Source organism: Xanthomonas sp. CFBP 8443, from assembly GCF_025666195.1.
In the GTDB taxonomy this organism is placed as follows: domain Bacteria; phylum Pseudomonadota; class Gammaproteobacteria; order Xanthomonadales; family Xanthomonadaceae; genus Xanthomonas_A.
This window is the reverse complement of record NZ_CP102592.1, coordinates 170,187-227,857: the sequence shown is the minus strand read 5'-3', so window position 1 is coordinate 227,857 and position 57,671 is coordinate 170,187. Positions and strand designations below refer to the sequence as shown.

General features: G+C 67.0%; 30 protein-coding genes and 2 pseudogenes (2 of these 32 cut by a window edge). 7 read left to right on the top strand and 25 right to left on the bottom strand.

The features are described from left to right. The 4 genes from NUG20_RS00895 to NUG20_RS00880 form a co-directional block, all read right to left on the bottom strand. Positions 1-451, bottom strand: the start of a protein-coding gene (locus NUG20_RS00895; RefSeq protein ID WP_263396608.1) for a TonB-dependent receptor. Its footprint begins 2,258 nt before the window's first position; only the first 451 of its 2,709 coding nucleotides appear in the window; the start codon lies at positions 449-451; its stop codon lies off the left edge, out of view. A gap of 321 nt (positions 452-772) precedes the next feature. Further along, on the bottom strand, positions 773-2,623 hold the full coding sequence (locus NUG20_RS00890) for a tetratricopeptide repeat-containing sulfotransferase family protein (protein WP_263396607.1): 1,851 nt from the start codon (positions 2,621-2,623) through the stop codon (positions 773-775). 261 nt (positions 2,624-2,884) lie between these two features. Further along, on the bottom strand, positions 2,885-6,325 hold the full coding sequence (locus NUG20_RS00885) for a hybrid sensor histidine kinase/response regulator (RefSeq protein ID WP_263396606.1): 3,441 nt from the start codon (positions 6,323-6,325) through the stop codon (positions 2,885-2,887). Positions 6,326-6,379: 54 nt separating this feature from the next. Further along, positions 6,380-7,786 carry a sensor histidine kinase gene (locus NUG20_RS00880; RefSeq protein WP_263396605.1) on the bottom strand — a complete coding sequence of 469 codons (1,407 nt, stop codon included), beginning with the start codon at positions 7,784-7,786 and terminating at the stop codon, positions 6,380-6,382. A 166-nt stretch (positions 7,787-7,952) separates the two neighbouring features. Here NUG20_RS00880 and NUG20_RS00875 point away from each other — a divergent pair, with 166 nt between their 5' ends. Further along, complete coding sequence (locus NUG20_RS00875; RefSeq protein ID WP_263396604.1) at positions 7,953-9,854, top strand: GGDEF domain-containing protein; 1,902 nt, start codon at positions 7,953-7,955, stop codon at positions 9,852-9,854. Positions 9,855-10,012: 158 nt separating this feature from the next. Further along, positions 10,013-12,439 (top strand): AAA family ATPase, encoded by a 2,427-nt coding sequence (locus tag NUG20_RS00870; RefSeq protein WP_263396603.1) that lies wholly within the window; start codon positions 10,013-10,015, stop codon positions 12,437-12,439. A 123-nt stretch (positions 12,440-12,562) separates the two neighbouring features. Here NUG20_RS00870 and NUG20_RS00865 read toward each other — a convergent pair whose 3' ends face one another. Beyond that, a complete protein-coding gene (locus NUG20_RS00865) occupies positions 12,563-14,962 on the bottom strand; it encodes a GH36-type glycosyl hydrolase domain-containing protein (protein WP_263396602.1) in 2,400 nt (799 codons plus the stop codon). Further along, positions 14,959-16,338, bottom strand: coding sequence for an MFS transporter (locus NUG20_RS00860; protein ID WP_263396601.1), 1,380 nt, complete (start codon positions 16,336-16,338; stop codon positions 14,959-14,961). The genes NUG20_RS00865 and NUG20_RS00860 overlap by 4 nt, the downstream gene beginning before the upstream one ends. Positions 16,339-16,489: 151 nt before the next feature. Here NUG20_RS00860 and NUG20_RS00855 point away from each other — a divergent pair, with 151 nt between their 5' ends. Then, a complete protein-coding gene (locus NUG20_RS00855; RefSeq protein ID WP_263396600.1) occupies positions 16,490-17,053 on the top strand; it encodes a gluconokinase in 564 nt (187 codons plus the stop codon). Positions 17,054-17,342: 289 nt separating this feature from the next. Here the strand turns inward: NUG20_RS00855 and NUG20_RS00850 are convergent, their stop codons facing one another. The 11 genes from NUG20_RS00850 to NUG20_RS00800 form a co-directional block, all read right to left on the bottom strand. Further along, a complete protein-coding gene (locus NUG20_RS00850; RefSeq protein WP_263396599.1) occupies positions 17,343-17,576 on the bottom strand; it encodes a DUF378 domain-containing protein in 234 nt (77 codons plus the stop codon). A gap of 541 nt (positions 17,577-18,117) precedes the next feature. Beyond that, positions 18,118-18,744: a DNA-3-methyladenine glycosylase gene (locus tag NUG20_RS00845; RefSeq protein WP_263398584.1), complete on the bottom strand. Its 627-nt coding sequence runs from the start codon at positions 18,742-18,744 to the stop codon at positions 18,118-18,120. A gap of 127 nt (positions 18,745-18,871) precedes the next feature. Then, entirely contained in the window at positions 18,872-20,983 is a 2,112-nt protein-coding gene (locus NUG20_RS00840) for a S46 family peptidase (protein ID WP_263396598.1), read from the bottom strand. A gap of 188 nt (positions 20,984-21,171) precedes the next feature. Beyond that, a complete protein-coding gene (locus tag NUG20_RS00835) occupies positions 21,172-21,660 on the bottom strand; it encodes a hypothetical protein (RefSeq protein ID WP_263396597.1) in 489 nt (162 codons plus the stop codon). Between the two features lie 151 nt (positions 21,661-21,811). Next, complete coding sequence (locus tag NUG20_RS00830) at positions 21,812-22,216, bottom strand: hypothetical protein (RefSeq protein ID WP_263396596.1); 405 nt, start codon at positions 22,214-22,216, stop codon at positions 21,812-21,814. Beyond that, positions 22,207-23,205 carry an RHS repeat domain-containing protein gene (locus tag NUG20_RS00825; RefSeq protein WP_263396595.1) on the bottom strand — a complete coding sequence of 333 codons (999 nt, stop codon included), beginning with the start codon at positions 23,203-23,205 and terminating at the stop codon, positions 22,207-22,209. The genes NUG20_RS00830 and NUG20_RS00825 overlap by 10 nt, the downstream gene beginning before the upstream one ends. A 148-nt stretch (positions 23,206-23,353) precedes the next feature. Then, positions 23,354-23,665: a hypothetical protein gene (locus NUG20_RS00820; RefSeq protein ID WP_263396594.1), complete on the bottom strand. Its 312-nt coding sequence runs from the start codon at positions 23,663-23,665 to the stop codon at positions 23,354-23,356. Between the two features lie 67 nt (positions 23,666-23,732). Continuing rightward, the gene (locus NUG20_RS00815; RefSeq protein WP_263396593.1) at positions 23,733-24,062 is read right to left on the bottom strand and encodes a hypothetical protein; all 330 of its coding nucleotides are present in this window, start codon (positions 24,060-24,062) and stop codon (positions 23,733-23,735) included. Positions 24,063-24,098: 36 nt separating this feature from the next. After that, positions 24,099-28,307 (bottom strand): RHS repeat domain-containing protein, encoded by a 4,209-nt coding sequence (locus tag NUG20_RS00810; protein ID WP_263396592.1) that lies wholly within the window; start codon positions 28,305-28,307, stop codon positions 24,099-24,101. Between the two features lie 107 nt (positions 28,308-28,414). Then, positions 28,415-32,254: a translocation/assembly module TamB domain-containing protein gene (locus tag NUG20_RS00805; RefSeq protein WP_263396591.1), complete on the bottom strand. Its 3,840-nt coding sequence runs from the start codon at positions 32,252-32,254 to the stop codon at positions 28,415-28,417. Next, positions 32,251-34,032: an autotransporter assembly complex protein TamA gene (locus NUG20_RS00800; RefSeq protein WP_263396590.1), complete on the bottom strand. Its 1,782-nt coding sequence runs from the start codon at positions 34,030-34,032 to the stop codon at positions 32,251-32,253. The genes NUG20_RS00805 and NUG20_RS00800 overlap by 4 nt, the downstream gene beginning before the upstream one ends. Before the next feature lie 428 nt (positions 34,033-34,460). Between NUG20_RS00800 and NUG20_RS00795 the strand changes: the two genes are divergently transcribed. Further along, positions 34,461-35,003 (top strand): GNAT family N-acetyltransferase, encoded by a 543-nt coding sequence (locus tag NUG20_RS00795; RefSeq protein ID WP_263396589.1) that lies wholly within the window; start codon positions 34,461-34,463, stop codon positions 35,001-35,003. Positions 35,004-35,006: 3 nt separating this feature from the next. Then, positions 35,007-35,159: pseudogene (locus tag NUG20_RS00790) on the top strand (DinB family protein); the annotation flags it as partial. A 5-nt stretch (positions 35,160-35,164) separates the two neighbouring features. Here NUG20_RS00790 and NUG20_RS00785 read toward each other — a convergent pair. The 8 genes and pseudogenes from NUG20_RS00785 to NUG20_RS00750 form a co-directional block, all read right to left on the bottom strand. Then, positions 35,165-35,815, bottom strand: coding sequence for a YceH family protein (locus NUG20_RS00785; RefSeq protein ID WP_263398583.1), 651 nt, complete (start codon positions 35,813-35,815; stop codon positions 35,165-35,167). Positions 35,816-35,963: 148 nt separating this feature from the next. Beyond that, the gene (locus NUG20_RS00780; RefSeq protein WP_263396588.1) at positions 35,964-36,662 is read right to left on the bottom strand and encodes a hypothetical protein; all 699 of its coding nucleotides are present in this window, start codon (positions 36,660-36,662) and stop codon (positions 35,964-35,966) included. A 9-nt stretch (positions 36,663-36,671) separates the two neighbouring features. Continuing rightward, positions 36,672-37,274, bottom strand: coding sequence for a hypothetical protein (locus NUG20_RS00775; protein ID WP_263396587.1), 603 nt, complete (start codon positions 37,272-37,274; stop codon positions 36,672-36,674). A 642-nt stretch (positions 37,275-37,916) separates the two neighbouring features. Continuing rightward, positions 37,917-38,504: a hypothetical protein gene (locus NUG20_RS00770; protein ID WP_263396586.1), complete on the bottom strand. Its 588-nt coding sequence runs from the start codon at positions 38,502-38,504 to the stop codon at positions 37,917-37,919. Between the two features lie 153 nt (positions 38,505-38,657). Further along, positions 38,658-38,875: pseudogene (locus NUG20_RS00765) on the bottom strand (hypothetical protein); the annotation flags it as partial. Positions 38,876-39,103: 228 nt separating this feature from the next. Further along, positions 39,104-39,616 carry a hypothetical protein gene (locus NUG20_RS00760; RefSeq protein WP_263396585.1) on the bottom strand — a complete coding sequence of 171 codons (513 nt, stop codon included), beginning with the start codon at positions 39,614-39,616 and terminating at the stop codon, positions 39,104-39,106. A 10-nt stretch (positions 39,617-39,626) separates the two neighbouring features. Continuing rightward, positions 39,627-54,191: a hemagglutinin repeat-containing protein gene (locus NUG20_RS00755; RefSeq protein ID WP_263396584.1), complete on the bottom strand. Its 14,565-nt coding sequence runs from the start codon at positions 54,189-54,191 to the stop codon at positions 39,627-39,629. Between the two features lie 70 nt (positions 54,192-54,261). After that, a complete protein-coding gene (locus NUG20_RS00750) occupies positions 54,262-55,965 on the bottom strand; it encodes a ShlB/FhaC/HecB family hemolysin secretion/activation protein (RefSeq protein ID WP_263398582.1) in 1,704 nt (567 codons plus the stop codon). 265 nt (positions 55,966-56,230) lie between these two features. On the opposite strand from NUG20_RS00750, the gene NUG20_RS00745 reads away from it, so the two are divergent. Both NUG20_RS00745 and pyrF read left to right on the top strand, forming a co-directional pair. Continuing rightward, complete coding sequence (locus NUG20_RS00745; RefSeq protein ID WP_263396583.1) at positions 56,231-57,136, top strand: 5'-nucleotidase, lipoprotein e(P4) family; 906 nt, start codon at positions 56,231-56,233, stop codon at positions 57,134-57,136. Next, positions 57,133-57,671, top strand: partial view of an orotidine-5'-phosphate decarboxylase gene (gene pyrF / locus NUG20_RS00740; protein ID WP_263396582.1) — the 5' portion only. Its footprint extends 196 nt past the window's final position; only the first 539 of its 735 coding nucleotides appear in the window; it begins with the start codon at positions 57,133-57,135; its stop codon lies off the right edge, out of view. Before NUG20_RS00745 ends, pyrF begins: the two co-directional genes overlap by 4 nt.

Here is a 57,671-nt window from a genome sequence, read left to right as displayed (position 1 = left end):
AGTTGACCACGCCGCCGATGGCGTCGGAGCCGTATAGCGCCGACGCACCGACCTTCAGCACTTCGACATGATCGATCATGCTGGTCGGGATCGAATTGATGTCGTTGTTGAGGATGCGGTGGCCGTCGATCAGGATCAGCGTGCGCTGGTCGCCGAGGCCGCGCAGCGACACCGTCGAGGCGCCGTCGCCGCCGCCGTTGTTGACCTGCGGATTGGTCGCGTCGCCGGCGATGCCGGGCAGCGACTGCATCAGGTCGCCGAGGGTCTGCTTGCCGCTCTGCTGGATCTGCTGGCGATCGACCACGGTGACCGGGCTGGCGGTCTCCACGTCCACGCGGCGCACCAGCGAGCCGGTCACGGTGACCCGGTCCAGGTCCACCGCGCCATCGGCCGCTGCCGGCGCAGCGGTATCGGCGCCTTGCGCGTAGAGCGTGGCGGGAAGCGTGGCCATTCCCAGGCAGATGGCCTGGGCGAGTCTGTTCTTCGGTACGGACATTGGGGAAAACCTCATGTGATGGGCAACAGCACGCCAGCGGTGCACGCGGACGCGAACCGATTTCCGATCGCGCAGGGCGCGATGTCTTTTTGTTGGATACCTCGGGCAGACGTCGTCGGGACCGTCAAGCACTTGTTAGTTTTTTATAAGAAAAGTGTTGTTTCGCTGTGCCGGATTGCGCCAGCGCTTGGCACAATCGCTACATCGTCCGAAGACATGCGCACGCGCACCGGCGACGGACCACGGCAGCCGCCGCAGGCAACGCATGTACGCCCATCAGTCGACGCGATAGTCCCAGCGCTGCAGATAGGGCTGCAGCAGCGGCAGCACCGGTTCGAAGAAACCGCGATACGGACGCCAGCGGTCCAGGCCCTTGCGGTTGATGCCCTCGACCACCTGCGCATAGCTGGGCGTGCTGATGAAGCCCTTGGCGCGTGCGTGGCGCTGGAAATCCAGCAGCCGCGCCGGCTGGTCGAGGTGCAGAAAGCCGCCCAGCCGCGCGACCTGCGCCTGCGGATCGGCGACCAGGTCTTCGTAGCGGATTTCCAGCGCGTGCGGCTGCAGCAGCTCGGCGTGGTAGAGCCAGCACGCCATCGCATCGGCATAACCCTGCGCCAGGCGCTGCGCGCTGGAACACAGCACGGCGAAGGCCGGCGACCGGAACGCCTGCATGTAGCAGCTCAACAGCACGTCGCAGGGGTGGCGCAGCGCCAGGATCACCTGCGCCTCGGGAAACAGCCGCCGGATCAGCGGCAGGCGCAGCAGGTTCAGCGGATTCTTGTCGACCAGGCGTTGCCCGGGCCGCAGGTCCACCACGCCGCGCACCGCTTGCCAGTAGTCGGCGCGCAACGCGGCGCAGTCGGTGTCGTCCAGTTCGCCCAGGCCGCCGGGCCAGGCCAGGCCGCGGCGTTCGCCGCGCTCGGCCAGCGCTTGCAGGAACGGCCGCTCGTCCATCGCGCACAACTGCGGATGCGCATCGAGCATCTGTTCCAGCAGGGTGGTGCCGGAACGCGGGAAACCGACCACGAAGATCGGCGACGCCTCGCGCACCGGGCCGGCCACCGGTCGCGCCGCGGCGTAGCGCGCCGGATCCCAGCGGCGCCGCGCGGCGGGCAGCGGCGGCGCGTCCGCCGCGAGCAGCTCGGGCACCAGCGAGGCGATGCCGTCGACCTGCCCGGCATGGCCCTGCGCGCATGCCGCCAGCGCCTCGTCGTGGCGCCCCAGGCGGTCGCAGACGCGGGCCATCGCGAAGAACAGGTTGCTCTGCTTGCGCGTGTCGGTGGCCGCGCCGAGCAAGCCGGTCAGCAGTCGGTACGCGGCGTCCCAGCGTCCGTCGCGCATCGCCAGTACCGCCAGCGCATTGAGCGCATCGTGGCGCGCGTCCATGTCCTCGATCCGTTCCGGCGCCGGCAGTTGCGCCGCCGCCTGGCGCGCTTCATCGAGGCGGTTGGCGCGTTCCAGCACCAGCACCAGGCGCGACCAGGCGCGCTCGGGCTGCGGCATCGCGCCGGCCGCGCACGTGCGCAGCATCTGGCATGCGCTGTCGGTATCGCCGGCCTGCGACAGCAGCCACGCCAGCTCCAGCATGATCTGCGCGTCCTGCGCGGGCCATTGCCGCCAGTCCGCGATCAGCGCCGCCACGCGTTGGACGTCGCCGCATTCGTGGCAGGCCATCGCGGCGTGCACGCGCAAGGGCGGCGACTGCGGCGCCAGCGCGTGCGCATCCAGCAGATGCCCGCGCGCCGCGCCGTAGTCGCCCTGGTCCATCGCCAGCAGGCCGAGGTTGTGGTGCAGCATCGGATCCTCCGGCGCCAGCGCGCGCGCCTGCGCATACGCCTGCCGTGCCTCGGCGAAACGCCGCGCCTCGCGCAAGGCCGTGCCCAGGTTGTTCCAGTGCGCCACGTCCTGCGGCTGGCGCTCGGCCAGCGCGCGATACAGCGCGGCCGCCTGCGCCGGCTGGCCCTGCATCTGCAAGCTCATCGCCAGCAGGCTGCTGGCCAGGGCGTCGTCGGGCGCATGTTGCAGGTAGCGGCGCGCGCCTTGCTCTAATTGCAGCGGCTGCCCGGCCTCCAGTGCCGCCAGCAATGCGGGAACCGACGGGATCGCGGCGTCTTGCGGTGAAGTCATGCGGGGGCGACGGCAGCAGGCGGAACGGGCCTGCCACGATAGCCGTGCAGGATCGCGTCGCAACGCGTGTCGTGCCGAGCGGCGACACACCGCGCACACAGTGCGGCTACGCAGCGCCGCTGCACCGCCTGCCAACGCGATCGGCAGGCCAAAGCCGGACGCGATTGCACGGACGCAATGCCGCGCAGCGCCGCCGCGGCAGGGACGATTGGTCCAGCCGCGTACGGCTGGCGCTGCACGCGGCAATCGCGCGGCGCCGGCCTAGTCGCTCTTGATCGGATCGTGGTACGCGGTCAGGAAGGCGCGCAGCGAGGCCGGCTTGACCGGCTTGGTCAGCACCCGGTAGCCGCGCTCGCGCGCCTGCAGCTTCAGTTCGTCGCGGCCGTCGGCGGTGAGCAGGGCGCCGGCGACCGGGCCGACCATCGCCTCGCGCAGCGCGTCCAGCGTGTCCAGCCCGTCCAGGCGGTCGTGCAGGTGGTAGTCGACCAGCATCACGTTGGGCGCGCGCGGCGCCAGCGCCAGCGCTTCGTCCACGGTGCTGGCGCAGATCACCTCCACCTGCCAGCGCCCGAGCAGCGCGCGCATGCCGTCGAGGATCTCCTGGTCGTTGTCCACGCACAGCACGCGCAGCCCGGCCAGCGAATCGGCCGCGGCGGCGGCGCGCTGCTGGCGTTGCTGCTTCTGCGGCACCGGCGCCACCCGCGGCAGGGTGATCGAGAACATGCTGCCGTGGCCGACCGCGCTGCGCGCATCCAGGTCGTGGCCGAGCAGGCGCGAGATGCGCTGGCAGATCGACAGGCCCAGGCCCAGGCCCTGCTCGCCCCAGTCGAACGGCTGCTGGTAGCGCTGGAATTCCTCGAAGATCTGCTGCATGTGGTGCTTGGGAATGCCCGGACCGGTATCCCACACCTGCAGTTCCAGTTCCTCGCCGCGCCCGCGCATGCCCAGCACGATGCGGCCCTGGCGGGTGTAGCGCAGCGCGTTGGCGAGGAAGTTCTGCAGCACGCGGCGCAGCAGGCGACGGTCGCTGCGCACCCAGATCGGCCGCGCGAACACGTGCATGCGCAGGCCGCGGCCGGCGGCGACCGGGATGTACTGTGCGGCCAGTTCGCGCAGCAGCACGCTGGCGTCGAAGTCCTCGATGGTCGGGCGCAGGCCGCCGGCGTCCAGCCGCGACACGTCGAGCAGCCCGTCGAGCAGTTCCTCGGCCGCGCGCAGCGAGGCGTCCACGCGCTCGGCCAGGTGGCGCTGTTCCTCGTTCTGGTGCGCTTCGCGCAGCGCCGAAGCGAACAGCCGCGCCGCGTTGAGCGGTTGCAGCACGTCGTGGCTGATCGCGGCCAGGAAGCGGGTCTTGGACTGCTGCGCCAGCTCGGCTTCGCGCGAACGCGCGGCCACGCGCTGCTCCAGCGTCTCGTTGGCTTCCAGCAGCGCCTGCTCGGCGCGCTTGTAGTCGGTGATGTCGTTGTAGCTGGTCACGTAGCCGCCACCGGGCAGCGGCTGGCCGCGCATCTCGATCACCTTGCCGTCGCTGCGGGTGCGCTCGAACACGTGCGAGGTGCCGGCGCGCAGGTGCGCGATGCGGCGGCTGATCTGCTCCTCGATCCGGCCCTCGCCCAGTTCGCCGCGCTCGGCGTTGTAGCGGATCAGGTCGGCGACCGGGCGGCCGACGTAGAGCATGCCGTCGGGATAGCCGAACATCTGTTGGTAGCGCCGGTTCCACGCGGTCAGGCGCATCGCCGGATCGACCACGCTGACCCCGGCGCTGATGTTCTCCAGCGTGGTCGACAGGATCTCGCGGTTGAAGCGCAGTTCCTGCCCGGCCTCGTCGAGCACCGCCACCACCTCGCCCAGGTCCATGCCCGAACCGCGCAGCAGGCTGGTCAGCACCAGCCGCGCCGAGGCCGCGCCGATCGAGGCGGCGAGCAGGCGTTCGGTGAACTGCACCCAGACGCGGTCGGCCACCGCATTGGGCTGCGGCTCGCGGCCGAGCAGCTGCGCCTGTTCGGCGAAGGCGCGGCGCGCATGGCGCTCGCCGACCATGCGCTCGGCCAGGGCCTGCAGGTCGACCAGGTGCACCAGCCCGAGCCAGTCGCCGGCCACCGCCGGCCGCTGCGAATACGGCTCCAGGAACGGCGCCGCGCGCAGCCGCTCGTCCAGCCCGGGCCGCCAGCGCGCCGATACCAGCATCATCGTGCCGACGTTGAGCAGCAGCGACCAGAACGTGCCGTGCGCCAACGGGTCCCAACCGCTCATGCCGAACAGCTGCTGCGGGCGCAGCCAGGAGATGCCGAACGGCCCGTCGTGCAGCCACTGCGGCGCCAGCCAGCCGGCCTGGGTCAGCGCCGGCAGCAGCAAGGTGTAGATCCACACGACGAAGCCCAGCACCATGCCGGTCTCCACGCCCTTGCGGCTGGCCCCGCGCCAGTACAGCCCGCCGATCACCCCCGGCGCGAACTGCGCCACCGCGGCGAAGGCCATCAGCCCGTACGAGGCCAGGGTGCTGTCGTTGCTGCTGCTGCGGTAGTAGCCGTAGGCGATCAGCGCCAGCAGCAGGATCGCCAGACGCCGGATCCACAGCACCCGCGAGGCGACGTCGGAACCGCCAGCGGCTTGGTGCCCGCGGCGGCGCAGCAGCACCGGCATCACCAGGTCGTTGCTGATCATCGTCGCCAGCGCGATGCTGGAGACGATGACCATGCCGGTGGCGGCGGAGAAGCCACCGACGTAGGCGACCAGCGCCAGCGCGGTGCGGCCCTGGGCCAGCGGCAGCGCCAGCACGATGCTGTCGTCGGCCACGTCGCCGCCGCCGAACAGGGCGACGCCGGCCGCGGCGATCGGCACCACCATCGCCGAGATGATCACCAGGTACAGCCCGAACAGCCAGCGCGCCTTGCGGATGTCGCCGATGTCGCTGCATTCCACCACCGCCACGTGGAACTGCCGCGGCAGGCACACGATGGCCAGGAAGCTGAGCAGGGTCTGCGAGATGAAGCCGACCGGCGGGGTGTTCTGGAACAGCGTGCGCGCCGACTGCAGCACCTGGCCCTCGCGGCCGCTGAGCCACACGTAGGCGAACACGCCGACCGCGACCATCGCCAGCAGCTTGACCACCGATTCCAGCGCGATCGCCAGCATCATGCCGTGGTGGTGTTCGGTGGCATCCACCTGGCGGGTGCCGAACAGCGTGGCGAACAGCGCCATCAGCAACGCCACGTACAGCGCCGGATCGGCATAGAACGGCGCCCCGGCGCTGGACTGGCCGCTGAGCACCTGCAGGCTCATCGCCACCGCCTTGTACTGCAGCGCCAGGTACGGCACCACGCCGATCAGCGCGATCACCGCCACCAGCGCCGCCAGTCGCCGCGAGCGGCCGTAGCGCGAGGAGATGAAGTCGGCGATGGAGACGGTGTTCTCGCTGCGCGCGATCAGCGCCAGTCGCTCGATGATGCGCCAGCCGAACAGCAGCAGCAGCAGCGGGCCGAGATAGATGGGCAGATAACCGGCGCCGTTGCGCACCGCGCTGCCGACCGCGCCGTAGAACGTCCACGACGAGCAGTACACCGCCAGCGCCAGGCTGTAGACCGCCGGGCGCAGCCAGGGCCGCTCCGGGTACAACGGGCGCCGGTCGCCCCACCACGCCACCGCGAACAGCAGCGCCGCGTAGCCGACCGACACCAGCAGCAGGATCCAGCTAGAGACCAAGGGCGAGGCCTCCGCGGCGATCGCTGCAGTCTAGGGCGTGCCCGCCGCTGCCGTTCACGTGGCCGCCGCGGCGCCTGCGTGCAGCGGCAGCCGCAGGCGGAACACGCTGCCCCGCCCGGGCGCGCTCTCGACCAGCAGCGCGCCGCCGGCGGCGGCGATCAGGTTGGCGCTGACCGCCAGCCCCAGCCCGGTGCCCTGGCCGCTGGGCTTGGTGGTGAAGAACGGCTCCAGGCAGCGCGTGCGCACGTCCTCGCTCATGCCGTGGCCGTTGTCGCGGGCGACGATCTCCAGCATCGCGCCGGGCTGCGGCGCCAGCGCCAGTTCGAACTGCCCGCCCTCGGGCATCGCCTGCTGCGCGTTGGCGGCGAGATTGAGCACGATCAGTTCCAGCTGCGCGCGGTCGAAGCGCACCGGGCATGGTGCTTCGTGCAGCTGCAGGCGCACCTGCACGTCCGGGCCGAACAGCTGGTCGAGCATCGGGCGCATCCCGGCGATGGTCTCGGCCGGTTCGAACACTTCCAGTCGGGTGGCTTCCTGGCGGCTGAAATCCAGCAGCTTGCGGGTCACCGCGGCCGCGCGCCGCGCCGCCGCGTCGGCGCCCTGCAAGGCGGCCTTGAGCTGCTCCGGATCGTCGCTGCGCCGCCCGCGCGCGGCATAGCCCATGATCAGGCTCAGCAGGTGATTGAAATCGTGCGCCACGCCGCTGGCCAGGCGGCCGACGCTCTCCATCTTCTGCGCGTGCACCAGCTGATCGCGCGAGCGCTCCTTTTCCTGCATCTCCAGCTGCAGCCGGTCGCGCGAGCGGGCCAACTCGTTGCCGCGCTTGCGCGCCAGCGCCAGGCTCTCGCGCAGGGCCGCCACCGACTGGTCCAGCACCAGGGCGACGATCACGAAGCCGACCAGGCTGCCGAGGGCGACTTCCAGTATTCGCGGCCACATCGCCGGCAGGAAGAACAGGCGCGCCGCATCGCGCCACGCGCCCAGCGCGACCACCAGCGCCAGCCACGCCACTGCGCCCCACAGCGCGCGCCGGCTCAGCAGCAGCCCGCCGACCAGCACCGGCAGCAGCTGCCCGAGCTGGCTGCGCAGCTGTGCCTCCAGCCCCCAGCGCGCATAGCCCACGGTCAACAGCGCCATGCTCACCACCACGAACAACCGCGCCGCCCACAGGAACGCGCCACGCCGCAGCAACGCGAAGCACACTCCCATCGCCAACGCGTTGAGCCCCGCCAACCACACCGCGACCGGATCGATGGCCGTGCCGGCCCGCCACCATGCCACCGGCATCGCCGCCAGCTGATACAGGCCCACGAACACCAGAACCAATTGCAGCAACGCCGCATTGCGCCGATCGACGCGATCGGCCAGCGGGATCGCGCGCCACCAGCGCCGCAAGCACGCCAGCGGCCCCGCGGCGTCGGGCCGATCGCTGGAGCGCTGGGGGGTGGGCAGGTCGGGCATGCGCGGGGCCTGTGGAAGGAGTGCGCCGCCGACAGGCGGGCGCGGACTGCGGCTATATTAGCCACCTCCGTCTTCCCGCTGGATGCGACACGGCACCGGACCTGCAGGTTGCCGCGCATGCTGCACGGGCCGATGCCACCGCTCGACGCGCCTGGATTGCAAAACGATGACGCTTCACTTCCTCACCGGCCCAGGCCGGGCCGTGTTCGTGGTCGCAGGCCTGCTGGCGGGCCAGGCACTGGCGCAGACCGTTCCCGGCAACGATCCGTACGAGCCACTGCTGCGCCGCTGCCACGCCAGCATCTCGCAGCAGCCCAGCGCCTCGCTGGACATCGCCAGGGACCTGCTGGCCAAGCCTGGCCTGCCGGTGCCGACCCAGGTGCGGGCGACCGCGTGCCTGGCCACCGCCCAGCAGGTGCTGGGCAACAGCACGCAGGCGGCGGCGACGACCGAACGCCTGCTCGCATTGCTGCAGACGCCGGGACTGCCGCCGATCGTCCATGCAGGCGGCCGCCTGCAGGCGGCGGCGCTGCTGCAGCAGAACGGCCAGCTGACGCGTGCGATGGAGCTGCTGGAGCAGATCCAGGCCGATGCGCAGCGCACCGGCGACACCAACGCGCAGATCGGCGCGCTGGCCGGAATCGCGCTGATGCGCGGCGACGCACTGGACGATTCGGAAGGCGCGCTGCGCTACTTCCGCCAGGCCATCGTCCTGACCGAACAGGTGCAACGGCCGCCGACGCCGGGCGACATGATGCTGTACTACAACTACGGCTACGCGCTGCTGATGCTCAAGCGCTATGACGAGGCCGATGCCGCCTTCGATCGTGCCACCGGGGTGGCGGCCAAGTTGGGCAACCAGGACGTGTTCCTGTATCGCATCGCCAGCCATCGCGGCGAGATCCAGCGCGCCGGCGGGCATACCGAGCGCGCCGAGCCGATCCTGCAGAAGACATTTCAGTGGCAGCAGACGAACGGCGACCCGCAAGGCGCCACCGTCACGCTGCAACGCCTGGCGCGGCTGCGCCTGGACCAGGGCCGGGCCGCGGACGCGCTGGCCTATGCGGAGCAGGCGCAAGCGCTGTCCGAGCGCAGCCGCTTCACGGCGGAGATCCGCAACGGGCTGGACCTGATCAGCGAGATCCACGCCGCACTGGGCCATGCCGACGCCGCGGCGCACTACGCGCAACAGGCGCGCGCGATGGATCGCGACAAGGCCCGCGCCGAAACCCTCGCCTCGCTGGCCAAGCTGCAGGCCGACGCGGCGCGCACGCTGCCGCCGGCCGCCGCGGCGGGCAAGGCGCGCGCCGACAGCGCCGGCCGCATCGCGATCGGCCTGGCGCTGGTGCTGCTGCTCGGCGCCACGCTGGTGATCGTGTACCGCCGCCGCCAGCGCCGGGCCGCCGACCGGAGCCTGCTCGATCCGCTGACCGGGCTGCTGAACCGGCCGGAAGCCGAACGCAGGATGCAGGCGCTGTTCGCCACGCCGACGCACGACAAGCGCGACGACAGCCGCTGCGCGCTGCTGCTGGTCGACGTGGACGGCTTCAAGGCCTTGAACGCGCGCTACGGCCATGCCGCCGGCGACCGCGCGCTGCTGGCGCTGGCCGACTGCCTGCGCGCGAGCTGCGACGCTGGCGACCTGATCGCACGCTGGGGCAGCGAGGAGTTCCTGGTGGTGCGCGCGGACACCTCCGCGGCCGCCGCGTTCGCGCTGGCCGCGCACCTGCGCGGAGCGGTCGAACGCCTGCGCGTGGAGGCCGGCCAGGGCGAACTGCTGCCGTTGACGGTGTCGGTCGGCGCCGCGCCGTTCCCGCTGTTCCGCCGGCCCGATGCGCGCCTGCAGGACACCGTAGCACTGGCCGAATGCGCGGTGCAGGCGGCCGGGCACGCCGGCGGCAACGCCTGGGCCGGACTGTGGGGCACGCCGGGCGACGTGGCGGTCACGCCGCAGCAGGTGCTGGAGGATCCGTTGCAGGCGCGCGCGCAGGGCTGGGTGCTGCTCGATGGCAGCGATCCGCTGCTGTGGACGCGCGCGTTCGCCGCACCGGCCTCGCGGCGCGCGTGAGCGCGTCCGGACGTGGTGCGGCGCCGTGGATCGCGGGCGCCGTCCCCTCACCCCAACCCCTCTCCCGATGGGAGAGGGGCTATGCGCCGGGTGCCGGCAGTGCCGCGCGTGCGGCAGGCTAAGATCCGTGCCGTGAACGCCCACGCCCGCCCACGCTGATGTCGTCCGTCCCGATCGCGTCGCGGGCGAGCTATCTGCAGCAGCAACGGCTGCGGCTGCAGACCCAGCTGGATCAGGCGCAGGTGCGCCAGGCCGCGGCCGAGACCGAGGTGGAGCGGCACCTGCCGGCGGTGGAACAGGCCGTGGCCGCGATCCGCCGCGACTTCGTCGCGCAAGCGGCGCAGGCGGCGACCGCGGTGCTGCGCCGTGCGCGCCGCCGCGCGTGGTGGCCGGCGCTGCTGCTGCGCCCGCTGCTGCCGGACTGGCGCTGGCGGCTGGCGCTGCTGGTGTTCCTGCTGCTGGCGCTGCCGTGGATGAGCGCGCACTGGTTCGGCGACGCGCACGGCTACCTGGACTGGTGGCGCCTGCTCGGCGTGCAACACGGCACCCTGCACTTGGTGCAGCGCGCGCTGCCGTCGCTGCTGCTGTATGCGCTGCTGGTGATCGGCGGCGCGCACCTGCTGGCCCGGCACGTCAGCCACGACGAACGCGCGCTGCTGGCCGGTTTCGCGCGGCGGCCGCTGGCACTGGTGCAGTTCGCCGACGACGACCGCCACGACCCGGCCCATCCGTACCGCGTCACCCGCGCGCCCTGGCCGCTACGCGAACTGCAGGGCCGCTTGCGGATCGCCGCGGCGCACGGCGACCTGTCCGGCGCGCGCATGCTGGCGCTGCACGACGGCGCCGAACCGGAGCCGCGCGTGCAGGCGCTGCTGGTGCTGCCCGACGACGCCCATGACGCCGCGCTGATCCCGATCGCCGCCGAGTTCGAGGCAAGCGAACAGGCGCAACTACGCGAGCTGGCGCTGGCGGTGGCGGCCAACGCGGCGGCCGAGGCGCAGCCGATCGCCGAACTGCACCGCCACGTGGAGGCCTGGATGGAGGCGCGCAGCCAACAGCGCGTGTTGCAGCAGCGGCTGCAGAGCATGGATGCCATCCACCGCCACTGGGCCGACGTGGCCCTGCCCGACAGCACCCTGGACCAGATCCTGAAGCTGGTGGACCTGTTCGTGTCCGGGCGCACGCCGGCACCGAAGGGCATGCTGCTGCACGGGCCGCCGGGCACCGGCAAGACCCTGATCGCGCGCAAGCTGGCGCGCCATGCCGGCTGCCATTTCGAGGCGCTGGGCGTGGCCGACCTGAAGGCCGCGCACGTCGGCCACACCGGGCCCAAGGTGCAGGCGATCTGGCAGCGCTGCCGTGCCAAGGCGCCGGCGATCCTGTTCATCGACGAATGCGAGAGCGTGTTCGCGCGCCGTGGCGGCGTGGACAGCGACAGCTTCGGCGCCGAACTGGTACAGACCTTCCTGGCCGAATGGGACGGTTTCCACGAAGCGCGCGGCCAGGTGCTGGTGATCGGCGCCACCAATCGGCCCGACCTGCTCGACGACGCGGTGATGTCGCGCTTCACCGCCAGCATCGGCATCGGCCTGCCCGACGCGGCGGCGCGCGCGCGCATCCTCGGCGGCGAACTGGAGCGCGCCGGCTTCGCGCTGGCGCTGGACCCGCGCGTGGTCGCCGACAGCAGCGGCCTGTCCGGGCGCGACCTGCACACCTTGGTGGCGCGGGTGGCGGCCGAGTGCCTGGACGGCGAACTCGACAGCGACGCGCTGCTGGCGCAACTGCGCCTGCTGCGCGGCAAGGGCTCGACCCGCGTGGCGCCGCTGGACTGGAACGACATCGTGCTGCCGGCGCCGGTGATCGAGGAATTCGTCGGCCTGGGCAAGGAACTGCGCAACGCCGAGACGCTGGCCACGCTGGGCGTGCCGGTGCCGCGCGGGATCCTGATGTACGGCCCGCCCGGCACCGGCAAGACCCAGCTCGCGCGGATCCTGGCCAGCCAGTCGGGCCTGGCGTTCATCGCGCTGACCGGCGCCGACCTCAAGGCCGCCTACCTGGGCCAGTCGGGCCAGCGCGTGCAGGCCGCGTTCGAACGCGCCCGCGCGCAGGCGCCGTGCATCGTGTTCGTCGACGAGATCGACATCGTCGCCCCGGCGCGCGGCGCCGATGGCGACGACGCGCTGACCCGCGAGATCGTCGGCCAACTGCTGCAGGAGCTGGACGGCGTGGCCAGCCAGGCCGGGCAGGTGTTCCTGCTGGCCGCCAGCAACCATGCCGCCGCGATCGACCCGGCCTTGCTGTCGCGGCTGGACCGGCAGATCGAGATCGGCCTGCCCGACCGCGCCGCGCGCTGCGCGATCGTCGCGCGCCTGCTGCATGGCAAGCCGCTGGCGTTCGACGCCGCAGAGGCCGCCGACTGGCTGGCCGAACGCAGCGCAGGCCGTTCCGGTCGCGACCTGCAGACCTGGATCAGCCGCGCCCTGCGCCGCGCCGCGCGCCGCGCCCTGCTGGAAAGCGACGACGCGGCGAACACCAGGCTGCAATGGGACGACCTGATCGAAACCGCGGATGCGGTGCGCGCGTAGCAGGGACTACTCTCGCGGCTGAAGCCGCTCCTACAGTGCACCCGGCCGGCCGCATGCGCGCTCCTGTAGGAGCGGCTTCAGCCGCGACAGACACCATCCGCAGCCCGATCGCTCGAGCCGCCCTCACCCCTCCGGCAACACCACCTCGACCCGATAGCGGCGCCCCGGCTCGATGCCCTCGATCCGCGGCAGCTCCAACGCCTGCCCATCGACGCTGACCCGCTGCGCAACGCATCCGGCAACCCGCTGCATGCGCACCTCGAACGACGCGCCGCGGAAACGGCGCTGCACGGTGGCCTGCGTCCAGTGCGACGGCAATTGCGGCCGCACGCCCAGCGCCTCGCCTTCGCCCTTCAGCCCGAACAATCCTTCGATCAGACAGCGGTACAACCACGCTGCGGTGCCGGTATTGAACAGCTGACTAGAACGGCCGGCGGTGCGCGGCAGTTCGCGCCAGGCGCCGCGGTAGTAGTTGGGCACGAACACCGGCAGCTGGCCGCGCTGCAGGTAGTCGGCCAGGTCCGGCCCGGGGATCATCGCGCGCAGCACGCGCCAGGCGCGATCCGCATCGCCGATCGCGTACAGCGCATGCAGGTAGAACGCCGCGGCGTGGTTGTAGACCGAACCGTTCTCCGCCGAACCGGGATGCTTCTGGGTCAGCCGGCCCACGTCCTCGCGCATCGCGGTGTAGGGCGGCGCCAGCATCGTCGGCCCGTAGGGCGTGTCCAGTTGCGCATCGACCGCCTGCAGCAGGCGCGCGCGCCGGTCAGCGTCGGCGGTGCCGGCGAGCAGCGCCCAGCTCTGCGGATTGAGGTAGATGCGGCCCTCCGCGTCGTCCTTGATGCCGAAGCGCACGCCGTCGTCGGTGATGCCGCGCGCGTACCAGTCGCCGTCCCACAGCTCGCGGTTGACCGCGGCGTTGACCGCGTCCGCGCCGGCGCGGCACGCGGCCGCCTGCGCCGCGCGACCATGCCGGTCGCAGATGTCCGCCCACAACTGCAGCGCGTAGGCGGTAGCCACCGACAGCCAGCCGGACACGCCACGGCCGCGGTAGCCGACCATGTTCATCGGGTCGCACCAGTCGCCTTGCGCGATGTAGCTCAGCCCGCGCGCATCGCGCGCCCCGAGCAGCCAGCGCATCGCCGCGTCCAGCCGCTCGGCGACGCTGATGCTGCGTCCGTCGGCACCGGTCACGGCCTCCTCCAGCAGCGCCGCATCGCCGGTCTCGTCCAGGTAGGCCGACAGGAACACCGGCAGCCACACGCAATGGTCGGTGTGCGGCACCTGGTTGATGTACTTCAGTTCCGCGCCTTCGATCAGCAGGATGCCGTCCGGCATCGCGCCGCTGGCTTCCTGCTGCGACAGCGCATGCAGCAACGCCGCGCGCGCGGTCCGCGGGCGCAGGAAACTCATGCCCATGTGGTCCTGCAGGAAATTTCGGGTCTGCGGATCGGTGGTCAGGCGGTTGACGTCGCCGTGGTAGAACACCTGCCGCGGCAGCCAGTGGTTGACCAGGTTGTCCAGGCACGGATCGGGCGTGGCGATGTGCAGGCAGCCGGCGGCTTCATCCAGATAGGCGCTGTACGCGTCCGCGGCAGCGGCGAAACCGGCGGCGGACAGATAGCGCTGGCGCAACGCGCCGATCTCCGCATCGTCGCGTGCCGGGCCGAACAGGAAGCGCAGCGTGCGTTCCTGCTGCGGCTCCAGCGTCAGGCAGTACTGCAAGGCCGCGGTCGGCATCTCGTAGCGCGCATCGGTTCCGCCAAGCCGCGGCTGCAGCACCGCCGTCGGCGCATGCAGGCCGCCCTCGCCTTCGAACGCCGATTGCCGCGCGTCCCAGGCATCGGGCGGCTGCTCGTGGAGCAGGAACGTGCAGTCCTTGAAGTCCCTATTGCGGAAATAGTCCTCGACCTTCTGGTACGGGGTGACGCTGCGGCAGACGATGCCGCCCAGGTCGGCGCGGTACTCGCCGCTCTGGTGCATCCACGACATGTAGCCGACCGGGAAATACGCATACAGCGCGATCCGGCGCGCGCGCCCGTCCAGGTTGCGTACCTGGCACTGCCACAGCTCGACGGTGTCGTCGACCGGTACCTGCAGGCGCAGCTCCACCTCGATGTCGGCGTAGCGCGCGCACCAGACGATGTCGCGCTTGCCGACCGAGAAGCGGAACGCCTGTGGCGGCGCCCGCACCGGCTCGTACGGCACCGAGTACACCGCGCCGCTGTCTTCGTCCTTGAGGTAGAAGAAACGGCCGGGATGGTGCGCGTAGTACGGCTGCTCCGGCTGCATGAAGGTCCGCGCCTCCAGGTTCGGCGCATGCGCGTACTTGGCCGGCTCCGGCTGCATGAACTGCGCGGTGGCGTAGCCGCGGCAGGTGGCCTGGATCATCATCCGCCGGTTCCACAGGAAGCCGCCGGCATTGGGCAGTGCGATCGGGCTGTACAGCGTGTAGCGCTCGCCGTCGGCGCTGGGCGCCAGCAGGTCGGTCGCCTCGCCGGATACGTCGTTGCCGGTACTCATGCATTCGCCTCTTCTGCGGCGCGCTTGCGCGCGGCCAGTTCCTGCTGGATGCGCAACAGCTTGGCATCGTCGAGCGGATAGAAATGCATCGTCCACGCCGCCAACAGCGCGACCGCGCCGGGAATGACGGTCAGCAGCAGCACGATGCCCAGCTGCGAAGCGCCGCTCTGCGCCTGGTTGGCCACGTAGCCCATCGCCGCGAGCATCCACGCGATACAGGCCGAGGCCAGCGCGCCGCCGAGCTTCTGCGAGAACGTCGCCGCCGAGAACGTCATCGCCGTGGCGCGGCGTCCGGTCTTCCATTCGGTGTAGTCGGCGGTGTCGGCGTACATCGAGAACGCCAGCGGCGATTTCGGGCCCAACGCCAGGCCGATCAGCAGATTGATGCCGAACAAGGCCCAGATCGCATCGCGCGGGATGAAGAACATCGCGCAGCTGAGCACGCCCACCAGCACCATCAATCCCATCATCAGCCGGCGCTTGTCGCACAGCCGGGTCAACAGCGGCGTGGCCGCCGCGCCCACCGCCAGCGCCACCGAATAGCTGCCCAGGAACCACCCGGTCAGCTCCGGGCGTCCGATGTAGTACTTGAAGTAGTACACGCCGGCGCCGGCGCGCATGACGATGGTGATCATGATCACCAGCGCCAGCACGAACAGCACCCGCCACGGCGGATTGCGCAACAGGTCGGCGATGTCCTGCAGCACCGGCGTGCGCGGCTGCGGCAACGGCTGCACGCGCTCGCGCGTGGTCGCGAACACGATCGCGAACAGCGCCGCCGCGGCGATGCCGTAGACCAGCATCGTGCGCTGCCAGCCCTGCGCGTCGTCGCCGTTGCCGAACCAGCGCACCATGTCCAGCGTGGCGTAGTTGACCAGCGTGGTGCCGGCGAAGGCGGCGATGAAACGGAAGCTGATCAGCGTGGTGCGCTGCTGGCTGTCGGCGGTGATCACCCCCGACAGCGCCGAATACGGAATGCTGATCACCGTGTACATCAGCATCATCAGCCCGAAGGTGACGTAGGCCCAGACCAGCCGCCCGCCCTGGCCCAGATCCGGCGTGGTATAGGCCAGCACGCCGCTGGCGGCCATCGGCAGCGCCGCGAACAACAGGTACGGCCGGAACTTGCCCCAGCGCGAGCGCGTGCGGTCGGCGATCGCGCCCATCAGCGGATCGGTGACCGCGTCGACCACCTTGGTCAGCAGGATCATCGTGCCCACCGCGGCCGCCGGCAGACCCATGGTGTCGGTATAGAAGATCAGCAGGAACGCGGAAATGTTGGCCCAGTAGAAATTGAAACCCATGTCGCCGACGCCGTAACCGACCTTCTCGGTCCAGCGCAGCGGTGCATCGGCGCGTTGCGGCGGTGTCGGCATCGGCGGTCCTGTACGGGTGGGCATGCGATGATGGAAGGGCGCAAGGCACGTTGCGCCGATCGTGGCGTGCCGACGCTACACCACGCTGCGCGCGCCGCCAACGCCGGCGCACGCATCATGCCAAACCCCCAGCAAGGTATAACCGCTCGTGATGGACGCGACATCCCAGAATTTCTTGCCGCAGCGCAGCGAAGCCATCGTGGTGATGGGCATTTCCGGCAGCGGCAAGACCAGCGTCGCACAGGCGCTGGCCGCGCACTACGGCCATGCGTTCCTGGACGCGGACGATGTCCACAGCGTCGAGGCCAAGGCGCAGATGGCCCGCGGCGTCCCGCTCACCGACGCGCAGCGCGTGCCCTGGGTGGCGGCGCTGGCACTACGCCTGCGCCAGTCGATCGACGCCGGCCGCAGCGTGGTGCTGGCCTTTTCCGGGCTGCGCCGCGCGCATCGGCAGCAGCTGCGCGACAGCGGCGTACCAATGCGGTTCGTGTTCCTGCACGCCGCCGCGCACGTGATCGCCGCGCGCCTGGCGCTGCGCAGCGGCCACTTCATGCCGCCCGGCCTGCTGCAGAGCCAGATCGACACGCTGGAGCTGCCGCTGGAGGAGCCGGACGTGATCTCGGTAGATGTCGACGCACCGTTCGACGCGGTGGTGGCGGATGCGATCGCGCAGCTGGATGCGGCACCCAACGCCGCGTTTGGAAGGGCGCGCTGACGAAGGCGCGCCGGCGAAGCCGGGAGATTCCGTCACGCACCACGATGTCTGCGTAATGGTTCTAGCGTCCATGGCGACAATCCATGGACGCACGCTCCTTCTGAAGGCCCGCCGCCAGAGAGCCCGTTGTGATCCTGCTTTCCAGCCTCGCGCTTCTCAGCGCTTGCCGCCAACGGCACGATGATGGCGCAGGATCGGCCGGAGCAGGCGCTGCCAGCAACTGGAAGCGTTGCGTGGTCTCTGCCCTGCGGCGCCGGCGCGAGCGTCGGCACCGGCGCCGCGCCGCTCGTCAGTGGTGGTGGGCGTGCTGGCCATGACGGACCGGGGTGTGCTGATTGGTGAACAGCGGCACCAGTTGCCACAGCGCCGAGATGCCGACCAGGGTGTACACGATCCGCGACAGCGTTGCGTTCTGTCCGCCGAACAGCGCGGCGACCAGGTCGAACTGGAACAGGCCGACCAGGCCCCAGTTCAGGCCGCCGACGATCAGCAGCACGAGGGTGAGGACATTGAGCACTTTCATGGTGGCATCTCGCGACGTGGGAGGAGCCTGCATCCTCCGTTGCGCCGCATTGCGCCCACGCGAATGCGATGTATGCGGCGCCTGAAATAGGTGCTCATTCCCTGTGCACCTTGCTGACTATGCGCGCTTGGCGTGGCTGCGTCAGCCGGGTCCGCTTGGCATGATGAAGTGGCGGTCAATGTCTTCCCGGGTGACCAGACGCGGTCATGGTGTCGCCAATCCTGTCGAGCGTGCATCGGTCTTCCATGCGATTTTTCCGATTGCGGTGACTCCGCCGCGCCGTTTGTCGCGGCTGAAGCCGCTCCTACAAGCGCCTTGCAGCCGACCTCGCCGGGTGCGCTGTGGGAGGGACTTCAGCCCCGACGCCTTCCGGTTACGGCAACCTCGTCGCTTCGCTCGTCGCGCTGAAGCCGCTCCTACCAGAGGGCTCGCAGCCGACTCGTCGGGTGCACTGTGGGAGGGACTTCAGTCCCGACGCCTTGATCCCAGCCATTCCGCCGTAGCGCGCCTTGCATGCATCGACGCGCCGGCTATCAACCTGTCAGCTCACGCGAGCACCCTTGCGTTTCGTACCCGGCGACGCAGGCCCCGACACGTTAGGATCGCCCGGCACATACCAGCGCCACATCGCCTCCGTGGCCTTAGTGATGCCGATGCGCGGCGTGGCCACCGGGTCGGCCGGCGGCGGTGTGCCGTCCTCGCCCAGCCACAGGCGCGAACTGGTCCGGGTCAGGTCCAACCCGTTGTCCGCACCCGAGGCACCGAGCGCCTTGGCCAGCCGGCCGGGGCCGCGGGTGAGATCGGCGAGGCGCGCCGCGCCGCGCGCCAGCTGCATCGCCTCGATCCCCGCGACCGGCGCCAGCGCACGGATCAGCACCGCGTGCCCGGGTGCGCCGCCGCACACCGCATTGAGCGCCCAGTGCATGCCGTAGATGAAATAGACATACAGATGGCCGGGCGGACCGAACATCACCTGCGTGCGCGGAGTCATGCCGCGGAACGAATGCGCCGCCGGATCCTCGGCACCGCAGTAGGCTTCCACCTCGACGATACGTCCGCAACGACCATCGGCGGCGACCAGCAGCTTGTTCAGCAGCTCCGGCGCGACCAGGCGAGAGTCGCGCGCGTAGAACGCGCGAGGCAACGGCGTCGGAGATATCGGCAGCATCGTCACAGCCTAGGATCGCCTGCGCGAAGGCAGCGTCGCCTCGCGCAGGCCGCAGCACGCGCGCATCCGCCACGCGACCGATCGGGCAGCAGATGCAGCACGCCGGCGCCCGCGAGTGGGACGCAGCTCACTCCGGCGGCAAGTGCAGTTCCTGCAGCAGCTGCGGCGCCGGATACACCTTGGCCAGCAGCCAGCGCAGGTAGCGCATGTCCACGTGGATCGCCCGCTTGTAGCGCGGGTCGTACCACCAGCTGGCGCTGACCGCCTCCCAATTGCTGTCGAAGTTCAATCCGATCAGCTCGCCGCGCGCATTGAGCACCGGCGAGCCGGAATTGCCGCCGGTCGTGTCCAGGTTGGTCAGGAAGTTCACCGGCTGGGTCTTCAGCTGCGCATCGGCGGTACTGCCGAAATCGCCCTTGGCGATCGCGGCGAGCAACGGCTTGGGCGCATCGAACGGCACCTGCCCGGTGTTCTTCTCGACGATGCCGGCCACCGTGGTCACCGGTGCGAAACTCACCGCATCGCGCGGCGCCAGCGGCTCGACCCGGCCATAGCTGATGCGCAGGGTGCTGTTGGCATCCGGATACACCGCCCGCCCCTGCTGCTTGCGCCAGGCGAACAGCGCGCGCATGTAGGCCGGACGCAGGCGCAACTGCTCGCCATCGCGGGCCTTGCGCTCGTCCTCCAGGCGCTTTTGCGCCGGCACCAGCGCCGCGGCCAGGGTCATCAGCGGATCGGCCGCCACCGGCTTGCCTTCGCGCGCGGCGGCGAAGCGCGACAAACGCTCGGCCTCCGCGCCCAGCTTTGTACCGGCGTACGCGGCGTCCAGCGCCCGCTGCAGCTGCGCCGGCGTGCGCCCGAACACCGCATCGAATTCAGGCACGCGCTGCGCATCGGGCAACTGCTGGTAGCGGCCCAGCAACGCGCTCAGCAAGGCTTTCTCCACCGCCGGCGAATAGCGCCGCTGCACCTGTTTCAGCTTGCCCTCGATCAACCCGTGGTCGCGCTGCTGGTAACCGCTCTCGCGCTGCGCATCGGGCGCGGTCGACTCCAGCCGCAACCGCTCCAGCGTCAGCGCCGAAGACAACAACTGGGTTTGCGTGCCCAGCAGGGACAGCAGCAGATCGCGCTCGCGCAGTGCCGATGCCTGGCCCAGCAGCGACTGCAAGGCCGCGATGTCGCGCGCGTCTTCGCCATGCGTGGCGGCGAGCATGCCGCGCTCGTCCTCGCCGCGCAGCCGCACCGCATCGCTGCGCTGCATGCCTTCCAGCTCGCCGGCCGCGCGCTTGCGATTGTTCTTCAGCGACTGCAGCTGCGACGCATAGCGCGTGCGCGCCTCGGTGTCGGCCTTGCCCGCCGCCTCGATGACCGCGATCATCTGGTCGAACACTGCCACCCGCTGCGGCAGCGCCGCGTTCACCTGCTCGTCGAACTCCGCCGCCGTGCGATGCCGGTAGGTGATGCCCGGATAGCCGGCCAGCATCGCGTAGTCCCCGGCCTTCGGCCCCTGCGTGGCGATCTGCAGATGCGCCGGCGGCTGGTACGGCACGTTGTCGGCACTGTAGTCGGCCGGCTTGCCATCCTTGCCGACGTAGGCGCGCAGCAGGGTGAAGTCGCCGGTGTGGCGCGGCCACATGAAGTTGTCGATCTCGTCGCCGTAGTTGCCGATCGCCCGCGGCGGCGCATACACCAGGCGCACATCGCGCAGCTCCAGCTGCCGGATCCGGTAGAAATCGGTTCCGTAGTACATGTTGGCGACGCTGCAGCGCACCCCGCCCTCGCGCTCGCAATCGGCCACGATGCGCTTGCTCGCCGCATCCACCGCATCGAAATACGCACGCCCGGTCTTGCCCTTGGCCGGCCCCAGCACGGCGTCGGTGACCTTGTCGAAGCCCACCGTCACCAGCACCCGGAAATCCGGATTGGCCGCACGCTCGTCGCCGCGCTCCTTGGCGATGAACCCGTTGTCGATCAAGTTCTCCTTGGCCGACGTGTTGTACTGGATCACCCCGTAGGCGACGTGGTGATTGGTGAGCAACAGCCCGTCGCCGGACACGAACGCGCCGGTGCCGCCCCCGACCTTCACCACCGCGCTCAACGGCGGCTGGGTCACCGCCGCCAGGTCGCGTGGATCGCCGCGGAATCCGGCCTCGCGCAGCGGCTTGGTCAGCTCCGGCAACTGCGACGGCATCCACATGCCTTCGTCGGCTTGGGCGGTGGCGGTGAGGGCGAGGCTCATGGCGAGCGAGGCGGCGAGAGTGCTGGGTGCGGGCATGCGGTCGATTCGCTACAGGTCGGATCGGAACCTTAGCCGGCCACTGCGCATGTCGCAATCTGCAAGACCTGGGCAGCGAATCGTGCCGCACCAGCACCGGACCTGGAGCAGAGCTGGTCCAGCACTGTAGCCCGCCCACGTACCACGTCAGCTCACCAACTCGGGTACCTGCCCGGCCGATTCCGCGGTGGCGCGGGCCTTGGCCCATGCCGCCTCGGCTGCGACAAGGGTGTCGAAATGCTTGAACGACATATCGCCGTTGTAGCTTCGGGGACCCTTGCGGATCGCCAGGACGGCAGCATCGCGGCCAGACGCGGGGTGGTCAGGTTGCGTGCGTTGCCGAGCTGCAGGCGCTCGATCCGCGCATCGCCACGTTGTCCATGCCAGAGCAGATCGGCATCGGCGATGTCGCGCGTGAGAGTATCCAGCAGGGTATCCACCAGCGCTTGACGCAGCGCCGCGTCGGCCAAAGTGTCGCTCGGCACTTCGCCGTCATCGATGTCGGCCGGCACGATCTGCCGGAACACCTCATCGGTATCGCCCAACAGCCACTGCGGCGCGCCATCCGCGTCGACCACCAGCGGCCGTCGCGCGGCCACCGGCGCGGCGGCCAGCACTTCGGCCGGAGGCAGCAGCCGCATGCCCTGCTCTACGGAATTAAAAAATAAATTAATATGCAATATATATTAGTTGGCAGAAAGAGCAGGCTGCTGTTGCTCTCCCAGCCCATTTTACATATTAACCATAATTAAATTACAGCCTGACGTGACCTTAATAGATGCCGCAATCGAATTAACGGCACGAATCCAGCTTATGAAACTTAGCAAAATCTAACCGGTTCGATATTTTTATAGAAGGGGGGACAAAATACGCGGCTTGACGAGTGAATACAATGTTCGCGCTGTATCTACTGTCATTAAAGAGCTCTTTCTGTCCTGATACTGCAGCTCCAAAGGAAACTATATAGCAACGCCCATTGCTCAACTTAATCACCTCAAATCCTTGAAGATCGCGGTCAAAATGAAACTTATCCTCATCAACCTCTACATGCGCCATATTTGGAACTGGGATAACACCACTATTTGAAATTATTCTTACATCATCCCCTGTAAAATTATATAGAACAATTTCTACCTGCAGAGGGCATCCGGCAAGCAGAAACAAAATAATGCAAAGGAACGTGTTTTTTAAGGCCATGGTGTGGGCTCCTTATTGTGAGGTCCTACCTCAAGATAGTTGCTAGGGCCATGCCAGTTGCCTTCGTATATTGATGCAGAAATTCCAAGCGCTATATTCATTGGCAGATATGAAATACCTAAAAGTTCGGCCTGCCTTGTATGTTGCATCTCTTCATAACCCAATGACATTGAAGAAATTCTTTGCCTATCTTCAGGCGTTGACCCCAACGTATATTGAATATTATTTCCAAACGTTATTGCACCTGCATTTCCAAAAACCGGGGAGAGGTTGTGATATTGAACGGCGTTATTTCCAAAGTCAACGTACGGCTTATTCCCCTTCATCCACGCCTCATAAAGACGCATTTGCCCTATTGCTATTCCAAGAGCGGTTGTGCTGCTGGCATTTAACTTACGCACTGGCTCTAATTGCGCCTTGATGAGCTCTCCAAAAAAAGATCCCACTGTAACCTTCGATTGTTTTCCGCGCCCGCCTCCAGGGTATGCGCCGCCGCTATATTCTGATACTGCTGAATATGATGTAGCTTCACCATTATTCCGCCCTCCTGGCCCATATAGGATTGAATTATCAGGCGCCCTGCCGTCTGGGTCTATAAATCCGTATGGATTATTATTAACATACAAATAGCGGTTAAAATAGGCTCCGTCATTAGTATTGGTTGCAACTGGATCCGCACTCAAGAATCGGCCGATAACAGGATCATAATATCGTTGTTGCATATATGTAAGCCCAGTCGCTGCGTCCATGACATGCCCCGTATAACCAGGCATGTCCGTCATCGCATGATTCAACAAGCTTCCGTATGGCTCGTATTCACTACGCTCAATAATGTTTCTGTTTTTGTCCGTCGTCAATACCACCGAGCCAAGTCCGTCTGTATGGATGTACCTAATCGTTTGCGCCGCGGCACTAGATACGACAAAGAATGAAAGCGCCGCTGCAGCGGTTGCGCGCAGCAGTGATTTAAGCCCCTTAATTATTAACATTCCTCATCCTTGCGAACTGATCGCATTGATCTTTTCTTTTTTATAAGCCATATTCAAGCTACCTGTTGGCGACAAAACTAAAATTATCGACTTCTACACAACCATGGGGCAACGCCAGAGTGAACTACCGCCACGCTTGATACATGGATTACCTCAAGTAGACCTCAAAGATCTCGCAACCGTTGCCCTGCACGTCTGTTTTTCGCTTGTTGACCAATGCCGTCATCAAAATTGCGAGCAATGCCTTCCCGCCCGGCTGGGTCTCGTTGAAGTGCATGACCGGATTTCCCGGATTAGCCGCTTTGCATTCCCCGGTTGTAGCCGTAAACCACACGAAGTGGTCCGTATTGACTTGATATGAGCCGATCCGGGTCACTTCAACATTACGCATCAACTCATTAGCGCCCGCCTGGCTGCTCAACAGCCAAAGCAGCGCTAATCCTATCCAGTTTTTTTTCATTTTCTTCCGCCCTTGATAATAGGCGCCGGCTTCAACTTCAGGACATCGGCGCTTCCGTATCGAATGCTCACTTCTTAAGACGTATAGCGAGGACCTTGGTACGCCCACCGAATATACAAACTCCAGAGTCGAGGATGACTTCGACTTCGGCATTAGAGGTATATGCTGTCAACACCATCGCCACGAGCTCTTTGTATGCAGGATGGTCTTTATCTATCGCGAATTCATCACGTGGCGCCCAGCATCCTTCCGGTCCAATGCTGGAGTCACGGATGACCAAGCCTTCACCATACCAACCATTTTCTACGTATATGATCTTGCCTGGCCATACTAGCTGCTGCGCCGCTCGACCCGTATGGCAAAAGCCCACCCCGGCGACTGCGAGCAGCAATGCCATTATTTTTGCCGACATTCCAGACCCCCTGTTGATATTTCAGCTGAGCAGCAATTGATAAAGAAGCGGCACGATGTTGAATGCTGGCTGCTGCGTATGCACTATGTTTCCAGCAGCGCTACAAGTTCCGTCTGGCATGCATGCAGATACGCGATATGAGTAGGTGCCTGAAGGCCTGGCCAGCGATGTCCAACTGGGATCCGTGCCTTCATAGACCGATGTCCACGTCACGCCATCCACGCTCTCTTCCACCACGTAACGAGTGGCACCGCCGACTGCCGTCCAGCTAACATAGTCCTTGACTGCCGCCGCCTGCCCGAGTGGCCAGTCGGCTTCGGCCACGAGGCTTCCGCCCAGCATGATGTAGTCGGTCGCCTTGGCCTGACGCTGGTTCTTCTGATAGCGCAGCGCTCCTGCCTGGTCGTACATCGAGCTGATAGCGCCCCCACTCTGCATCGCCACGGTGCGACGGCCGTAGCCGTCGTAACGGTAGGTTTCCTTGCCCGTTGCCTCGCGCAGACGATTGCCGTAGTCGAAGACGAAGCCTTGACCGTTCTTGTTCTTCAGATTGCCCTGAATGTCATAGCTCATGCCGATGACGGTACTGCCGCTGCAGTTGCCGGTCTTGACGTTGGTCAGTTGCCAATAGGCATCGTAGCAGTAGTAGTGGTCGCGGCCCGGGGCCACGACGTGGGTCAGGTTGTCGAGAACGTCGTAACCATAGGTCGCCGTACCGAACATCTTTGATTTGGCCGAGACAAGGCGATCAAGGCCGTCATAGGTCATATCGCGGTCACCACGCTCGCCGCGGCCGGTCGCGCCATCGCTGATGGCGGCTACATTGCCGTTGGCATCGTAGTCGTAGCCGTCGCTCAGGAACGCGGTGCCTCCATAGGTATCCTGACTGGTGTCAGGAAGCTGGCGTGCGTTCTGGGTCAGTGTGTGCACGATGCCATTACCGTACGTAAACTGTTTAATCGCGCCGTTGGGATAGTAACTAACGCCAGTTGCATAGCTGCCCACTTGTGTGGGTTGTCCCAAGGCGTTGGGCGCATAGTCGATGATCTGCCCCGATGGATAACGATGCGCAGCCAGATGACCATTGGCATCGTAGTTGTAGCCGATCGCCCAAGTCTCGCCATCGGCCTGAGCCTGGCTTTCCCCTACCAGCAGGCCACGCCTATTGTAGGTAAAACTATTATAGGTAGAGATACTGTTGTTGACTGTGGTGATCTGCTTGACCTTGCCATCCGGCCTATAGGCCAATCGCTGATCGCCGTTACCATCCGGGAATGTCATTGTTGTAATTCTATTGCGGACGTCATAGCTGCGATCGATGCGACGACCGGAAGCAAAGGCTGTGTCGGCATCACACGATGCTGTGCTGGCTAGGGACAGACCGTTTGCGGTCCAAACGACATTGCCAGATGCATCATAGCCGCTAGCGGTTGCACCTATTTCCGGCTCGATCGTTTTGCACAATTGCTGATAGGCGTCGTAGACGTAGCTACGTGTCAGGGACAACGCACCCCCAACATCGTGACGTCGTATCGAGATTGCCTTGCCAAACACATCATGTGAAATTTCGGTAACGGCACCTTCTGGGTGCTGAATCCAAACCGGAATATCATAGGCCGGCTGATCCAAGATCCAGTAGCCGGTAAGTGTCTTGTTGCCTCGGGAGTCAGTCACTCGTGTTTGGCTATTCGGCAGGTACTCGGTGACGGTTGCTAGCGTGCCTAGCTCCGAGTCACGCGATCCCAACGTAACTCGTCCCAACGCGTCATATTTTATCCAGCTTCCTGCACTCAATACATCCGTATAGCCCGGATATGAGGAGAACACTGTTCGTCCTGCATAATCATAGGAGAAGCGCTGATAACGCCGACTTACATCTTGGTTACCCGCATCAAATTCATAGGTAACAGCCGGACGCCAAAATGCATCGAAATAGGTTATCTTGCGAGCGTTACCAGTAGCGATAGTCTGCCGCCAATGACCTGGAGGCAGTCCATACTCTGCGGCAGCCACCTGCTCGAACGCTTGTGTCGTGACGTTCCAAGACACGTTATCCCCGCCGGGATAGGCAATGCTTGCCATTCGCCCCATTGAGTCGTAACCGTAGCTGGTGGTGTAACTGTTTTCGTCGGCTACCGCCGTGATCCATCCATGGTCATTAACGCTTGCCGAGATTACGGTATTGTCGGCGAAACGAATTAACTGCGGGACGCCACGCTTCCAATTTGAGAACGTGGTGACGTTGTTTTTGCCATCTGCAACTGTCGCCAAACTTCCGTCCGCATTGTAAGCAATAGTTTGCTGCAACTTGCCAAATGCGTAAGACTTCGTTGGCAAAGCGGTGTTCGCGTCGTACTCGACCTGTGACTCGACCAAACTGGTATCAGTGTTCGTTTGCTTTGCCACTTGGCCCAGCACCCATTTCGAAGCGTTGTCGCTATAGTCCACACTGTCACTACGGCGATGCCATGGACTATAGCGTGTGAATACCGTAGCACGCCCAAATATATCGAAGTTGCTGACATTGTAGGTGTGGAGCGTGTTGTCTTGGGATATGACCTTATTGTAGAGAGGTGAAAGCGCGCCAACCTGGGCATTGTTGATATTATCAAGCAATACGCTGCCTAGCAGCTTGGGCCAGGGACCTATCGTAGGTGCGGCATAGCCAAAATCTTCGCTGCGTAATAATGTAGAACCAACTGCACCCGAATAGTATTCGGATCGCAGCAACTGGCTCTCGCTAAAGTCGTAACGATTACTGAAAGTATAGCGCGTTACCGATCCCGCAGGGGTTCTCGCATCTGTCCACACCGTTGCAGCGCAGCCGGAACCGCAATCTTTGCTCCAACTGTTGTTTGGCGCAGAGTAGGAATACGTCCAAGTTTGTTCCGGCACGCCCGGTCCGGAAACACGCTTATTCAGTAAGTTAATATTTTTGTAAACATTAGGGATTTTCAGACTTCGATTCCCTGAAAAACTGGAATCGCACAGGTAAGGAACGTAGGATCTACCACGTATCAAGGTACCCACACTAAAATTACCTACAAGTCCTGAAGGGTGCCGCAAAGACAGATTAGTACTACCTGAGCTCTGCGCGACCTTGAACGTACAACCGTCATACGGATCATAGGTTACATATGATATGCCACTGAAATTGAAGAGACCTGAGAAGTCCATCCCCCACGAGCTACCGTCGGGCTGCGTGACAGCAGTCAAGTGAGCTCTGTTATCTGAAAGCGTTGCGTAAGAATATGTCCACCTTCTAGGAGGCGCATCAGCCGCCTGCAGAGTTGCGGAAGTAATTCTGCTACTTGGTGCTGAAGTATTGACGCCTTGCCATGCCTCATAGGTTAAATCCAACACCCTGCCATCACTTGCCTGGATTTTGAGCAAGTTGCCCGAACCATCGTACTGATAGGAAAGGCTATTACCGAAGCGGTCCTCAACACGAGATACCATCATCATGGCCATTTGCCGATCGACACCGCCAAATCCAGGCTGCGCAAAACCGACATTGTCGTAACCGCGATAGATCAGCCAGTCCATCCAATATTTGGTGCCTTCCGGTGAAACCGCTAGGAATCCTTGTCCCCCCTGTCCATTCGATGTTTGAGCGAGACAAGTCACCATCCAGTGCTGACGCGTCACTATGGGAAACGTCAGCTGCGCGCCAGTGGAGTCCGTCATCTGCGGCGAGAGTGTGTTGGAGGCATCTCGACGCAATAAGTCTTGGCGACCAATCCCAGGAATGATCAACTGGTACCCGCCCCACCATTGCTCTGCGTAGTAGATAACGGGTGCCGGACGTCCCAGGTTAAAAACCAAAGAGGGTGCTGAACCAAAATTGCTGCAACGATTCCCAGAAAAAAAAGAAATATTTTGGCTAGTAGTCAATGTTTGAATATTCGGCACTTCCAGGCGCCAATCAGAAAATGCGCGTGCAGCGCCTTCCCTTGGACTTGAATCGGAAGGGTCGAACGTGCGGACTAACTGGATCGGCAGCCCGGTCCCAGGCTGATCGATATCCACCTGTCTGAAAGTCAAAGCTCCGTTGTAGAGGCTGATGTTTTCGCCAAAAGGACTTTCACCCAAAGGCTGGATGTTTTGCGACGTCCGAATTCGCTTGTCGAATTCATCCTCCGGCGTTACGGCCTTTCCTTGTCCCACGCTCAATACCGACAAAAACGCTACTAGGACGACATTGCGCCATCCCTGCCGCTGAGTGAACATTTATCGCCCCTTTGGCTGCCAGCGTTGCGCTGACAGAGGCGCTAATTTCTCAAATGCGTGAAGAAGTTGTCAAGGTAATTTTCGGCTCGTCTGTCGCCGATTTTCCCCTACTTCTCCTTCCGCCAATTGATCGACCCACGATTCTCCACCGTGCTCGATTCCACTTCCGCGTCGAAACCGCGGCCGAGTAGGTATTTGAGGGTCAGCACCGAGCCGCTGCCGACCAGGGAGACGCCGTAGCTGACGTAGAGCCGGGGCGAGAGGTATTTGCCGAAGCCGACCACCGAGCCGCCGAGGGCGCGCGATTGGCTGACGCCGGCGTCGTCGAAGCCGAGCCTGGCGCCGAGTTGCGAGGCGAGAATGCCGCTACCGGCCGACAGCGCGCTGGCCGCGGCGGTGACCTGGTCGGCTTCGTCGCTGCTGGCGTTGCTGAGGCTGCGGCCCAGCACCAGATACGACATCGCTTCGGATTGCGACATCGACGGGTCCGACCACACGTCGGCGCGCGGCGCGGTGGCGCGGCCGGTGACGTCGATGCCGGCGGTGACGTCGCCGATCTTGCGTTGCGCGCGCATGTTGATGCGCGGGTCGGATACGACGTTGTTGCTCCAGGTCAGCTGGCCACGGCTGATGGTCAGGTCCTGGCCGTAGGCCTTGTATTGGCCGCTGACGTCGAGGCCGCCGGTGGCGGTCATCTCGCGGCCCTGGCGCGAGCGTACCTGCATGGTGCCGGTCAGCGCGCCCTTCAGGCCGAAGCCGGCCATCTTGACCTGGTCGCCGAGCACCACGCGCAGGTCCATCTCCAGCGGCGAGCTCGGCGCTTCTTCCGGGTCGGCCGGGTCCAGCACCACCACGTCCTCGGAGACCGAGGTGCCGCGGTCCAGCCGCTCCAGGTCGATGTCCGCCGACGGCACGGTGACCTGGCCGTTCAACTTCATGGTCTTGTTGGCGATGCCGAACTGCAGGTCGGGATTGGCCACCGCGCGCAGTTCGGCGGTATTCGATACCAGTACGTTGCTGCCACGGATGTTCAACTGCAGCGGCGTGGTGTCGCCGTACCAGGACAGGCCGCCGTCGACGTTGAGCGTGCCTTCGCCGGACTTCACCGCGGCGACGATGCGCGCCGAGCCGTCGGGCTGGGCGTCGAAGCGGCCGTTGCCTTCGCTCAGGGTCAGGCCCAGCGCCGGCAGTTCGCCGGTGAAGTTGCTGAGCGTGGCGTTGCCGCCCATCGAGGGTTGCGAACGCGTGCCGCGCAGGCTGACGTGGCCTTCGACCAGGCCCTTGGGCCGCACCAGGTCCGGCGAGAACAGCTCCATCCAGTACAGCCGCGACATGTTCATGTAGATCTCGCCGGTGAGCGGCGCGTACGCGTCCCAGCCGGTGTCCACGGTGGCATCGATGAAGCCGTCGCCCTTGAAGCCGACGCCGAGCTTGGAGTGGATGTGCTGGGCGGTGAAGTCGGTGACGAAACTGAACTGGTCGTAGCGCACCAGTTCGCCGCGCGCGTTGTCGCCCAGGCGCAGGCCGCCTTCCGGCGAGGCCAGGCGCAGCGATCCCTGCCAGGCGTTGCCGGCCGGCTTGAAGCTGCCGTCGAGGGTGAGTTCGCCGCGCAGGTAGATCTTGCGGCCGCTGTTGGGCGGCAACCACGGCTGCACCAGCGACAGCGGCAACGCGTCGCCGCGCACGGTCAGGCCCTGCTTGGGCCAGTTCGCGGCCACGCACAGCGCGCCGCCGCCGGTCGCGCCGAGGCAGGTGTCGGAGAGGGTGAAGGCGCTGCCGGCGATGGCGAACGTGGCCGGCTGTCGCAGTTGCCATGGCTCGCCCTTGGCCGGCGCCACCCGCAGCGTGTTCACGCCGCCCTGCCAGCGCGCGCCGTCGCGGCGCAGTTGGCCGGCCAGGGCGAGCGTGCCCATGTCGTTCTGGGTGTCGGCATCGAGTTGCAGGTTCTCCACCGCGCCGCGCGCATCCACGCGCAGCGTCTGCAGCACCATGCCGGCGTTGATCGCGCTGCCGCGCAGCGCCAGTTCGCCGCCACTGCCGCGCCACGGCAGGCGCCCGCGCAGGGTGACGCTGTCGGCACCGTAGCTGTCCCACTTCAGGCTGTTGCCGGTAAGGTCGGCGGTGAGGTCGGGCGCGTCGCGGCGGCCCTTGACCTGCACGCTGCCGCGCAGGCTGCCGGTGGCGCCGGGCAGCAGGTCGGCCAGCTGCAGCGGCTGCAGTTGCGCATCGATGTCGAGCTGGTCGCCGACCTTGCCCTGCGCCTGCACGCGGCTGTCGCCGAGCGCCAACTGCAGCTTGCCTTCGCCCTGCTCGCCCTGCAGCGCGAACTTGCCGTTGGCGTCGAGCGGGCGGCTGCGCAGCTTGCCGTTCAAGTGCGGCACGTCGAGGCTGGCCTGGTAGCCGGCAGCGCTGCCGTCCGGACGCAGCGGCAACTGCTTGCCCTTGGACGCGAACTGGCCCGACAGGTTGCCGTCCCAGCCCGGCGCGAAATAGCCGGGGTCGAAGCCGGCGAGCTTGCCGCTCAGGTCCCAGCTCAGTTCCGGCGCCCATGCCACCGCACCGCCGAGATCGAGCGTACCGGTGGGCATCGCCGCCTGCAGCTGCACGATCTGCGCCTGCCGGTCGTCGCCGCGCACGTCCAGCTGCAGTCCCGCGCTGTCCTTGCCGCGCGCGACGGTGGCTTCGCCATAGGTGGCCCACTGCTTCAGCGTGCCGGCCAGGCCGAGGTTGGCTTCGACCAATTGGATCGGCACCGCCGGTGCGTCCGGCGTGGACGGGTCCGGCGTGGTGGCGAACTTCAGCCCACTGGCGTTGACCGAGAAACGGAAGGTCGCGTTGTCCGGATCGCGGAAATCGGCGGTGCCGCGCAGCCGCGCCTGGCCGTCGAAGGCGCGCAGCTGCAGCGGCGCGACGGTGAGCACCTGGTTGTCCAGGCGCACGTTGGACGGATCCAGCGTCAGCTTCTGCGCGCCGTACGCGAGCTGGCCTTGCAGCTTGGCGTCGCCGCCCTTGCCGGAGGCGCTAAGGTCGAACGCGATCGGTTCGCCGGCGTCGGCCGCGGCATCGCCCGGCGGCACGAACAGCGACGGGTCCAGCGCCTTGCTGCTGGCGGCGAACTGCCAAGTGGGATCGGTGCGCCCGGTGAACACCAGGGTGGCGCGCAGCGGCGCCGGGGCGTTGCCGGCGATCGCCACTTCCATCTTGTCCAGATTGCCGCGCGCGACCAGGCCCAACCGCGCCAGCGTGCGCCCGCGCGCGGCCGGCAGCACGGCGCTGGCGGTGAGGTCGGCCTTGTAGTCCTGCGCCGGCACGTAGTCGCCGTCGACGCGGAAATCGCCGCGGTCGCTGGTCACCACCAATTGCTTCGAGCGGAATTCGCCGTTGGCGACCTCGATGCCGCCGCGCAGCGTGCGGATGTCGATCATCGGTTGCTGCGCCTGGGTGATGCGCAGTCCGTCGATGGTGATGTGATCGGCCTGCAGCGCCAGCGGCACTTCGATCTGCGGCAGCGACTGCGGCCAGCTCGGCAGTTCGAATGGTTCCTCGCTCTTGGCCAGGTTGAGCGTGGCGTTCTTCAGTTGCAGCACGTCCAGCTGCAGCTTGCGCCCGAGCAGCGGGCGGATGTCCGGATCCAGGTAGGCGCGCTCGGCGGTGAAGTGGATCTCCTCGTAGCGGAAATCCAGGTTGTACAGGGTCAGCGGGCCGGCCAGCGGACCCTCGGCGCGCTCCCAGGTCAGCGAGGACCCGGCCGGCAGCCGCGCCACGACCTGCGCCAGCAGCACGTCGCGCCCGGCCACGGTCTGCAGCAGCCAGTACACGGCGATCAAGGCCAGCAGGCCGAGCCCGGCGATGGTCAGCGCCGAGCCCCACCAGAAGCGCTTGCGCCGGTAGAAGCGCGGGCGCCGCGGCGGCGGCGCGGCGGGCGTGGCCGGACCGGTCGCGCTCACAGGTTGGCTCCGATGTTGAGATAGAGCTGGAACTGCGAGTCCGGATCGTTCAGGCCATGCGCGATGTCCACCCGTACCGGCCCCACCGGCGAGCGCCAGCGCACGCCGAAGCCGACGCCGGTGTGCCAGTCGGGGGTGTCGTCGAAGGCGCTGCCGCTATCGACGAAGACCGCGCCGCCCCATGGCCCGCCCTTGAAGTAGTGCTCGTATTCGGCGCTGCCGGTGAGCACGTGCTTGGCGCCGAGGGCGAAGCGGTCGGGTCTGGGCGTGCGCGGGCCGACCTCGCGGAACGCGTAGCCGCGGATGCTGTTGTCGCCGCCGGCGAAGAACCGCAGGCTCGGCGGCATCGCCACCAGGGCGTTGGTCCAGGTGCTGCCGGCTTCGCCGCGCAGGATCAGCCGGCTGTTGGCGCCCAGGCCCTGGAACCAGTTCAGGCGCAGGTGCGCCTGGGTGAAGCTGGCATCGGAGCCGAGTCCTTCGGCGCCGGCGCGCAGGCTGACGTTGCCGCTGAACCCCTTGCGCGGGAACACCTTGTCGTCCACGCCCACGTAGTCGGCCTCGATCTGCGGATAGACCAGCGTGGAGTACTGGTACAGCGCATCGTCGAACACGGTGTCGGTGGCGTAGCGCCAGCGCTCGCGCAGCGCGTTGAGCGAGGCGATCGCGGTCCAGTGCTCGTTGATCTCGCCGCTGCGGCTGCCGGTGAGCTTGAGGTTGCGCAGGTCGATGTAGTCGGTCTGCTCGTCGTAGGCGCGCATCGAGGCGGTGTACCAGCCGTCGAGCCAGCGGAACGCCGGCACCCGGTAGCTGGTGATCAGGCTCTTGCGCTTCTGCGCGTAGTCCAGCTGGGTGCTGAGCTTGTGTCCGCGCGCGTTGACGTAGCGGCGGTCCACGCCCAGGCGCACGCCGGCGCCGCTCTCGCTGCCGTAGCTGATGCCGCTGGTGTAGATGCTGCGCTTGGCGCGGGTCAGGTTCACGTCGACCGGCACGTTGCCGTCGGCGTCGGCTTCCTCGGGCTTGGGCTGGATGTCGACGGCGCTGAAGTAGTCGAGCTTGACCAGCGATTCGCGCAGCCGGTCGAGCTTACCTTCGTGGTAGTAGCTGCCTTCGTCCCAGTACACCAGCGGGTCGAACAAGTCCTGCCGGAAGTAGTCCTGGTGGAAGCGGATCGCGCCCATGTTGTAGCGGCGGCCGCTGTCCCAGCTCAGGTCGATGTCGGCGGCATGGTCGGCGCGGGTCACCTCGACCTTGCGCTGGGTGAAGTCGGCATCGAAATAGCCGCGTTCGGCCAGGCGCCGGGTGATGGTGACCTTGCTGGTCTCGTAGGTGGTGTGGTCGAAGACCTCGTCGGCCTTGGGCCGGAAGTTCTGCAGGTCCTCGCCCAGGTAGCTGTCGTCCTCGGCCGGGCCGGTGATGCCGACATGGAAGTTGCGCACCCGCACCGGCTCGCCCTTGTCCACGTGCAGGGTCACGTTGAGCTTGTCGTCGTTGCGCGGCGCTTCGACGGTGATGGTCGGGGTGTAGTAGCCGAACGGCTCCAGCGCCTGCCGGGTCTGCCGCTCGGCCTGGCTCAGCAGGTACTCCAGGCGCGATTCGCCCTGGACCTTGCCGATGGTCTGGTACAGCGACAGCGAGACCTCGATGTTCTCGATCATCGCCGCGTCGTCGTCCTCGTCCAGGCCTTGTATCTGGACTTTTTCGATCGTGCCGCGCGCCTGGACGAGGCCGGCCAGCGACAGCAAGGACAAGAGCAGGGCGAGGCGGGGGATGGATCGCATGGGCGCCAGAATACCGACACAGGGCGTGAAGCTGTTAACTGGACGTTCGCCGATGGCCAACCGGAGGTTGGCTTGCATCTGCGGGCGATGTCGCGTAGGCGGCCTGCGGCGATGCGGATGGAGGTGGGTCGCGTGCGATGGCGGGCGGGCGTTGCTGCCGCTATGGGGGATTCCCCAGCATGCGTGTCGAAGCGATGGGCATCGATGGCTGTGGCACACTGCTGGCCGCCACGGGGCGCCCCGGCTGCGTGTAATGGCGTCGCTTGAGCAGGTACGGCGCACGGAGTTGCCAGGCTGGGCAGCCGCTCGGTTTTCCCTGCAAGGGCGATGTTGCAGTCGCGTTACGCGCCAGGCGAACCCCTGCGACTTGCCAAGCCGCGGAGGTCGCGCCACGCTGGCGCGCTCGTCGTCCCAGCAAGGAACCGGCCATGTCCACCGTGATCGAAACCGCGCGCCTGCGCCTGCGCTTGCTGGAGCCCGATCGCGACGCCGCCGCGATGCTGGCGCTGCTCAACGACCCCGGCTTCCTGACCCATATCGGCGACCGCGGCGTGCGCGACGAAGCCCAGGCGCGCCGCTACCTCGCCGACGGCGCGGTGCTCAGCTACACCCAGCATGGCTTCGGCCTGTATGCCATGGAACGCCGCGACGACGGCGCCTGGCTCGGCGTGGCCGGCCTGGTGCTGCGCCCCACCCTGCCCGCGCCGGACCTCGGCTACGCCCTGTTGCAGGCCTACCAAGGGCACGGCTATGCCAGCGAAGCCACGCAGGCGGTCCTGGCCTACGCGCAGGACACCCTGGCACTGCCGCGCCTATGCGCGATCGTGGCGCCGGACAACCCGCGTTCGATCCGGCTGTTGCAGGCGCTGGGCTTCACCGCGCAGCGCCGCATCCGGATCGCGGACGACGCGCACGACGTCGAGCTGTACGCGCGCGACCTGCAGGCACCCGCCGCGCAACCGGACCCCTGAGCCGTGGACACCCTGGAATCGCTGCAACTGCTCGCACGCTACAACCAGTGGATGAACGAGCGGCTCTACGCCGCCGCGGCGACGCTGTCGGAACACGCCATCGCGCAGCCGCGCGGCGCCTTCTTCGGCTCGTTGCTGGGCACGCTCAATCACCTGAGGCACTACGCCGTCCCGCTCTGCGCCTGCAACCCGGCAACGATCTCGCGCAGCTCCGCCAGCTCCGCCTCCAAGGCCTGCACCCGCGCTTCCAGCTCGTCGTTGCCGGACGCCGCCGGACGCGACTTGAACGATGCCGCCAACGCCTCCGCATCGATCGGCCCGCCGAGCAGGTGCATGTAACGGTCCTCGCGCTGGCCGCTGGCGCGCGGCAACTGCACCGCCAACTGGCGTTGCGCCAGCCGCTCCAACTGGTGCCGCACATCCTCGGCGTCGGCGAACCGCGCCATGCGCTCGGCCCGCGACAGCAACTCGTTCACCGTCTGCGGACCGCGCAACAACAGCAGCCCGACCAGGATCACCTGCTGCTGGGTCAGATCCAGCGCCGCCGCCAGGCGATGCTCGTAGCGCTCGGCGCGCGACGAGAACTGCTGCCGCGCAAGCCCACGCCCTTCCAATTGACGCAGCGCATGCTGCACGTCGCCCGGACTCAACGCCATCACCGGCTCGCGCGAGGTCTTTTGGTTGGCCGCCACCACCGTCGCATTGACCGTGAGCGGATACGCATCCGGCGTGGTGGCCTCCTTTTCGATCAGGCAGCCCAGCGCACGGGCCTCGATGGCGGAGAGTACGGGGGGTGCAGGCGTGTCGGTCATCGTGCTCGGCGTCCAGGCAATGACGTGCAGCATAGCGCTGAACTGCGACGGGTTCGCCTGCGACGCGCTGATTCGGTGGTCGGCAGCGACCGCCATCGTGGCGATGGCGGCCACGCCGACGAGAGCCGCGCAGGCGGCGACAGCAGGATTATTGCTGCGTTACCGCCATCGCTTCGACCTTCTCGAACAGCGTCGGGAAGCCCTGCGCGAACTCGGCCGCGCATTGCTCGGAAAGTTCCACCGCCCGTCGCTTGACTTCGGCGTAGTCGTCGGCCTCCCAGGCACCGATCGGCAACTCGATGACGGCCGGCGCGCAGCGCTGCGACACCACTGCCTGGCGTACCCCTGCCACGTCGGCCGGACGCGCTTCCATCCGTACCGAGAAGTGCAGCTCATACGGCGTATTCGCGTCCGACAGCGACTTGTAGACCAGGAGCCAGTTCTCGGCCTTCACCTTGAAGGCCGCTGGCGGCACATCCTGCGGATGCGCGGCTGCATAGTCACGCAAACGCGCCTCCAGCACGCCCGGCAGCGTACCCAGACCCGGATCGACGATCGCCTCGTTCGGCTCGCCCAGCAGGTCCTCCTTCTTGAAGGTCTGCACCCCCACGCCGCCGCCCATCGCGCCGAAGATTCCCTGCATCACCTTCAGGCTCGTCGCCTTGGCGGTGTGCGAGCGCCGCACCACCCGCAGACCGCGAGTCTTCATGTCCGTAGTGGCGAGCACCGTCAACGGCTTCTGCGCCGGTTCGACGAAAGCGGTCTTTTCCCCGGTGCTGGCGCAGCCGAACAGCACAGGTGCCGCGGCGGCGACGACAATCCCATATATCCACACTTTCAACGACATGAACGTTCCCTATTCTTTCTGATCGGCGGGGCAAGTGGGCGAACGACTGGGCACCGAGCGACGGTTGATCCGCCCGTCGGCGTCTTTGACGAGCGCATAGACATCCAGACTGCACGCGCCGGACGCGGTGTTCAGGACTGCCTCGTAGTCCTGCCCCGCTTGCGGCACGAACGTCCCTGCGGCGATGCAGGTGGGGCCATGGCCGATCGGGCGATTACAGACCATGCGGTAGCCGGGCGGCGCCGGCGGGCACGGTGCCGCAGGCGCGGACGCGCCAGCGTCGAACGCCAGCACGACTGGCTGTTCGGAGCGGACATAGAGTTCGAGCGACCGCTTCGGCGTATCGCTCAGGCGCGGCATCTGCAGGTTCCGATGCGCGGTCAACGGAGAGAACGCAACCCGTCCGAAGCCGGGTACATGGCCGCGATTGCAGGTGGTGCCCGGATAGATCACGGCGTTGTCGGTTGCGCCCAGCAGACGCAGGCGCGTGCGCTCGCCGTCGGCAGGCTCGTCGTAGAGGAATAGTTGCGGGGCGTTCTTGACGATGGCGCAAGAAGCGGTCGTCGCGGCAAGCGACGCCAAGCACAGCCACGAGAGTTTTCTACCGACCATGGACGATCCTTCCTTGGGTATTCAGCACGAGATGTTTGTGCATTCGTAGCGGCACGACCCATCGCTGGAATGCGATGGGTCGCTGGTGCGACGCAAGCGATCGGCGACGAAACGGAATCCCCTGACTGCGATTCGGCGCTGTTGTATTGTCCTGTTCTGTAGGCAGATCCACCATCCGAGCATCTCCGACGCGGTGTCGGGATAGTCCTGACAATGCAGGCTGGCGATACGCCGCAATTCGCGTTTCGCGCGTTCTCTTCTACCGGTGCCTTTGGTGCTATTCGGGTTCAGCCTCGGGCACCCACCCGCCGCCGCGGGCAGCGCGTTGCCCCGCGGCCACGGACACGCTGTCGGTGTCGGTGTCGGTGTCGGTGTAGACCTTGGCCGCCAGAAAACTGGAGTCAGAGTGAACTTTCCCTCTGTCAAATTGACCTTCGGCTGTTTACACCCGCGCAGCGGGGCCGACACGATGGCCGAGCCGGCGCTCAATGGCCGCAAAGAAGGGCTGTTGCTCAGCGCATGTTGGCGCCATAGGTTCCAACGGATGTAGAGACTAGGGAAACTTCACTCTGACCCCAAGTTTTCGGAGACCAATGCCGGCGTTCGCACATACCGGTTGGCACACCCGGCAACGAAGCGGCCCTATTCGTCGCTACATTCCTGCGCGTCTTTGGATTCGACCGGAGCCAGCGCTACGCCGTCGCTGGTTTCGCTGATCCTGGAGATGGTGAGATGGCAGTACTGGCGCGAGAGATCCAGGGCGACCTCGTAGTCCTGGCCTTTTTCGGGGACGAAGGACGCGCCGAAATCCTTGCAGCCGCGCGAAATGCCGCTTGGCCCCGTGGTTTCATAATACGAGGCGTGGATGGCGATGGGCTCGCCTGCGGTGATGGCGTATTCGCGATAAAACGCCTTGGCCAGGATGCCGTTGCGCTGTTTGAGGTTGGTGACATTAGGGGTGACCGGCATTCCCAGGGAAATGTTCTTCTTGCTGCCGAAGGCACCGCCGAAGCCGCTGCTGGAGGGCGTTTCGCTTTCAGCATCACCGCCGTAGCACATGGTGTTGCGATAGAACTCCAGGCCAATCACGGCCTGCCCAAAAAAGCGGATCCGCGCTTGGTTTTCGGGATTTATCCGTGCCTGCTCGTCCTCGTCGTCGCTTATGGCCGCTGCTGGACAAGCTGCAGCGAAAAGTGCGGTCAGCAGAAAAAGCTTGGGTAGGAGTTCCATTCTGACCTCGTCGTGACTTGAGGTAGCGATAGCGGCTGCTGGCGGAGCTTCTGAAGCTGTTTGATCGTCCGACAAGGGCCGCGCTGCTCTGGAAAACTACGCTTTTCCAAGGGACGATGTGCTGCCAGCGCACGTATGCGCCGTGAAACAGGATCAGAGTGGAGGCATCCCCACGTTTTTATGAAGGGGCAACCATCTGGTCGAGGACGTGTTTCGCAGTCGCTGCAGCCACTTCCAGACCGACTCCATGGGCCAACTTCGGGCCAGCGCCTCCCTCCCCACGCGCAGGGTCGGGTACAGCTTGCGCCGCCGTTTGGCAGGATACAGCCATTGATCGATCCGGTGGCCTCGCAGCCCAGACCGGCCAGCCAGCGGTCGCTGCTGATGAAGTTGTCGTAATTGACGAAGCGTGTATCGGTCTCGGTCAGGTAGCGGCGTCAACGCCGGCGCTGCGGCTGCGTTGACGCCGCCCAGGCCGTTGATGGCGCGGCCCAGCTCGTTGACGCTGGCGCCGAGTACCTGCAGCGGATTTCCAAACGGATATTTCCTCTTGCCCCGTTATTGGATAAAGCCAATCAATTGAATTTACCCGAAAACACCTACTCATCTTTTAACTTAAGGGGAACTAATGGTTTATTTGCCCATGGAACATTGTTTTTTTTGAATAAACTTTCCAGCTCCTCTCTAAACCTACCGAGGGATTCATCATCACTCACTTCTTTTTCCGCAAAACATCTTTTAAAAATCGATTCTCCAAAATCAGTTGAAACCAGCTGAGGCTCAAGCCAAACCCCCATATCCAAAGCATGTTGCCTAGACACTCCCTCAACGGAAGTTGATTTTTTATTTTTGTCGACGCTGGCTAATTTTTCAAAATAATCATCAATACTTTTAAACCCAGCATCCTCTACCCAGTCGTCAGGAAGAAATTCTACTAACCCACATTTAATAAACCGATAAATCATGTCTACCGATAGTTGTTGAGAGGATGTAGAACACGCAGGATACTCATCAAGCCCTGTGCCATCCATCCCAAAGAATATAACCGGCATTTCGCTGAGAATAAGCACGTCCATAATAATGGCCAACTCTTTAACAATCTCTTTTTTCATATGCTTCACTTTAACCCCCAGGCCCAGTTTCCCCAGTCAATGGAAATTTAAGCTTCAATGGCTTATGACCATTCACCAAGTTTACATCAGGTCTATTTATTTCTACTGTGGCTGTAGTTGACTTTGTTTTTCCGCTCGCCACTCCTGCTGGGCGATATGTAACCCACGTATCACCCCCTGGAATTTGTGCTCGCCATGCTCCATCTTTCATAAGAATCGCATCAGATGGAACTTTACCCCCGAAGAACTCCATTGCAAACCCCTCAGCCGCCGCACTGGGATTGGAAGTAGGCAGCATTTCACGGGGCGAACCGGTTCCACCGATAGGTGTTCCGGGAAGATTTCCCGAATTTATTTCGCTTATTACATCCCTGGCTGTCCGGCGAGACAAGCCATCGCCATTGATGGCATCGGGAAGCATTTTATCAGCATTACCAAGCAGATTTTTTGAAGTTTCTTTAGGGACGGTAGCACCCGCCAAGGTGCCAGTCTCAGCTACTTCGCCGGCAGCGTTCATACCGGCGCGTGCGACGTTACTCCCGCCTCCTGTCAAAGCAGTCTGGACTATTCCCACAGCACTCAGGAAGCGTGCAGACCAAGCATCTGCGCCCTCCACAGGCTTACCAGTGAAGTAATTGCTCGCCTGGCCGGGCTGGACAAGATCCTGCCATGCCGCAAACGTCTCACCACCCGCATTTAAAAGACCTTGATTCAGTATCCCCACAGCCACGAATGTGTTTTTACCGAGTAACAAGTCCGGCAGCAGCTTTGGTGCACTTCCTAGAAGATCGTAGAGATCCTGTCCAAACGTCGGGTAAGTACGAACTAGACCGTTTGTAAATATGGCGTCCTTTTGACCGCCCAAACCGTTGGCTTTCCAGTAGCCTTCCATATAGAAGTCGAGTTCGCCAAGCGTGTGCGGAATACCGTGCGAATCCATATTCGCGCCCGCCAAGGCGACATTTGCAGCGTAGTCAGCGTCCCGTGCTTCATCTAACTTATTTATGGCGTCTACGATGTCGCATGACAGTTTGTTCGCTGCCGTGCACTCGGCCTGAGCGACCTTTTTCAAGGCGGCTTCATCTTCCTTCAACCAGTTGTTTTCCACCGCATTGCGTGCGATAGCGCCTCCGACGGCGGCATCATTCATGCTCTCTCCCGCCATCCCCCCAACCAGCGCACCGACCGCCTGCGACAGTGCCACGATCGTCTGCTTGTCCTCTTCCGGCAGCAGGTTCGGGTTGAACTTGCCCTCCGAGTCGATCGCGCGCGGGTCGTTACCGTACAACTCCTTGGTCAGCCATTGCGCCGCCAATTCGCCACCCGCCCCGGCCAGAGCGCCACCGGTGCCCGACGTACCATTCACCTCCGCCAACACCGCGCCCAGCAGCGCGTGCGAAAGCACCTGCGCCGCTGCGTTCGGATCGCTGCCGTGGTTGCCGTCGAAGGTCTGGCCGACCAACTGCGCCGCATAGGGCGCCAGCGCATTGCCCGCCACCTGGCTGGCGGCCTGGCCCGACACGCTGCCCACCAGCGCCGTCGTCACCGCCTGCAGCGCTCGGCTGTAGTCACCGCCGATGCCCCATTGCTTCTCAGTGGCGTAAGCGTCGCGGTAAGCCGCGCTCTGGCTCAGCAGAAGGTTCTGCTGTGCTGCCGGGTCCAGTTTCGCGAACGCCTCTCGTTGAGCATTGCTGAGTCCTTTCAAGTAGGCCGCGCGCGCATCGGCGGCTTTGGTCGCCGCGTTGGCCGCAATGTCGCCACCAATCTGCTGGCTGGTCTGCACCACCGTCCCGGTGGCCGCCGCCATCGCCTGCTGTTCAACCAGCACCTTGCGTACATCCGGTAGCGCATCAAGCACCTCATTCCCTTTGCTGGCGTCGGTATTGATTCCCGTCGCCGCCGCCGTAGTGCTCTTGCCACCGATGACGATCTTGCCTTCGGTCAGCGTGGCCCGCGTGGTCGAGGTGTCCTTGCCACTTTCGGACATCGGGACGCCGCCGCTGAAGTTGGCGGTGTTGGCCTGACCATAATTGCCGTTGGCGATGGTGTTTCCGATGTCCTTGGCCTGGCCGCCCACCGTATTGCCATCGGCACCGGTGGACGATTGACCGTTGCCGGTGCTCCCGAACCCGCCGCTGATGCTGCCCGACGCGGCGCTGTAGCCCATCTGGTTCTTCAGATCGGTATACGTCAGCGAGTCGGCGGTCAGCTCGCTGTTGCCCGCGTTGGTGCTGGCGATGGCGCCGCCGATCAGGTTCACGTTGCCAGCGGTGACGTGGTAGCCGCCCTCCCCGGCGAACAGGCCCGACTGTTCGGTCACTCCCGAAGAATTGCCGCTCGCCTTGGCCGAACTCGCGTAGCCGCTGGCATCCCACGCGCTGCCGAAGGACACCTGTATCCGTCCGCCGTATCCGCTTTCCTTGGACTGGATGTTGGCGGTGTCCTGCAACGACTCGATGGTCAGGTCGCCGCCGGTCTGTACGTCGATGCGGTCGGCCTTGGCCACTGCGCCGCGCAAGGTGGTGTCGCCCTGCGAGGTGAGAGAGATGTTCTGGCCCGCCAGCTGCGTGTTCTGCCAGGTGGTGCTTTCCGCATCCGACTTGTGGCTGCCCACGCTGGCCTGCGCGTACACATACACGCCGAACTGCGCGCCCACCGAGGCGCCCACGCCCACTTCCACACCGGCATTGCTGCCCTTGCTGTGCTCGGAACTGCCGGAGTTGCCCGCTTCCAGTACCAGGTCGCGTGCCGAGTCCAGGCTCAGCGTGTTGCCCGCGCTGAGGTTGCCCTGCACCACGTGCAGATCGCCCTGCGTGGTGGTCAGGCTGACGTTTCCACCGCCGCTGATAGTGGAGCCTTGCGACGTCTGGCTACTGCCTTTGTACTGTTCCGTGCTGGTCGCGTAGCCGACGCCGGCCTCGACGCTGACCAACGAACCGCTGCCGGCACCGCCGGCGGTGCTGCTGATCGCGCTGGCCGTCTGGTAGCCATTGGCCGCCGCGGCCATGCCCTGCATCGCCGACAGCCGGCCGTCGGAATTGCGCGCCGCATCCACATTGTTGATCAGGTCGATCAGCGGCGACTTCACCCGCGCGAACACGCCGAACTTCAGCGTGTCGTCCTGCGACGAGGCCGAGTGCGTGTCATTGGCGGTCAACACCTCGATCGACGCGGCGGTGATGTCCACGTCCTTGGCCGCCACCACGTTGCTGGCGGACTGGGTGTAGGCGCCGCCAGCGGCCAGGCTGACGCTGCCGCCCAGGCTGCCCACGCTGCTGGCCACTTGGGTGACCTGCGCGCTGTCGTCGCGATGGTCCTCGGTGTGGTAGCCGGCGAAGCGCTCGGTGTCGGAGATGATCACCGTGCCGATGGCTTTGTTGTTGTAGGTGTTGGCGTTGCCGACCGTGTCCTGTCCGCTCTGGATCGTCAGATCGCCCGCCGCGCGAATCGCGACATCGCCTTGCGCCGCGATATTGCTGGCGGTCAGCGCGATGTCGCCCTTGGTCGTGGTCAGACTGGCATTACCGCCGACGGACAGCTGGGTGCCGGTGATCGTGTCCGACTGGCCGTTGCCATCGCCCTTCTGGTTGTAGTTGCCAAATGGCGGACTGGCGGTATTGTTGGCGAAGCCCCAGCCCTTGCCGGTGCTGGCGTTGCCGCTGGACTCGGTGTTGTGCGCCACGTCGAACACGATGTTCTGGCTGGCCAGCAGCAAGGCATTGCCCTCGGCCGACAACTGCGCACCCTGTGTGGTGATCGAGCCGTCGCTGGCCAGCAAGGTGAGGTTGCCGCCAGCACTCAACTGGCTCACGCGCGCGTCGCTGGTGCTGTCGTTCTGCGCATCATTGGAGCGGTGCGCCCCGGCCTGGATGACCACGGGCGTGGTCGCTGCCGCGATGCCGGCCATGTCGCCTTCGGCGCGCCGGCTGATCTTGCCCATGGTCGAGCCACTGTCTGGCATGTTGTCGGTGGTCGAATCGCGGGCGCTGCGGTACGCCGCGCCCGGATCGTAGGTCACACCGACGGAGAACCCGCTGGACTTGCTGGACTGGCTGCTCTGCGTGTCAACGGTATCCTGCCGTGCCAGCAACGCAATGTCCTTGGCGGCCAACGTCAGGTTCTCGCCTGCAGCCACATCCGAGGCCGCGATGGTCAAGCGATTGCCGGCGCTGACGATCAGACTGCCGTCCTGCGAACCAACCGCCGAGGCGTATTGAGTCGTCGATTCCATGACGTCTTGGCTGTTGCTGCGCGACTTGCCGTATCCCACGCTGGCCACGCCGCCAGAAAGTCCGCCGGTCAGGCCGGACTTCTTTTGGCTGCTACTGTGGGCCTCGCTGCTGTGGTCCTGCGCCGACTCGATAGTGACGTCGTTGCCGGCGGCCAGACGCACGTCGCCATCGGCGAGGACCGTCGAACCGACCACGGCGATATCGTGGCCCGCCTTGATCTGCACGGTTTCGCCGCTGAGCGAGGTTCCCACCGCGTAGCTGTCGTGCCACTCGTCATGCGTGGTGGTGGTCTTGCTGGACAGGAAGCCCTTTTTCTTCTTCTGCATGTCCTGTTCGGCGTCGTGCTGCTCCTGGGTGGCGAGCAGGTTGACGTCGTGGCCGGCGGCCAAGGCGACGCCGCCGGTGTCGGAGTAGACCTGTGCTGCGGTCAGGTTGACGTCGTGACCGGCCTGCAAGGCGATGTCGCTGCCGGCACTGAACTCGGTGCCATGGACGGTCTCGTCGCGGGTGCTGGTGGTCTGCTTGAAGCGCTTGCGCGTCTCCAGCGTGTCGCTGCTGTCCACCGTGGTCAGCGTGGTGCTGTTGATGTCGTTGCCGGCGACCACGGCCAGGCCCTTGCCCGCGTCGAGCTTGGCCGCGACCAGGTTGACGTCGTTGCCGGCGCTGAGGATCAAGTTGCCGCCGGCGCTGAGCGCCTGCTGGTCGAGGTCCTGGAGGGTGGTCGTGGTGGTGACTTTTGTCTTGCCCTCACGCGAGTGGTCGGTGGTGGTGCGGCTGTCGCCCAGGACCGATTCGACGTTCAAGTCGTGGCCGGCCGCGGCGATCAGGTCGCCGCCAGCCTTCACTTCGGCCTGGCGGATGGTGATGTCGTTGCCGGCCGCCAGTTGCAGGCTGCCGTCGGTGACGATGCTGGTGCGCACCGTGGCCTTGCCGTTGGCATCGGTGACCGGGGTCAGCGACAGGTCGTGGCCGGCCTGCAGGGCGGCGTTGCCGCCGGCGGCGATCGTCACGCCGTGTAGTTGCAGGTCGTTGCCGGCGAGCAGGGACAGGTTGTTGCCGACACTCAGGTCGGTCGCCGCGCCGCCGCTGACGCGACCGCGTTCGTCGCGGGTGACAGCAGGTTGCATCACCACGTTGTTGCCGGCCTGCAGCGCCGCGCTGTTGCCGGCCTGCACGGTGGCGCCAGCGAGGGTCAGGTCGTGCCCGGCGCCGATCAGCAGATTGCGGTCGGCACTGATGCCGGACCGGACGTCCAGGGGGCTGCCGCTACTGGCGCTGCGCAGGTCGTTGCCTGCGCTCAGCAACACGTCGCGGCCAGCGATCTGGCCGCCCAGGTTGAGCAGGTCCTGCTTCGCCTGCAATTCCACCGTGCCGCTGGCGGCGATGCGGCCCTGGTTGAGCAAGTTGCCGGCCGTGGCGCTGACGTTGGCGCCGCTGATGGTGCCCTGGTTGGTCAGCCCGGCGGTGGCGTTGAGCGACACGTCGCCGTTGCCGCCCGCGAGCAGGGCGCCGTCGCTGCGCAAGGTCAGCGCGGTCTTGGACGACAGGTACACGACCGGCACCAGCACCTTCTGGCCTTGGTACTCCTGCTCGACCATCCACACGATGTCGTCGGTGAGCGCGGCCACCTGGGCGGAGGTCAGGCCGACGCCGACGCTGAGCTGCAGCGAACCGGCCGCCGCCACGCCAGCTTCCAGCAATGCGCGGTACTGCGCCACGCCGTCGTCGTAGTTGCCCAGGTAACGACGACCAGTGAGCTCGGTGATCTGGTCCAGCACCAGGCGCTGTTCGTAGAAGCCGTCGCCCAGGCGGGTCTGGGTCCACTCCGGATCCACGCCGAGCTTATCGAGCAGGTAGTCGCTGCTGATGAAGTTGTCGTAGTCGACGAAGCGCGGGTCGGTCTCGATCAGGTAGCGGCGGCCGGGGCCGTTGCTGCGGTTGGCGTTGATGCCACCCAGGCCGTTGGCGGCACGGCCCAGCGCATTGACGCTGGCGCCGTTGGCGCCGACCAGGCGATACAGGCCGCCGATCGGCAAGGCAATGCTGCCGAGCGGAGCACCGATGCCGCCGACCACCTGCGGCACCTGGCCGGTCCCCGGGTCGATCTGCTGGCGCTGACCGCCGTTACCGGCGACGGACAGGCTGGTCTGGGTCGTCTGCGCCTGTACGTTGGCGGCGGACGCGTCGGTGCCGCCGGCCAGCGCGCGCTGGCCGTCGTCGATGCGGATTGCGCTCAGGCTTGCCGCGGCGATGCGGTTATTGACCGTTGCGCCATCCACCGCGCTTCCGGCCTGGGCCTGCACCGTCTTGCTGCCCGCGCCGTTGGCGCTCTGCACGCTGCGGCGACTCAAGGCCGTGCCTTGGGTGGCACCGAGCGCAGCGCCACTGATGCTGCGACCGTCGCTGCCGACTGCACCGTTGTGGATCGTGGCGCCATTGATGGAGACGCCCTGGCCCCCGGTCATGTTGGCGGCGAGAGCGATATAGCTGTTCTCGAAGGTGCCCGAGCCGACGACGGTTACCCTGTTGCCGCCGATAGTTCCGCCCGCCTGCTCTTCCGAATCTTCAATGCTGCAATACATCTTTCCCGGCGGCGGTGTGCAGCCTTGGGGACCGGTGCCGGCCTTGTATTCGGTATCGGTGTAATTGACCTTCTGCCTCAGCGCCAATGCCTGATTCAGCACGTTCTCGTTGCCGGCGAGCATGCCGTCGGCCAGGCCGCCTACCCCACGCTGGTTGATCCAAAGCGCTCCAGCTGCGGCAATCGTCGAAGCCGTGTTGGTGACGCTGCCGGACAGTGCGATGTTGCCACCGGCCACGATGCGGCCTTCGGCGCTGGCAGCCGTCACCTTCTCCCGTTCTTGTGCGTCGAACGTACGGAAGACGCCCAGGTTGTGCCCCTGGTAGTTGGCCGGTTCCGCATCGTTGCGAAGTTCCTGCTCCGGCATCGCCTGGTTCGCCGCCGCTCGCTCTCCGGCAGACAATGGCGACATGGCAGTCGCTACCACCCGCCGCTGGTTGTTGAGCTGATTGGCCGCAATCAGGATGCTGCCATCGGCCTCGATGCTGCCGGACAGGTTGTTGACCACGCCGGTGCGCGCGGTGATGGTGCCGTTGCCGTCGCGCGCGGCGCCGATGGCGATGTTGCCGAGGCTGAAGATCTTCGCGTCGCGGTTGAGCAGCTGGTCGCGGACCAGCAGGGTCATGCCGTTGGTGGCGCCGATCAGCGCCGAGCCGTAGGCCACGTTGTCGGTGGCGCCGCCCAGGTCGGCGCCGTTGACCAGAGTGCCGGTGTTCACCAGCACGTTGCCGCCGACCAGGCTGCCGGTGTTGTAGATGCTGCCGGCCGTGAGCTGCAGCGTGTTGCTGGCGGAAATGTCGCCGGCGTTGTCGATGGTGCCGCCGACGTTCAATTGCGTGTTGCCCGCCTGCATCGTCGCGCCGGCGCGGTTGCCGATGTTGTTGGCGATCACGCTCAGGCCGCGCGTGGCCTTCAGCACGGATTCGTTGACCAGGTTGCCGCCGACGTTGAGCCGGAAGTCGCCGTTGCTGGTGATGGCGGCGCCGGCGCGGTGGGTGTAGTCGTTGCGCACGGTCAGGTCGAGCAGGTTCTGCGCGAGGATGCTGCCGCTGCCGTCGAAGCCGACGATGTCGATGACCACGTCGCCAGCGCCGCCGACCGTGCTGCCGGCGCCGATCTGGCCGCCGCTGTTGCTCAGGCTCTGCAGGGTCAGGCGTACCGCCTGCTCGGCCTTGATCTTGCCGCCGCGGTTGTCGAGCGTGGCGCCGGCGCGCTGCAGCAGGACACTGTTGCCGGCGTAGACGCTGCCGCGCTGGTTGTCGAGCGCGTTGGTGTTGGTGGTGAGATCGCCGCCGGCGACCAGCTGGCCGTCGCTGTTGACCACGCTGCCGGCGTTGAGCACCACGCTGCCGCGCCCGCCCAGGCTGCCGCCGGCGTTGCGCAGTTCGCCGCCGGTGGTGAGCTGGGTCAGGCCGCCGCCGTTGTTGGCGATGCTGCCCTGGCTGTTGTCGATACGGCCGCCGGACAGGGTCATCGCGTTGCCGCTGTCGAGCTGGCCGCCGCTGTTGAGCAGCGCGCCGGTGACGGCGACGCCGAGATTGCGCGTGGCGCCGATGCGGCCGCCCTGGTGGTTGTCGAGCTGGCCGCGCGCGGTCAGCGCCAGGTCGCGCCCGGCCTGGATGGTGCCGGCATTGTTGCTGAGGTTCTCGGCGCCGACGGTGGCGTCGTTGCTGGCGCCGATCAGGCCGCCGTCGTTGTTCAGCGCATGGACGATGTCGGCGCGCAGGTCGCCGCCGCTGCCGCCGCTGGCCACCGACTGCAGCGTGCCGCCGCGGTTGTCGAGGCTGCCGGCGCGCACGTCGAGGGTGCCGCCGGCGGCCTGCAGCAGGCCGCTGCGGTTGTCCAGGGCGCCGCCGCCGAGTTGGGTGCTCAGGCCGCGTGCGGAGACGCTGCCGCCGACGTTGCTGAGGCTGGCCGCGGTCAGCGTGGCGTCGCCGGCGGCGGCGATCACGCCGTTCTGGTTGTCGATGCCGGCGTTGGCGCCGAGCTGCAGCTGGCCCTGGGTCAGGATGCGGCCACCGACGTTGGCGATGGCCCCGCCGCTGGTCAGCGTCGCGGTACCGGTGCCGGCGTGTTCGATGCGGCCCTGGTTGTTGCTCAGCGACGCGGCGCTGACGACCAGGTTCTGGCCGTTGCTCGACAGCCGGCCATTGCCGTTGTCGAACGCGCCGGTGACCGCGATGCGGGCCTGCCCGCTGCCGCTCTGCACCAGTGCGCCGCCGCTGTTCTTCAGTGTGGCCGCTGCCAGGTCCAGGCGCGTGGCCTGCATCTGCCCGCCGACGCCGTTGAGGCTGCCGTTGTCCAGCGCGCCGCCGGCCTGCACGGTCAGGCTGCCGCCGGCGAGCAGGTCGGCGCCGCGATGGTCCAGGCCGGCGCTCGCGGTCAGGCTGGCATCACCGCCGACGCGGGTGGTGCTGCCGGCCAGGTCGAGTTGCGTGGCCTGCGCGAGCAGGTTGCCGGCGGCGATCAGCTTGCCGCTGGCGCTCAGGATGTTGTCGGCGTGCAGGTCCAGCGTGCCGCTGCTGCCGAGACTGCCGTCGTTGCGCATGCCGGCCGCGGCGACGCCACCGATGGCGATGTCGCCGGCGCGCAGGCTCAGGTTGCCGCTGGACAGGGTCTGCCCGGCGTTGTCGATGCGTTGCGCCTGCAGGGCGATGTCGGCGCCGTTGACCACCCCGTGCTGGGCCAGCACGGCGTCGCTGCCGAGCGTGACCTGGCTGGCGGTCAGGGTGCCGGCAATGGTGAGGTCGCCGTGCGCCTGCAGTTGCAGCGCGGTGGTGGCGCTGAGCGCCCCGCTCTGCGACAGCGTGCCGCCGGCCTGTGCGCTGAACGCGCCGGCCGCGGCCAGGGTGCCGTCGAGGGCGAGATCGCCCTGGCTGACCAGGGCGACGTCGCCACTCTCGCTGCCAAGCTGGCCGCTGCTGGCCAGCGTCGCCGCTTGCACGCGCAGCGCGCTGCCGGCTATCAGGTCGCCGCGGTTGTCCACCGCGCCACTGGCGAGCACACCGAGGCCCTGCATGCCGTAGGCCTGGCCGGTCTGCTGCATCGCGCCCACGTCCACTTGCAATTGCCTGCGCGCGCGCAGGCCGCCGGCGTTGTCGAGCAGGCCGGCGATCTCCAGCGCGACGTCGCGCTGCGCCGACAGCACGCCGCCCGACGCGTTGGACAGGCTGTCCGCGTGCACGCGCAGGTCGTTGCCTGCCACCACCTGGGCGCGGTTGCGCAGCGCGCCGACGGCGTCCAGGCTCAGGTCGCCGCCGGCCTGCGCCACGCCGCCAAGCGCCAGTTCGCCGCCGCTGGCCAGCGCCAGCGTGGTGCCGGCATCCAGGGTGCCCTGGCTGTCGATACGGGCAGCGGACAATGTCACTGCGCCGGCGCTCTGCACGACGGCGGCGGTGCCGGTGGTCAACGCGCCGCCGGCATTGAGTCCAACCTGTTGCGCGCCGCCGATCTGGCCGGCGATGCTCAGATCGCGCGCAGCATGCGCTTGCAGCGCCTGCTGCGCGCGCACGACGCCCGTCAGCGCCATGTCGCGCGCGGATTGCAGCTGCAGCGATTGCGCGTCCAGCGTGCCGGCCTGGCGCAGATCGCCGCCGGCATTCGCGTTCAGGACGGTGGCCGCGGCCACGGTGCCGTCGAGCAGCAGGTCGCCGCGAGTCTTGAGGTCGACCTGGCCGGTTTCGCTGCCGAGCTGGCCGCGGCTGGCGAAGCTGTCCGCGTCCACGCGCAGCGCACCCTTGGCGATCAGGTCGCCGCGGTTGTCGACCGCGCCGGTGGCCTGCAACGCCAGCGTGCCGCCGGCGTAGGCGTGGCCGCTCTGCTGCAGGCTGCCCAGCTGCAGCGTCAACACCTGGCTGGACTGCAGGGTGCCGGCGTTGTCCAGCATGCCGTCGATCCGTACGTCGAGCGCGCGCTGTGCCGCGATGCTGCCGGCGATGGCGTTGCCGGCGCTCGCCGCGTGCAGCGACAGGTCGCGGCCGGCGGTGATCTGCGCAGCATTGTCCAGCGCCGCCGCCGCATCCAGCGCGATGTCGCGCGTGGTCTGGACGACGCCGGCCAGGCGGATGTCGCCGGTGCTGCGCAGGGCCAGGTCGGTGCCGGCGGCGAGCGCGCCGCGGCTGTCGATCGCGGCGCCGTCCAGCGTCACCGCGGCGGCACCTTGCAGCACCGCGTTCGCGCCGACGGCGATGCTGCCGCCGCGAAGCTGCGCGTCGCCCGCGGCGCGCGCCTGCCCGTCCAGCGCCAGCGCGCGCTGCGCCTGCAGGTCCAGGACGGTGGCCGAATCGAGCGAGCCGGCCGCGCTCAGGTCGCGGCCGGCGTGCAGGGCGACCGACTGCGCCTGCAGCGCGCCGCTCTGCAACAGGTCGCCCAGCGCGCTGGCGTCGAGCGCGGCGGCGGCGACCACGCTTCCGCCCAACCGCAGGTCGCCCTGGCTGCTCAGCGCGATCCTGCCGGTCTCGCTGCCGAGCTGGCCGCTGTTGCTGAAACTGCCGGCGTCGATGCGCAGGTCGCCCTTGGCGATCAGGTCGCCGCGGTTGTCCAGCGCGCCGGCGCTGCTCAGGCTCAGCGCGTTGCCGGCATACAACCGGCCGCTGTGCTGGAAGCTGCCGACGTCCAGCGTCAGCGCCTGCTTGCCGTACAGGGTGCCGGCGTTGTCGAACAGGCCACCGACGCCGATGTCGAGCGTGTCCAGCGCCGACAGCGTGCCGGTGGCGCGATTGGTCGCGCTGGCGGCGCGCAGATGCAGGTCGCGCCCGGCCACGACCTGGGCGGCGTTGTCCAGCGCATCGGCGGCGGTCAGTGCGACATCGCCGCCAGCCTGGGCGACACCGGCCAGCGTCAGCGCGCTGTCGCTGTGCAGGCTCAGGTCGGTCCCGGCATCCAGCGCGCCGCGGCTGTCGATGCTGCCGCCGTGCAGGGTGGTTGCGCCGGTGCTCTGCAGCACGGCGTTCTGGCCGAGTGCGATCTGCGCCGCACGCAGTTGTGCGGTGCCGGCGACGGCCTGGCCGTCCAGCATCAGCGCGCGCTGCGCCTGCAGGTCCAGGGTGGTGGCGCTCTTCAGCGCGCCGCTCAGGCCCAGGTCGCGACCGGCGAGCAGGGTCGCCGACTGCGCCTGCAGGCTGCCGTGCTGCTGCAGGTCGCCCAGCGCCTCGGCGCGCAACATGCCGGCCGCGACCACGACGCCGTCCAGGCGCAGGTCGCCTCGGCTGTCGAGGGCGAGCTGGCCGCGCTGGCTGCCCAGCTGGCCGCTGCTGGCGATGCTGCCGGCGTCGATGCGCACGTCGCCGCCGCCGATCAGGTCGCCGCGGTTGTCCACTGCATCGGTCGCGGCGAGGTCGAGGCTCGCGCCGCCGTAGGACTTACCGGTCTCGGACTGGGCGAAGCTGCCGGCGCTCAGGCGCAGCGCACCATCGGCATGCACGCTGCCGTCGTTGCGCAGCGCCGAGGCGCTGGCGATGGTCGCATCGCCGCCGGCCGACAAGGCCGCGCCGGCGGCGTTGTCCACATCGTCCGCGGTTACCGCCAGGTCGCCACCGGCCACCACCTGCGCCTGGTTCTGCAGCGTGGCGGCGCTGTCCAGCTCAAGGTCGCCGCGCGCCTGCAGCGTGCCCGCCAGGCGCATGCCGTTGTCGCTGCGCAGGGACAGCGCGGTGCCCGCGTCGAGCACGCCGGACTGGTCGATGTCCGCGCCGCGCAGGCGCAGCGCACCGCCGGACTGGATCTGCCCGGCCTGCACCAGCGCGCCCTGCGCGGTGAGCTCGGCGTCGCCGCCGATCGCCAGCGTGGCGCTACTGCGCAGTTGTCCGTCGGCGCTCAACTGCAAGGCGTCGTCGGTCTTCACCGTGCCGTCCAGCGACGCATCGCCGCCGGCCTGCAGCTGCGCGCTTGCCGCGCTGAGGGTGCCGGACTGGTGCAGCGCGCCCGCGACCTGCACCGTCAGCGCGCCCTTCGCCGCCACCGCGCCGTCCAGCGCGAGGTCGCCACGGCTATGCAAGGTAGTGGCGCCGCGCTGGCTGCCCAACTCGCCGCTGCTGGCGAACTGCGCAGCGTCCACGCGCAGCGCGTCGCCGGCGACCAGGCTGCCGCGGCTGCGGGTGGCCGCTGCGGTCGCGATGTCGGCGTTGCGGCCGGCATAGCTGCTGCCGTCGTTGGCGAAGGCCGCCGCGTCGATCCGCAGGTCGCGCCCGGCGTAGACGGTGCCGGCGTTGTCCAGCGCGCCGGGGGTCGCCAGCGAGACGTCGCCGTTGGCCGACAGCATGCCGCCAGCGGCATTGCCGATCGCCGCCGCGGCGACGTCCACGCGGCCGCCGGCGCTGAGCTGGCCGGCGTTGTCGACGCGGCCGCCGGCCTGCAGCGCCGCGTCCTGCACGGACTGGGCCAGGCCCGACAGGCGCAGGTCGCCGTCGCTCTGCAAACGCAGCCCGGCGCCGGCATCGAGCACACCGGCCGCGTCGATCTGCGCCGCCTGCACGCTCAGCGCGCCGCCGCTCTGCAGCGTGCCGGCGCGTTGCAGCCAGCTGCCGCCGGCGCTCAGCTGCGCGGTGCCGCCGGCGTAGGCCACGCCGCTGCTGCGCAGGGTGCCGCTCGCGTCCAGGCTCAACGAGCCGCTGCTGTACAGCGTGCCGCCGGCATCGAGTTCGGAGCCGAACAGGCTGATCGCGCCGGCGCTGCTGCGCCCGCTGTGGACGAACGCGCCGCTGGCACGCGCATCGAGCAGGCCGCTGGCGATGGTGTCGCCGCTCAGGCTCAGCTGCGTGCCGCGCAGGCGCACGCCGGCCTGCTGCGAACCGAGCACGCCCTGCTGGGCCAGCGCGCCGGCGGCACGCAGGTCGACCTCGTCGCGGGCGACGGTGGTGCCGCTCAGGCTGAGCTGGCCGGCGCTGTCGATCTGCAGGCTGCCGCTCTGCGCGGCCAGGGTGCCGCGGCTGACCACGCCGACACCGGCTTCGGTGGCGATCAGGCGGATACGGTCGGCGTACATGCCGCCGAGGTAGGCCACGTCGATGCCGATCGACGGTGCCGCACCGTCGCTGCCCGGCAGCAGCTCCAGCAGCATGCCGTCGTAGCCGATGCGCTGGGTGCCGGTGCTGGCGAGCAGGTCCTTGGCCCAGACCGAGCCGTCCACGCTCAACTGCCGCGACAGCAGATCCAGGCGATCGACGTTGTACGCATCCAGGCCGTTGCCGCCGATGCTAAGCACGCCGCCGGTGATGCCGAAACCGTTCAACGCGCCGTCGCCGCCGAGTTGCGGCGTGCCGGTGGCCAAGGTCACCCGCGAGGCATTGAGGAAGCCGCAGCCGTCGCAGCTGATGCCGTTCGGGTTGGCGATCACCAGCTGCGCCCGCGCGCCGGCGATTTCGGTGTAGCCCTGCAGGCGGCTGGCGCTGGAGGTGACCTCGTTGAGGATCAGCGTGGCCGCGCCGCTGTTCTTCAGGTTGTCGTTGCCGGCGACATAGCCGCCGAGTTCGGTCTTGGAGATGTTGCCGCTGTTGTTGAGGATCAGGCCGTTGGCGCCGACGTCGAAGCGCGAGTAACGGTTGTGCGAGACGCCGCGCGCGTTCGGGGCGACGATGTCCACCACCGGCACGCCGTTGGCCGCGACCTGCTGGCCCGGCTGCTGGCCGCCGGGGTTGGCGACCGGCACCACCTGCGCGTAGAGCGGCAGCGAGGTCCAGGTGACCGTGCAGCACAGCAGCATCGCCACGGCGCGCTTGCAGCGCTCGGCCACCACGGTACCCAGGCTCACGGAATCCTTGTCCATCACCGTCTCTCTCGTTGCGCCACAGGCGCCAAAAAACCAAAAAACCGAGCTGCCGGAGGGCAGCCCGGGATCAGAACTGGTAGGTCAGGCGCACGCCGTAGGCCGGCTGCGCGGTTTCGACATCGCGCGGCGCATGCACATCCCAGCCGGCGAAGCCGTCCCAATTGAGCCCGCCGCGCGCCCCGCGCAGGCCGACGAACGCGCCGACCAGGCTGCGTCCGCCCTGCCCGCTGGCGCTGGGGCCGGCGATGCGGCCGGCATCCACGCCCAGGTACGGGACGATGCCCAGGCGCTGCACCGGCAGGTTCAGCGTGTTGCGCCAGTACGCGCCGCGTTCGGCGCCGAGCGTGCGTTCGCCGTCGAAGCCGCGCACGCTGTAGCGCCCGCCGATGCTGATGAATTCCGAGCCGAGCAGCAGTTGCGAGGCGGTCTGCGCGCGCAGGCTGCTGTCCCAGCTGGCGGCCATGCCGCCGAGCTTGAACGGCAGCCCGGTGCTGAGGTCGAGCGTGGTGACCCCGTAGCGGAAACCGGGAAACCCTACCGCCGGGTCGTAACCGGTCCATTGCCCGTCGAACCACGGGGTGCCGCGCCGGTGCGCCAGGCGCACGTCCAACTGCATCGGTCCCAGATAGCGGCGATGGCTCAGGTAGGCCTCGGCGCTGGTGGTGTGGCGGCGCTGGATGCCGATCTCGATGCCGTCCAGGTAGCTGCGTGCCTCGCGCTTGGCCACCACCACGCCGGCGGAGGTTTTGCTGCTGCCGTTGCGGTGGATGACCCGCTGCAGGTCGAGCTGGGCGCTGTTGGATTCGCCGCTGGACTGGAAGCTCTGCAGGTAGCCGTCCACGCGCTGGTGGTAGCGGTAGGACGACAGCGACAGCGCGAACGTCCACCAGCCCCACGGCACGCTGTAACCGAGGCTGTTGCCGCGCGTGCCGCGCTCGGCGCCGTTATCCGCCAGGTCGTGGTTGTAGCCGATCGACAGCAGATCGTTGATGCCCAGCGGCGCGTCCAGGGCGAAGTCGATGCCGCCCTGCGCGCGGCCGGTGGCGCGCATGCCGGAGTCGTCGGCGTTGAGCACGGTGCGCCAGCGCCGGCCGTGCTGCAGGGTGACCACCAGGTCCGATTCGCCGGGCTGCTCGCCAGGCGCGATGTCGATCTTGGCGTCCTGCGAGGGCACCCGCTTGAACTGCTCCACCGCCTGCTCGATCGCGCGCAGGTCGACCAGATCACCCGGGCGCAGCGGCAGTGCGCCACGCCAGAACGCGCGGCCGTCGGCCGATTGCACCCGCACTTGGCGCAGGCGGCCGGGCATCAGTTCGAAACGCAACACGCCGCTGGACAGCGCCTGCTCGGGCACGCCGATGCGGGTGGTGACCAGGCCCCGCGCGACCAGTTGGTCCAGCGCGCGGCGGCGGATCAGGTCGATGCCGTCGCGGCCGATGCAGCGGCCCTGGTACTGGCGCAGGTACAGCCACAACCACGCGAAGCGCGCGCCATCGGCGCCGGCGCCGCCCAGGTGGATGCGCTGGATCGGGAAGCACAGGGTTTCGGTGGGCAGCGCGGTGCTGCGCATGTCGGCCGGCGCCGCGGCCTCGCGCGGACCGACGAACGGTGCCTGCCGGTCCTGCTCCTGCTTGCGCTGGACGTCCTCGGCCTGGCGCAGCTGTTCCTGGCGGTCCAGCGTGGTCGGCAGTTCCTGCGCGGCTAGCGGCACGCTCGCGCCTGCCAGCAGGCACGCCGCCGACACCGCCAGAGCAAGTCCTTTGTTCCACAACGAGTGCACGTGCTTCCCCTGTACGCATCCGGCGTTTTTCCCAGGCGCTGAAGCGCGGGGGATGGATCGCTTCCTTGACGGCGCTACGCGTCCGCGCAGGCGATGCGAACTGTGGTGCATTCCCCAAGGCACGCCAATCCGGCGTTTCCCCACCCGCTGTCGGGAAATTCCCTAGGGCATGCCGCCGCGCGCCGCAGGCCGGCCCTCGGCCGTCGCCGCAACCCGCTAAAATCCGCCGATTCCCTCGCCCAGGTTCCCGCGCCCGATGACCCCGATCGCCCGTACCGCACTGGCCTGCGCCGTGCTCGCCCTGTCCGCCTGCAAGCCGCAGGCGCCGGCCGCCGATCCCGCCGCCAAGCCCAGCGCCGCCGCGACTGCCGCGCCCGACGCAGCGGTGGCCGGCGACGACAACCTCAACGCGGTGCTGTGGATGCAGCGTTCGGCCGAGTACCAAGCCGTCGCCGAGCAGACCTATCGCGCCGCCGCCGACCGCCTGGATGCGGCGCTGAAGGAACCGAACTGGGACGCGCTGGTTCCGGAGGAGCGCGGCAACGCCGCCGCCGGGCTGAAACCGGCGGTGGTAATGGACGTGGACGAGACAGTGCTGGACAACTCGCCGTACCAGGCGCGTCTGATCCGCAACGGCAAGGAATACGACGAACTCAGCTGGGACCAGTGGGTGGCCGAGAAGAAGGCCAAGCCGATCCCCGGCGTGGTCGATTTCGCCAAGGCGGCCAGCGCCAAGGGCGTCACCATTCTGTACGTGTCCAACCGCGCGGTGCACCTGACCGATGCGACCCTGGCCAACCTGCGCAGCGCCGGCCTGCCGGTGGCCGACAACAGCGTGCTGCTGGGCCTGGGCACGGTGGTCAAGGACTGCGAGCAGAACGGCTCGGAGAAGAACTGCCGGCGCAAGCTGGTCGGCCAGCAGTACCGGGTGCTGATGCAGTTCGGCGACCAGCTCGGCGATTTCGTGCAGGTCGTGGCCAACACTCCGGACGGCCGCGCGCAACTGCTGCAGCAGTACCACGACTGGTTCGGCGAGCGCTGGTGGATGCTGCCCAACCCCAGCTACGGGTCCTGGGAGCCGGCGCTGTTCAACAACGACTTCGCGCAGCCGCGCACTGCGCGTCACCAGGCCAAGCGCGACGCGCTGGAGCTGGCGCAGTGAGCCGCGCGCCGCTGCCGCTGCAGACGCGCGAACGGCTGATCTTCGCGCTGGACGTGCCCGGCCGCGCCGAAGCGCTGGACTGGATCGAGCGGCTCGACGACGCGGTGGCGTTCTACAAGATCGGCATGGAGCTGCTGGCCTCCGGCGAGTACTTCGACGTGCTGGAGACGCTGGCTGCGCGCGGCAAGCGCGTGTTCGTGGACCTGAAGTTCTTCGACATCCCGGCCACCGTCGGCGGGGTGATCCGGCGCCTGTCGCAGTGGCCGGTGGACTACTGCACGATCCACGGCTGGCACCCGGCGATGATGCAGGCCGCGGCCGAGGCCAACCGCGGCGAGATGCGCCTGCTGGCGGTGACCGTGCTGACCTCGATGGGCCGCGACGACCTCGCCTCGATGGGCATCGACCGCGAACCGCAGGACGTCGTGGTGGAGCGCGCCCTGGCCGCGCAGGCGGCCGGCATCGACGGCGTCATCGCCTCTGGCCAGGAAGCGGCACCGATCCGCCGCGCCACCGGCGCCGGCTTCTCGATCGT

Coding starts and splice junctions, on each gene's coding strand:
- NUG20_RS00815 (WP_263396593.1), bottom strand. CDS start 24,062: ATGGCATTGCTGCTCGCAGTCGCCGGGGTGGGCTTTTGCCATACGGGT.
- NUG20_RS00770 (WP_263396586.1), bottom strand. CDS start 38,504: ATGGAACTCCTACCCAAGCTTTTTCTGCTGACCGCACTTTTCGCTGCA.
- NUG20_RS00755 (WP_263396584.1), bottom strand. CDS start 54,191: ATGGACAAGGATTCCGTGAGCCTGGGTACCGTGGTGGCCGAGCGCTGC.
- NUG20_RS00860 (WP_263396601.1), bottom strand. CDS start 16,338: ATGCCGACACCGCCGCAACGCGCCGATGCACCGCTGCGCTGGACCGAG.
- NUG20_RS00845 (WP_263398584.1), bottom strand. CDS start 18,744: ATGCTGCCGATATCTCCGACGCCGTTGCCTCGCGCGTTCTACGCGCGC.
- NUG20_RS00780 (WP_263396588.1), bottom strand. CDS start 36,662: ATGTCGTTGAAAGTGTGGATATATGGGATTGTCGTCGCCGCCGCGGCA.
- NUG20_RS00850 (WP_263396599.1), bottom strand. CDS start 17,576: ATGAAAGTGCTCAATGTCCTCACCCTCGTGCTGCTGATCGTCGGCGGC.
- NUG20_RS00785 (WP_263398583.1), bottom strand. CDS start 35,815: ATGACCGACACGCCTGCACCCCCCGTACTCTCCGCCATCGAGGCCCGT.
- NUG20_RS00775 (WP_263396587.1), bottom strand. CDS start 37,274: ATGGTCGGTAGAAAACTCTCGTGGCTGTGCTTGGCGTCGCTTGCCGCG.
- NUG20_RS00825 (WP_263396595.1), bottom strand. CDS start 23,205: ATGTTAATAATTAAGGGGCTTAAATCACTGCTGCGCGCAACCGCTGCA.
- NUG20_RS00830 (WP_263396596.1), bottom strand. CDS start 22,216: ATGGCCTTAAAAAACACGTTCCTTTGCATTATTTTGTTTCTGCTTGCC.
- NUG20_RS00880 (WP_263396605.1), bottom strand. CDS start 7,786: ATGCCCGACCTGCCCACCCCCCAGCGCTCCAGCGATCGGCCCGACGCC.
- NUG20_RS00890 (WP_263396607.1), bottom strand. CDS start 2,623: ATGACTTCACCGCAAGACGCCGCGATCCCGTCGGTTCCCGCATTGCTG.
- NUG20_RS00835 (WP_263396597.1), bottom strand. CDS start 21,660: ATGCGGCTGCTGCCTCCGGCCGAAGTGCTGGCCGCCGCGCCGGTGGCC.
- NUG20_RS00800 (WP_263396590.1), bottom strand. CDS start 34,032: ATGCGATCCATCCCCCGCCTCGCCCTGCTCTTGTCCTTGCTGTCGCTG.
- NUG20_RS00875 (WP_263396604.1), top strand. CDS start 7,953: ATGACGCTTCACTTCCTCACCGGCCCAGGCCGGGCCGTGTTCGTGGTC.
- NUG20_RS00820 (WP_263396594.1), bottom strand. CDS start 23,665: ATGAAAAAAAACTGGATAGGATTAGCGCTGCTTTGGCTGTTGAGCAGC.
- NUG20_RS00760 (WP_263396585.1), bottom strand. CDS start 39,616: ATGAAAAAAGAGATTGTTAAAGAGTTGGCCATTATTATGGACGTGCTT.
- NUG20_RS00855 (WP_263396600.1), top strand. CDS start 16,490: ATGGACGCGACATCCCAGAATTTCTTGCCGCAGCGCAGCGAAGCCATC.
- NUG20_RS00870 (WP_263396603.1), top strand. CDS start 10,013: ATGTCGTCCGTCCCGATCGCGTCGCGGGCGAGCTATCTGCAGCAGCAA.
- NUG20_RS00745 (WP_263396583.1), top strand. CDS start 56,231: ATGACCCCGATCGCCCGTACCGCACTGGCCTGCGCCGTGCTCGCCCTG.
- NUG20_RS00840 (WP_263396598.1), bottom strand. CDS start 20,983: ATGAGCCTCGCCCTCACCGCCACCGCCCAAGCCGACGAAGGCATGTGG.
- NUG20_RS00795 (WP_263396589.1), top strand. CDS start 34,461: ATGTCCACCGTGATCGAAACCGCGCGCCTGCGCCTGCGCTTGCTGGAG.
- NUG20_RS00865 (WP_263396602.1), bottom strand. CDS start 14,962: ATGAGTACCGGCAACGACGTATCCGGCGAGGCGACCGACCTGCTGGCG.
- NUG20_RS00810 (WP_263396592.1), bottom strand. CDS start 28,307: ATGTTCACTCAGCGGCAGGGATGGCGCAATGTCGTCCTAGTAGCGTTT.